Below are 42500 nucleotides of genomic sequence, written 5' to 3' on the forward strand. Positions count from 1 at the left end.
TCCCAAAGTTCTGGTTAAGTGGGAAACGATGTGGGAAGGCTCAGACAGCTAGGATGTTGGCTTAGAAGCAGCCATCATTTAAAGAAAGCGTAATAGCTCACTAGTCGAGTCGGCCTGCGCGGAAGATGTAACGGGGCTCAAACCAGGCACCGAAGCCGCGGATTTGCACTTAGTGCAAGTGGTAGGGGAGCGTTCTGTAAGTCTGCGAAGGTGTATCGAGAGGTATGCTGGAGATATCAGAAGTGCGAATGCTGACGTAAGTAACGATAAAGGGGGTGAAAAGCCTCCTCGCCGGAAGACCAAGGGTTCCTGTCCAACGTTAATCGGGGCAGGGTGAGTCGACCCCTAAGGCGAGGCCGAAAGGCGTAGTCGATGGGAAGCAGGTTAATATTCCTGCACGACTTGTAATTGCGATGGGGGGACGGAGAAGGCTAGGTGGGCCAGGCGACGGTTGTCCTGGTGAAAGTGCGTAGGTGGTGTTTCCAGGCAAATCCGGAGACACAACACTGAGACACGAGACGAACGCACTACGGTGCGGAAGCCATTGATGCCCTGCTTCCAGGAAAAGCCTCTAAGCTTCAGATTACAAGTCATCGTACCCCAAACCGACACAGGTGGTCGGGTAGAGAATACCAAGGCGCTTGAGAGAACTCGGGTGAAGGAACTAGGCAAAATAGAACCGTAACTTCGGGAGAAGGTTCGCTCTTGATGGTGAAGTCCCTTGCGGATGGAGCTGTCGGGAGTCGCAGTGACCAGATGGCTGGGACTGTTTATCAAAAACACAGCACTCTGCAAACACGAAAGTGGACGTATAGGGTGTGACACCTGCCCGGTGCCGGAAGGTTAATTGATGGGGTTAGCGCAAGCGAAGCTCTTGATCGAAGCCCCGGTAAACGGCGGCCGTAACTATAACGGTCCTAAGGTAGCGAAATTCCTTGTCGGGTAAGTTCCGACCTGCACGAATGGTGTAACCATGGCCATGCTGTCTCCACCCGAGACTCAGTGAAATCGAATTCGCCGTGAAGATGCGGTGTACCCGCGGCTAGACGGAAAGACCCCGTGAACCTTTACTACAGCTTGGCACTGAACATTGAACCTACATGTGTAGGATAGGTGGGAGGCTTTGAAGGCGTGACGCCAGTTGCGCTGGAGCCGTCCTTGAAATACCACCCTTGTATGTTTGATGTTCTAACGCAGGGCCCTGAATCGGGCTCGCGGACAGTGCCTGGTGGGTAGTTTGACTGGGGCGGTCTCCTCCCAAAGAGTAACGGAGGAGCACGAAGGTTGGCTAATCCTGGTCGGACATCAGGAGGTTAGTGCAATGGCATAAGCCAGCTTAACTGCGAGACGGACAGGTCGAGCAGGTACGAAAGTAGGTCATAGTGATCCGGTGGTTCTGAATGGAAGGGCCATCGCTCAACGGATAAAAGGTACTCCGGGGATAACAGGCTGATACCGCCCAAGAGTTCATATCGACGGCGGTGTTTGGCACCTCGATGTCGGCTCATCACATCCTGGGGCTGAAGTCGGTCCCAAGGGTATGGCTGTTCGCCATTTAAAGTGGTACGCGAGCTGGGTTCAGAACGTCGTGAGACAGTTCGGTCCCTATCTGCCGTGGGCGTTGGATGATTGAAGGGAGTTGCTCCTAGTACGAGAGGACCGGAGTGAACGAACCTCTGGTGTTCGGGTTGTCACGCCAGTGGCACTGCCCGGTAGCTAAGTTCGGAATCGATAACCGCTGAAAGCATCTAAGCGGGAAGCGAGCCCTGAGATGAGTCATCCCTGACCCCTTGAGGGTCCTAAAGGGCCGTTGGAGACCACAACGTTGATAGGCGGGGTGTGTAAGTGCAGCGATGCATTGAGCTAACCCGTACTAATTACCCGTGAGGCTTAACCATACAACACCCAAGAAGTGTTCTAAGGCTTGTAGCAAACCTAAGCGAACTACTAATTCAATGATAATGACTCAGTCGTTATTCACGTCAGCTTTCTGGATTGAAGAATTTGCCTGGCGGCCATAGCGCCGTGGAACCACCTGATCCCATGCCGAACTCAGAAGTGAAACGCGGTAGCGCCGATGGTAGTGTGGCATTCGCCATGCGAGAGTAGGACACTGCCAGGCACCCAATTAAACGGTGATGTGAAGAATCACATCACTGGCTGCGAGGATGACACCTCAGAAAATGCAGCAGAAGATTTAGCGAAAGCTAACCGAATGCGGAGCGGTAGTTCAGTCGGTTAGAATACCGGCCTGTCACGCCGGGGGTCGCGGGTTCGAGTCCCGTCCGCTCCGCCACTAATTCGAAGGCCTTCCCGATTGGGAAGGCCTTTTTGCTATGGGCGATTTTCGCCCTGTGGCCCACAGATTTGTACGCAAGAACCAACACAAAGCCCAGTCTCACGACCGGGTTTTGATGTTTTTAGCGCGTTAAACCACCAATATCTGGCTGTTCCCTGCCAAGTAAGAGTGCCAGATAGAGGGCTATTTCCACCATTTTCTGGCTATATCAGAGCCTTATCAGTTTCATTCACAGCAATTTGAACGACTCTGCAGGGGGTCAAATCAGGCTTCTGTCGTTTGCCGACTACAGGGCAGTTCCATATTGACCACCCCCTCTTCCATTTGCACGTCGATCTTGAAGCCAAGCCGTTTGGCGAGGTTGACCATGCCGCGATTGCTGGGCATGGTCATGCCAGATAACTGGCCAATTCCCTGCTCTTTGGCGTAACGGATGATCTTCTCCATCATCAATTTGCCGAGGCCCACCCCTTTCAGGTCAGATCGCACCAGAATGGCAAACTCGGCATCGCTCAGGTCCGGGGTCGAGATAGCGCGTACCACGCCGAGGATTTGATCCTGCAGCTCGCCATCTTGCCCTACCGCTACGAAGGCCATCTCCCGGTCGTAATCGATCTGGGTCATGCGAGCCAGCTCTTCATGGCCCAGCTCGCCTACATCGGCGAAGAAGCGTTTGTACCTGTCTTCATCGGAGACCTGCAGCACGAACTGCTTGTGAGCAGGTTCATCTTCCGGCCGGATTGGGCGCAGCAGGATATGGCGCTGATCTTTAAGCCAAGCCCCCTCCTCCAGTTCGGTAGGATAGGGGCGGATCGCCAGTCGGTTGCTGGTCGGGATGGCGGGGTCAGCCAGTGTGAGGCTGGCATCCAGCACCACCATCTCTGCGCCGCACGCTTGCAGCGGGTGCAGGTCCAGCTCCTGAATTTCAGGAAAGGCGAGCAATAGCTCGGAGAGCTGGCAGAGCACTTGACCGAGGGCATCGATATCCAGTCGTTCCGGTGTGGCCTGCTCACGGATCTTGCGGCTCTTGAGTGCACCGATGATCTGGTAACGAGCCAGTGCCTGATTGAGCGGTGGCAAGGCTGCCACCATCTCCTGCGGTTCTGCGCCTGATTCCCCCAGCAGAATGACGGGGCCAAAGATGGCGTCTTGCTGGATCCGCACCCGCAGCTCCAGGCCGCCGCTGCGGCGAGCCATGCGTTGCACCAGCAAGCCTTCGATGCGGGCGCCCGGATCATGCTGTTTGACCCTGTCCAGAATGGCATCTGCGGCTTGCGCCACTTCGGCCGAGGTGCGCAGATTGAGCACCACGCCGTGTACGGCAGACTTGTGCAGGATATCGGGTGAGCGCAGTTTCACAGCTACCGGATAGCCGATCTGCTCTGCGGTCAGGGTCGCCTCGATGGCGTCGGTGACGATCCAGGTTGTCAGGGTCGAGAGACCTGCGGCTTGTAAAATTGGGTGCACCAGATGGGTATCCAATCTTAGCTGTTTGCGCTCCTGTGCTTGGCGGATCAGCTGCTGGCACAGCTCGACATTGAGCTGGTTGCCATGCAGGGATGCCGGGGTTTCCATCAACTGCTTCTGGTTGCGGCGGTATTCCACCATGTGCATGAAGGCGGCCATGGCGCTTTCCGGCGTGCGGTAGGTCGGGAAGCCCGCCTCGGTAAAGAGTTTACGCCCCTCCTGCACCGAGTATTCGCCCGCCCAGTTGGTGAGGATATTGAAACGGCGCGCTCTGGGATGCTGCTTCAGATGGGCGATAAGATGGCTTGCCAGCGGCGCGCTCGGTGCCGTGAGCGAGGGGGCGTGGATGATCAGGATGGCGTCGATGCCATCCTCCTGCAACACGTTGTCCAGCGCCTCCTGATAGGTGGTGATGGTCGCATCGCTGCCGATGTCGAGCGGCGGGCGAGCCAGCTTGCCGCCCCGCTCCAGCAGCACATCCACCGCCATATTGGCCAGCCCGCGGCCATTGGAGATGATGGCGAGCCGCTCCCCCTTGAGGGTCATGGAGTGACTCAAGGTTTCGACCGCGGCGAATAGTTCGTGGGTATCCCGCACCCGTAACATGCCGGCGCGGCGGATGGCGGCATCATAGACATTGTCGAGACCATGGGCCGGTTCGTGGCGCCCGCTTTTCAGTACCAGGATCGGCTTGTTGCGCGAGGCTGCCCGCGCTGCCGAGAGAAAGTGGCGGGCGTCGTGCAACTTGTCCATATAGATCAAGATGGCGCGGGTGACGCTGTCGCGGGAGAGCTGATCCAGCAGCTGGCCGAAGTCGATGTCGCAGTGATCGCCAAGGGAGATGAAGGCGGAGAAGCCCAGTTCATGCTGCTTGGCCCAATCCAGAATGGTGGTGCTGACGGCGGCGGATTGCGACAGAAAGGCGACCTGTCCCGGCTTGGCGGCAATGGGTGAAAAGCTGGCGTTGATCCCCTGGCCGGGCAGCAGCATCCCCATGCTGTTGGGGCCGAGCAGGCGAATGCCGTATTGCTGGCAGACCCGTTTCAGCTCCAGCCGCTCCTCGGGGGAAAAGTCGGCGGCCAGTATGATGGCTGCGCCCGTACCCTTTTGGCCGAGCGCTTCCAGCAACGGCAAGACCCGCTCCCGCCTAGTGCAGATGATGGCGAGATCCGGGGTCAGCGGCAGGCTGGCGATGTCGGGATAGGCCAGCACGCCAGCGATGGACTTGTTGCGCGGGGTGACGGGGAGGATGGGCCCTTTGAACTGGCCTGCCAGCAGGTGGCGCACGATCACATGACCCGCCTTGAGCGGGTCGGTCGAGGCGCCGATCACGGCGATTGAGTGGGGTTTGAACAGCCGATCCAGACCGCTTGCTTTCATGGGCACTCCCGACAAAAGGGGGAAGATACCAGTCTAATACGCCTTTGCTGCGGGTTCTGTGACCGGATCCTGATCACCGTTTGTTCAGGGCATTGGCACGCAGATAAAAGCGCAGTTCGCCTTGCACCCGGCGAATGGCTCCCAGGTGGCGTTCCTGTAGATAGATATCCTGCTCCCGATCGAGCGCTGTACTGGGCACGCCCATGCTCTGCAGATACTCGTCAAACAGGGTTGAACCCTTGATCTCTACCAGATGCTGTTTCATGGCTCTCCTCCCTGCGCCTTGGCGTTTGTTGATGAACGCCCAGTCTGCGATGACCTGCCGGGTTTGCCTATTGTCACTTTTGACATGAGATTTGACACGAGAGCGCTCACACATCTTGCAGAGAGGGCGCCGTTGAGGCGCTGGCTGGCGTTATAGTATGGCGAGGAGCACGAGGCACGGATGGTGCACAGGATGATCAGAGTTTGGTGGTGGTGCATGGCACTGTGGACGGTTGGCGTATCGGCAACCGAGCAGCCTATCCGCGCCTGGAATCTGCTGCTGGATCATCCCAACCCCGCCGTCGTCCAGTTGCTGCGGCTCTCTCTCGATCTCACCGTACCGGAGTATGGCCCCTACCAGCTGGTCCCCAGCCCCCAGATGGAGCAGGGGCGGGCGGTGAAGGAGCTGCGCAGCGGTGAGCTGGTTCAGATTGGTGTCTTTGCCCCCGATGGTGAGCGAGAGCGGGAGTTGCTGGCAATCCACATTCCGCTGGCCAAGGGGCTGCTCGGCTGGCGGGTGTGTCTGGTTCGGCAGGGGGATGAGGGGCGTTTTGCCGCGATCGAGTCGTTGGCGGACTGGCATCGCGCCGGGCTCTCCATCGGTCAGCACAGATCCTGGCCAGACACCCAGTTGCTGCGGGCTAACGGCCTCAAGGTGACGGTGGGCAATCTTTATGAGGCGCTTTTCAACATGCTGCGCAAGAAGCGTTTTGACTGCTTCCTGCGCTCGGTCATCGAGATCGAGGATGAACTCAGGCAGCACCCGGATCTGGCCATCGAGCCTCGTCTGGTATTTCGCTATCCGCTAGCGCTGCTCTTCTTTGTCTCGCCCAACTATCCGGAGCTGGCGCAGCGTATCGAGCTCGGCCTGCAGCGGGCACGGCAATCGGGCGCTTTTGATCGGGTTTTTGAAGAGGGATTTGGCAGCACCATTCGGCGGCTAAAACTGGATGAGCGGGTGCGCCTCGAGCTGCACAATCCCGACCTGCCGTTGCCCAGTCGCGTCATGATGGCTGATCCGGCACTCATCTATAAACCGGTGTCAGCGCAGTGAACCCTGATTCTGCGCGGTATCCCAGAAGGCGCGGATCAATGGCTCCTCCAGCCGCTTCTTGAGTACCCCGATCCCCACATCAAATGGCTTGAAGGCGGGCTTGAGGTCGATGATCCGTACCTTGTCGCCGAGCGGGCTGTGGTCGATCACCGCCGCCGGTACCAGCCCCACGCCACAGCCGAGCGCCACCATGGCGACAATCCCCTCGTTCCCCGCCACTTCGGCATAGATGTTGGGGGCTATCCCCTTGTTGCGAAACCACTGATCGCTGCGTTTACGGGCCAGTCCCTGCTCGGAGAGGATGACTGGCAGCTGCTCCCAATCCGGCTCCCCTTGACGGAACCACTGGTTCAGCTGCGGGGCATTGCGCGGCGCGATGAAGACCAGCGGCACCAGCTGCAGGCTGGCAAATTCGAGTTTGGCCGGCAGGGCATCGGGGCGGGCGGCGATAGCGAGATCGGCCTCGTCGGCCAGGATCTTGTCCACCGCCAGCGCCGGGTCGCCGGTCTCCAGCTTGATCTCCAGCTGGGGGTAGCGGCGGCGAAAGCGCTCCAGCACCTCGGGCAGCAGAAAGTAGCTGGCAGTGACCGAGCAGAACACGCGCAGCCGTCCCTGCAGTGGTTCATCGCTGCGTTTGAGCTCCTGCTTGAGCTGACGCCACTCCTGCAACAGGCCGCCGCCAAACTCCCGCAGCTTCTCACCGGCGGGGGTGAGCCGCACCGAGCGGTTATCTCGCTCGAACAGGATACAGCCGGTCTCCTGCTCCAGTCGCTGGATGGCGCGACTCAGGGTGGAGGGGCTGACCGCCATGGCATCGGCACTCTTGCCGAAGTGGAGGGAGTCGGCGAGGTGGAGAAACAGCTCGAGATTGCGAAGGTCCATCTTTCAGCTCCTGGCGCGGCATATGTGCCCGATATCCAGCGGTTGGCGGCTTGTTTCTGCCATCTCGCGGTACATTCAGCAGGCAATTATGAAGGGTGGTTGTTTCAGTTATTGCAACGTACTGTTTCGAATATATCAGTTCAGGCAATAAGTGTCCCGCGCTATAGTGGTTCAGACAACGCCGCTACCCGGCATGGAATCAATCGAACGGAGCAATCACCATGGCTAACTATTTCAACACCTTGAACCTGCGTCAGCAGTTGGCCCAACTGGGCAAGTGTCGTTTCATGCAGCGCGAAGAGTTCGCGGACGGCTGCAACGTGCTGAAGGGCAAGAAGGTGGTGATTGTGGGCTGTGGTGCCCAGGGTCTGAACCAGGGTCTGAACATGCGCGACTCCGGGCTGGATATCTCCTACGCCCTGCGCAAGGCCGCCATCACCGAGAAGCGCGCCTCATGGCAGAAAGCCACCGACAACGGCTTCGCGGTCGGCACCTATGAAGAGCTGATCCCGACCGCCGATCTGGTGCTCAACCTGACCCCGGACAAACAGCACTCCGACGTCGTCAAAACCGTGATGCCGCTGATGAAGCAGGGCGCTGCATTGGGCTACTCCCACGGTTTCAATGTGGTGGAAGAGGGTCAGCAGATCCGCTCCGATATCACCGTCGTGATGGTGGCGCCCAAGTGCCCGGGCACCGAGGTACGTGAAGAGTACAAGCGCGGCTTCGGTGTACCGACCCTGATCGCCGTTCACCCGGAGAACGATCCCAAGGGCGAAGGCATGGCCATCGCCAAGGCGTGGGCCTCTGCCACCGGTGGCGACCGTGCCGGCGTGCTGGAGTCCTCCTTCGTAGCGGAAGTGAAATCTGACCTGATGGGCGAGCAGACCATCCTCTGCGGCATGCTGCAAGCAGGTTCCCTGCTCTGCTACGACAAACTTGTTGCCGAAGGCACCGACCCGGCCTACGCCGGCAAGTTGATCCAGTTTGGTTGGGAGACCATCACCGAAGCCCTGAAACAGGGTGGCATCAGCCTGATGATGGACCGCCTCTCCAACCCGGCCAAGCTGCGCGCTTTCGAGCTCTCCGAGCAGCTCAAGACCCTGATGCGCCCGCTGTTCGAGAAGCATATGGACGACATCATCGCCGGTGAGTTCTCCCGCGGCATGATGGCCGATTGGGCCGAAGATGACGTCAAGCTGTTCACCTGGCGTGAAGAGACCGGTAAATCCGCCTTCGAAAATGCCCCGGCGTTTGCAGGCAAGATTGCCGAGCAGGAGTACTTCGACAATGGCGTGGTGATGGTGGCCATGGTCAAGGCGGGTGTCGAGCTGGCGTTCGAGACCATGGTGGCTTCCGGTATCTACGAGGAGTCCGCCTACTACGAATCCCTTCACGAGTTGCCGCTGATCGCCAACACAGTTGCCCGCAAGCGTCTGTACGAGATGAACGTGGTCATCTCCGACACCGCCGAGTACGGCAACTACCTGTTCGCCAACGCCGCCGTGCCCTTGCTGCGCGAGCACTTCATGCCGACCCTGAAGGCGGGTGATCTGGGTGCCAGCAAGGCGGAAGGGCAGAGCGTGGATAACCTGGCGCTGCTGGCGGCTAACGAAGCGACCCGCAACCATCCGATCGAAAAAATCGGTCAGGTACTGCGTGGCTACATGAAGGACATGAAACGCATCGCTGTTGGCGGTTAAGCCTGCATCGGGCTGGATGATGAAGGGGCGGGGATGACGATCCCCGTCGCCGGTCGGACTGGACACCCGACCGGCTAGCCAGAAAAATCAGCCTGACAATCATAAAAAAGCCCCGCTCATCGAGCGGGGCTTTTGCATTCAGAAAGGTCTGATAAATCAGGCTTTCCACGCTTTCCAGGTGTTGATCAGACCGTTGGTGGAGCAGTCGTGGCTGGTGACAGCCTCGTTGTTGCCCAGCTCCGGCAGGATCTTGTTGGCCAGCTGTTTGCCCAGCTCCACACCCCACTGGTCGAAGGAGAAGATGTTCCAGATTGCGCCCTGTACGAAAATCTTGTGCTCGTACATGGCGATCAGGGCACCCAGGGTTTTCGGGGTCAGGCTCTTGAACAGGATGGAGTTGGTCGGGCGGTTGCCTTCGAACACCTTGAACGGCACCAGATCCTTGACCTGCTCCAGGGTTTTGCCTGCCGCCAGGAACTCGGCTTCAACCTCTTCCTTGCTCTTGCCGAAGGCCAGTGCCTCGGTCTGGGCGAAGAAGTTGGCCAGCAGTTTCGGGTGGTGATCACCGATCGGGTTGTGGCTGATGGCCGGCGCCAGGAAGTCACAGGGGATCAGCTTGGTGCCCTGATGGATCAGCTGGTAGAAAGCGTGCTGGCCGTTGGTGCCCGGCTCACCCCAGATGATGGGGCCGGTCTGGTAGTCAACCGGCTTGCCGTTGCGATCCACGTACTTGCCGTTGGATTCCATGTTGCCCTGCTGGAAGTAGGCAGGGAAGCGGTGCATGTACTGATCGTACGGCAGGATGGCTTCGGACTCGGCACCGTAGAAGTTGTTGTACCACAGGCCAATCAGCGCCAGCAGCACCGGCACGTTCTGCTCATAGGAGGCAGTGGCGAAGTGCATATCCATCTCGAAGGCGCCTTGCAGCAGGGCTTCAAAGTTCTCGAAACCGACAGACAGGGCGATGGGCATGCCGATGGCAGACCAGGAGGAGTAGCGGCCGCCAACCCAGTCCCAGAACTCGAACATGTTGTTGGTGTCGATACCGAACTCGGCCACGGCCTTGCCGTTGGTGGAGAGGGCAGCGAAGTGTTTGGCAACGTGGGCCTTGTCACCGGCGATATTGATGAACCAGTCGCGAGCGGTCAGGGCGTTGGTCATGGTCTCCTGGGTGGTGAAGGTCTTGGAGGCCACCAGGAACAGGGTGGTTTCCGGATCGATCTTCTTCAGGGTTTCGGCGATGTGGGTGCCATCGACGTTGGAGACGAAGTGCATCTGCAGGTGGTTTTTGTAGGGACGCAGAGCCTCGGTGATCATCACAGGGCCCAGGTCAGAGCCACCGATACCGATGTTGACCACGTGCTGGATCGCTTTGCCGGTGTAGCCTTTCCACTCGCCGGAGATGATCTTCTCGCAGAAGCCCTTCATCTTGGCCAGTACGGCGTTCACTTCCGGCATCACATCCTTGCCGTCGCACTCGATGGGGCGGTCGGAGCGGTTGCGCAGGGCCACGTGCAGTACGGATCGCCCTTCGGTCATGTTGATCTTGTCGCCATTGAACATGGCATCGATCGCGCTGCGAAGATCGGTCTCTTTGGCCAGATCAACCAGCAACTTGAGGGTTTCTTCGGTGATCAGGTTCTTCGAGTAATCAACCAGGATGTCGCCGCCGAAGGTGAGGGAAAACTTGTCAAAGCGCTTCGGGTCCTGTGCGAACAGATCCTTGAGTCGGGTCTCTTTGTTTGCTGCAAAGTGGGCTTCCAGTGCCTGCCAGGCCTGGGTTTGGGTTGGATTGATGTTTTTCATAGGATTCCTGAAATGCCAAGTTGTGTTTGAACCTTGCAGGCAAGGTCCCGCCAAACCTTATTATCCGAGCATTATAGCGAGCCGGCTGGGCGGCCCGTGTAACAGAGTTTTACCGATTGTCTTTTACCGCAATGGGGCAACCGTCGGGAGTATACAACCAGAACATCGGGATTATGAGTCACGAAAGCAAGGGGGATCTTGCGCTCGCTCATGATTGGGGCTGGCCCGCAGCTCTGAAATTGTTTTCATTCAGCCGGCCTGATTATGCAGCGGATGGCGTGCCAGAAATGACAATGCCAGCCCGAAGGCTGGCATTGTGGGTTGCTGCTTTACCGCGATCATGCCTGCGGTTTTTGCATGTGCATCACCATCTGCGGGAAGGGAATTTCGATCCCTTCGGCATCAAAGGTGAGTTTCACCTTCTCGTGGAAGTCGAACCAGACACCCCAGTAGTCGCCGGTCTTGACCCACGGGCGCACCACGATATTGACCGAGGAGTCGGCCAGCGCGGCGACGGCGATGGTAGCGGCCGGATCCTTCAGGATGCGCGGCTCTTCGTTCACCAGACGCTCAAGGATCTGCTTGGCCTTGCGCAGGTCGGAGCCGTAGCCGATACCGAAGGTCATGTCGACGCGGCGGGTATCCATGCGGGAGTAGTTGACGATGGTGCCGTTGAGGATGGCGGAGTTCGGAACTACCACCATCTTGTTGTCACCGGAGGTGAGGGTGGTGGTGAATAGCTGAACGGATTGCACCACGCCAGACGTGCCTGCCACTTCGATAAACTCGCCCGCCTTGATGGGGCGGAAGATGATCAGCAGGAAGCCAGCGGCAAAGTTGGAGAGCGAGCCTTGCAGCGCCAGACCGATGGCCAGACCGGCGGCACCGATAATGGCGACGAAGGAGGCGGTCTGGACGCCGACCCGGCCCAGCGCGGCGATCACCACGAACACCAGGATGGCGTATTTGAGGATGCTGCCAACGAAGTGGGTGACAGTGGTGTCGAGCTTGCGCGCCTGCATCACTTTTACCACGCCACCGCTGAGCAGATTGGCTGCGATATAGCCGACCAGCAGGGTGAGCAGGGCGGCCGCGATGTTGACGGCATACTCGATCAGCAGGCCCTGGTTATTGACCAGCCAGGTCTGCGCTTCGGTAATGATTTCGGGTTCCATAGGATGTCCTTTCGGGTGCTAAAGGTTTATGGCGCATGAATCTAACATCGCAGCGCGACAGTCCGGGTCGCATCTGGTGCTTATTTTACTGCCATAAAAAACTGCCACAAAAAAGAAGGGAGGCCAAGGCCTCCCTTCTTCAAGCTAGGTGAAAAGCGCTGCCGATCAACTTTGTAGCAGTTGACTGCGAATAAATTGCCACTGATCCTCAAAGCCGGCGGTGGGCTTGAGCTTGAACTCGGAGCGGACGAACTGACTGATGCGACCTTCGGTGTAGGCCAGCAGCAGATTGGCCAGCATGGTCTCATCGAGCTGGAAGCCCTGACCCTCGCGCAGTCGCTTCTCGCGCAGCACCTGTTTGATCTGGGTCTCCAGCTTGTCGAACAGGATGCTGATGCGGTCTCGCAACCGGTCATGCTCCCCCAGCAGGGCATCGCCGTTGAGGATGCGGGTAATGCCGGGATTGCGCTCGGCGAACACCAGCAGCAACTGCAGGATGTGGTGGCAGCGCGCCATGGTGTCTTTCTCTTCCGCCATGATCAGATTGACCCGTGACAGCAGGGAATCCTCGATAAAGTCGATCAGCCCCTCGAACATCCGCGCCTTGCTGGGAAAGTGTCGATAGAGGGCAGCTTCAGATACGCCGACCTCGGCCGCCAGACGGGCCGTGGTGATACGCTGCCCCGGACTGGTTTCCAGCATATGGGCGAGCGCCTGCAGGATCTGATCGCGCCGACTCTGTTTCTGATTACTGCTTGCCATGGATTCCCCTAAAAAAACAATGGCTTGATTCTGTTATTAGGCACCGCCCATCAGGTTGGTGTGGTCTGTTATTGACGACCGGAAGAACCAAAACCGCCTTCGCCCCGTTCGCTCTGGTTGAACTCATCGACCAGTTGGAAGGTGGCCTGAACCACCGGCATGATTACCAGCTGGGCGATACGCTCGCCGGGTTGCATGGTGAACTCATCCTTGCCGCGGTTCCAGACCGAGACCATCAGCTGACCCTGATAGTCGGAATCGATCAGACCGACCAAGTTGCCCAGCACGATGCCGTGCTTATGGCCAAGGCCGGAGCGGGGCAGAATGGTGGCACACAGACCCGGATCCTGAATGTGAATAGCCAGACCGGTCGGTACCAGAGTGGTATCGCCCGGAGCCAGAGTCAGCGGCGCATCCAGCAGGGCACGCAGATCCATGCCGGCAGAGCCGGGAGTGGCGTAGGCGGGCAGCGGGTACTCGGTACCGATACGGGCATCCAGAATCTTCAGTTCAATTTGTGTTGTCATGAATCGCTTTTTCAGTTGGATCTTGTGTTGGCGCCCATCTTGGCAAGGCGGGGCGCCGTGAGTCTTGTTCTTTCGGGGCGCTTAGCGCCGATAGTGACACGCAATCAGGGCAACCAGATGACGGGCCAGCGTCAGCTTGTCGGCCAGCGGCAGAGGCGCCTGGCCCCCTTGCCAGAACACGGTCAGGGCGTTGTCATCGGCGTTGAAGCCTTGCCCCTCGCGGGATACATCGTTGGCGGCGATCATGTCCAACCGCTTTCGCTGCAATTTATCGAGGGCGTATTGTTCCACATCCACGGTTTCGGCGGCAAATCCGACAGTGAAGGGTTTGTCTGGAAGGGCGCCGACGGCAGCAATGATGTCGGGATTTTTCACCAGCTTCACCACCATCTGATCGTTGTCACCGGTCTTCTTGATCTTCTGGCTGGCGACCTGCTCGGGGCGGTAGTCGGCCACCGCAGCGCAACCGATGAAGAGATCGCATTCTCCCACCCGGCTCATCACCGCCTGATGCATCTGTTCGGCGCTCTCGACATCAATGCGGGTGACGCCCACAGGTGTAGCCAGCGTTACCGGGCCGCTCACCAGCGTCACCTCGGCGCCCGCTTCACGAGCGGCGCGGGCGATGGCAAAGCCCATCTTGCCGGAGCTGTGGTTGCTGATGTAGCGCACCGGATCGAGCGCCTCGCGGGTCGGACCGGCGGTCAGCAGTAGCTTGACGCCCGCCAGCAAGGGCTCGGCGGCCAGCTGCTGGCAGCAGCGCTCCACCAGTTCGAGGGGATCCAGCATCCGGCCCGGGCCCACATCGCCACAGGCCTGGCTGCCGGAGTCCGGCCCCCACAGCAGGACGCCGCGGCTGGCCAGGGTCTTGAGATTGGCTTGGGTGGCTGCGTTGAGGTACATCTGCTGGTTCATGGCGGGCGCCAGGGCGACCGGTGCCGGGGTGGCCAGACAGAGGGTGGTGAGCAGTTCGTCGGCCATGCCGGCCGCCATACGCGCCATCAGGTTGGCGCTGGCGGGGGCGATCAATACCAGATCGGCCCACTTGGCCAGCTCGATATGGCCCATGCCCGCTTCGGCAGCCGGATCCAGCAGGCTGTCCGCCACCGGATGGCCGGAGACCGCCTGCAGGGTCAGTGGCGTGATGAACTCCTTAGCGGAGCGGGTCATCACCACCCGCACCTCGGCACCCTGATCTTTCAGACGGCGTACCAGCTCGGCACTCTTGTAGGCGGCGATCCCGCCGCTGACACCCAACAGGATGCGTTTATCGGCCAATCTCATCTGCTGTTTCTCTATCCGGCTCACTTTGACTGGTCGGCTAAGATACCACAGGCAGGGGATGACGACAGGGGTTGGCATCAAGGGGTTGTGGCGGGGAACACGCAAATATTTGCTATGTTTTTCCTCAACAGGGAGAGAGGAGAGACAAATGAGCATCAAGGAGTGGCCGGAAGATGAACGTCCCAGAGAGAAGCTGCTGCGACAGGGGCCGACGGTGCTCAGCGATGCCGAGCTGCTTGCCATCTTCCTGCGTACCGGCGTCAATGGCCTGAGTGCGGTCGATCTCTCCCGTAACCTGTTGAATCAGTTCGGATCGCTGCGCAATCTGCTGGGTGCGGATCAGCGCGCTTTCTGCGAGGCCCACGGCCTTGGCCCGGCCAAATATGCCCAGTTGCAGGCGGTGCTGGAGATGGCCAAACGCCATCTGGCGCAGCAGTTGCAAAGGGGTGATGCCCTCACCTCGCCCCAGCTGACCCGCGACTATTTGCAAGCCCAGCTGCGGGATCGGCCGCGCGAAGTGTTTGCCCTGCTGCTGCTCGACAATCAGCACAGAGTCATTCAATTTGTTGAGCTTTTTTACGGCACAATCGACTCGGCGAGCGTCTGGCCAAGAGAAATCGTGCAGATCGCGCTCAAACATAATGCAGCCGCGGTGATTCTGGCGCATAATCACCCGTCCGGCGTCGCCGAGCCCAGTAGGGCCGACCGCCAGATCACGGATCGGATCACGGCCGCTTTGGCCCTGATCGATATCAGAGTGCTGGATCACTTGGTGATCGGTGATGGCATCACGGTTTCTTTTGCCGAGCGCGGTTGGCTATAACTGTGCTCTGGCACCGTATTAGTTGATCTTTGATCACGGATGCTGTATAAAATGCCGCCTTCTGTTTGCCCCGCAATCGAAGGCCAGCGGGGCAGATATTTGCTCGAGCAATGAAGTAAGATTTGGAGAGACTGACATGTCTAGAGTATGCCAAGTAACCGGCAAGCGCCCGGCAGTTGGTAACAACCGTTCGCACGCTAACAACGCTACCAAGCGTCGTTTCCTGCCGAACCTGCACACTCACCGTTTCTGGGTTGAGAGTGAAAAACGCTTCGTAAGCCTGCGCGTATCCGCAAAAGGCATGCGTATCATCGACAAGCGTGGCGTTGAAGTGGTTCTGGCTGAACTGCGCGCCAGCGGTGTTAAGGTATAAGGAATTAGATCATGGCTAAAGGTATTCGCGAGAAAATTCGCCTGAACTCCAGCGCCGGTACTGGTCACTTCTATACCACTACCAAAAACAAGCGCACCATGCCCGAAAAAATGGAAATCAAAAAGTTTGATCCCGTTGTTCGTCAGCATGTGATCTACAAGGAAGGCAAAATCAAGTAATTACTTGATGCTGCATTCCCAAAAACCCGGCCTTGTGCCGGGTTTTTTTATGCGCCGAATTCAGTACACTGCCGGTTCAAAGGGAGGCTTGCCATGTTCAAACTGAGCCGCAAAGGCTGGAACAACGTGATCATCGTGGTGGTACTGATCGTGATCACCCTGCTGCACCGGCTGGAGCTGGCCCAGCAGGAGAACAGCGCCAAACGCGCGCGTCCGCTGCTGCCGGAGGATGCGGTGGTGCTTACCTGGCAGGGGCCGAGCTGGCAGATTGAACGGATCGGTCAGGGCTGGCGCAGTGGGCCGGATCTGGGGCTCGACAGCAAGCAGCTGGCGGCTCATATCGCACGCTGGCAGGGCTGGCTGCTGCCACCCGGCGAAGCGGTACGCGGTGCCCCCGTTACCCTCAGGGTGTGGATTGCCGGCCAGAACGATCCGGTCGAGATCGGCCTCTATCAGAACAGCGGTCAGTATGGTGCCCAGCTGCCGTCCGGTCTCTGGCTCGCCCTCACTGCCGAGCAGTATCGCGATCTGCTGCGTCCTGCCCCCTGATTTCCTTTTCCTTGCGAGGTGCCCATGCCTGAATTGCCAGAAGTTGAAGTCAGCCGTCAGGGGATCTCTCCCTGGCTCACCGGTATCAAGGTGACACGCGTGGTGGTGCGGGATGGCCGCCTGCGCTGGCCGATCCCCGGTGAGATTCAGGAGCTGGTGGACCTCACCATCCATCGGGTGCGCCGCCGTGCCAAATACCTGCTGCTGGAGACCGATTTCGGCACCGCCATCCTCCATCTGGGGATGTCCGGCAGCCTGCGGGTACTGGATATCGGCACCCCGGCCGAGAAGCACGACCACGTGGATATCGAGCTGGAGAATGGCAAGCTGCTGCGGCTCAACGATCCGCGCCGCTTCGGTGCCCTGTTGTGGACCCGTGAACCGGCCGAAGCCCACGCGCTGCTCGCCAAGCTGGGGCCAGAGCCGCTCACCGATGCCTTCAATGCCGATTACCTGCAGGGGCGCGCCAAGGGGCGCAGTACTGCAATCAAGCAGTTCCTGATGGACAATCAGGTGGTGGTCGGGGTGGGCAACATCTACGCCAACGAGGCGCTCTATGCCGCCGGCATTCACCCCAAGCGGGCGGCGGGTACTATCAGTGCCAAACGGCTGGGAACCCTGGTGGCAGAGATAAAGCGGGTACTGGCCGAGGCGATTCGTCAGGGCGGCACCACCCTCAAGGACTTCACCAGCGCCGATGGCAAGCCGGGCTATTTCGTGCAGCAGTTGCAGGTCTATGGCCGTGGCGGGCAGCCCTGTTTCCACTGTCACACCCTGCTGACCGAGATCAGAATGGGGCAGCGCACCACGGTTTTTTGCACTCATTGCCAGCGCTGAGCGTACTTTTTTCCCCGATCCGGGGGAAGTTGTAACAGCATATTTCCAGGCTGTTGAATATTTGCGCAGTCATCACTAGTATCTGCGGCCGTTCAGGCGGTTTGAGAACTAGAAATGACTTTAAAATCAATAGACTGGGAATATCTATCCCAGCAAGAGCGCTATTGCGCCAAGAAAATGGCCCGCTTCCTCTACCCCGAGGGGTGCGAGCGCCAAACCTTCAATCGCGGCAAGTTCGTGCTTCGCAGTCTGCTCTATCGCAAGTCGCTAAGCCGGGTCTTCAATCTGTTCCGGTGCGAGTCGCTCAAAGCGCTGCCGGCCATTTATCCCGAGCTGCTCGACAAGCCGATGCGTCCCTATCGCTTCGCTAGCGCCAGTGCCCGCCAGCGGGTCGAGATGCTTGAAAACCACTACCGGTTGCTGCTGGAGTGCTACCCGCAACTGATCGAGCGGCTCTATCTGGGTGAGGGGATCTCGCTGGGGCACTATCCCCAGAGCGGCTGTCGCATTCTGCTGCGCCATGATGGCACTTTTCGCCGCGAGGCCGAGCTGGCACTCTCCATCGTCAACAATGAGGAGCAACGCCTTTACAGCTGTGCGTTCTCGCTGGCGGGCAGTGCGGAACGTCTGATGCTGATGATCGGCTCCATGCAAGGGCCGGAGCCTGCGGTCGACAATGCCCAGGATCGGGTGCGTGAGCTGACCAAAGAGGGACACGGCCTGCGGCCCAAATCCTTGCTGGTGCAACTGGTGCTGCAACTGGCGCAGAGCATGGGGGCGGCGGAGGTGCTGGCGGTGCGCAAGCAGGCCCACGTGTTTCAGGCCAGGCGCTACAGCAGCAAGCAGAAAGCCAACCTGCAGGCCGATTATGACGAGCTGTGGCAGGAGTTCGACGCTCGTGATGTGGATGCCAACTTCGTCGCCCTGCAAGCTCAGCCGCGCAAGCCGCTGGAGGAGATCGCCTCCAAGAAGCGGGCCATGTACCGGCGCCGCTACGAGTGGCTCGATCTGCTGGTGCAGGAGATGAGCGAGCAGTTTGCTCGTGAGTAACCGGCAAGCAGGTGGACCTCTTCATAACGAGACAGATACAACAAGGGCTACCTGCGGGTAGCCCTTGTTGTATCTGCCAATCAGTAGGGAGATTAGCGCTGTTGCTGTTTGGCTGCGATAGCCTGTGCCACTAAGGGGTCGACAAACTGGCGGATATCGCCACCGTGTAGCGCCACCTCTTTCACTAGGGTGGAAGAGATAAAGGAGTTCTCCTCCGCCGGGGTGAGGAAGACGCTCTCAAGCGTGGGCATCAGGCGGCGGTTCATATTGGCCAGCTGGAACTCGTACTCGAAGTCGGAGACGGCGCGCAGGCCGCGGATCAGCACATTGGCCTGATGCTCTTTGGCAAAATCGACCAGCAGCCCGGAGAAGCCCACCACCTTGACGTTGGGAAGCTGGCTGGTCACTTGCTGGACAAGCTGGACACGTTCCGCCAGATCGAACAGCGGGCGCTTGCTCGGGCTGTTGGCGACGCCGACGATCACCTCGTCAAACAGCTTGGCGGCGCGGCCGATCAGGTCGGCATGGCCATTGGTAACGGGATCAAATGTCCCGGGATAGATCACCCTGGTAGTCATCTTTGTGGTCCTGCAACCTGGAAATTTGGTCGCATTATAAGGTCGTCGCTTGAGAATAGCAGTGCATCAGGCAAGAATACGCCATCGCGCATCAAGCCTCCCTGCATTGGTGACAGGGAGCAAAGGGATTTTTTATGAAACGTATTCTGGTCGTTCGCAATGACAAGATTGGTGACTTCATGCTGGCGTGGCCGAGTTTCGCCATGCTCAAAGGCTCCATGGAGTGTCATGTGACTGCCCTGGTTCCGGCCTACACGGCCCCGCTGGCCCGGCTCTGCCCCTGGATTGACGAGGTGATCATCGATCCGGGCGTGCGTGCCGACAAGGAGCAACAGCGGGCACTGCTGGCCCGGATCAAGGCGGCGGCGTTCGACGCGTCCATCTGCCTCTTCTCCAACTCCCGCAACGCCATGCTGGTGTGGAAGGCACATATCCCTTACCGGCTGGCCCCGGCGACCAAGCTGGCGCAGGTGCTCTACAACCAGCGACTGGTGCAGCGCCGTTCCCGCTCCCAGAAGCCGGAGTCCGAGTACAACCTGGAGCTGATCCGCCGCTTCCTGGCCGATCAGCAGGTGGCCGTGGTGGAGCCCCAGACCCCCTTCCTGCAGTTCGATGACGAGACCCTGCGACAGGTGCGCGAACAGCTGGCACTCAAGCTCAAGCTCGATGCCAGCCGCCCCTGGCTGATGGTGCATGCCGGTAGCGGCGGTTCGGCCAACAACCTCTCCATCGAGCAGTATGCCCGCATCATCATCAAGCTCAATCAGGCCTGCCCCGAGCTGCAGTGCGTGCTGACCGCAGGCCCGGGTGAGGAGAAGATGGCCGAACAGCTGGCGGCCGAGTTGCTGGCCCACGGCGGCAACGGCTGGATCTACCGCTCCAGCGATGGTCTGCCGATGTTCTGTCAGGTGCTGGCTAACGCCGCCCTGTTCGTTGCAGGCAGTACTGGCCCGCTCCATATCGCTGGCGCGCTCGATGTGCCGACCATCGGCTTCTTCCCGATGCGCCGCTCCGCTACTCCGCTGCGCTGGAAGCCCCTCAACAGCGAAGGGCGTCACCTCGCCTTCAGCCCGCCGGAGGATAGCGACCATCCTGAGGATATGAGCCAGCTCGATCCCAAGGCCATGGTGCCGGTGATGGCCCGCTGGGCGGCGCCTTTCTGGCGCAAGTAAGGTATGCAGTAATGCAAACAGGGCCCCGCGGGGCCCTGTTTCGTATGACGGTTATTCCGGCTGCTGCGGCTGCTGGCGCACCCAGAGGTCGGCGTATTTGACGAAGGTGGAATGGGCGGAGAGGATCGCCAGCAGCAACCCCTGCTTGCCGTCGAGGAAGCCCGCTTTGAGCAGGTACATCTTGAGGAAGCAGCCGACAGCGTGGATCAGCCCCTGACTGAGAGAGCCCTTCTTGCCGCGAGCGGTGCGCTGATCGGCCCAGGCGCGGGCATAACCGGCCGATTTCACCAGATAGTGCTCCAGATCCCGATAGGTGAAGTGGAGCAGGTCACCATGAATATTGACGATCTTCATGTTGGCGCGCACTTCCACCTTTTCGTGCACCAGTGCCTCGTTGTAGCTGGTGAGCGCCTTGGGATAGAGGCGCAGCACCCGATCCGGATACCAGCCGCTGTGGCGGATAAAGCGGCCAAACACCCAGGAGAGGCGCGGGATCGAGTAGATGGTATCGCTGGCCGGATTGGCCATCACCTCGGCGATGGAGGTTTTCAGCTCGGGGGTGAGCCGCTCGTCGGCGTCCAGCCACAGCACCCAGTCGGATTGCACGTGGGACTGGGCCAGTCGGCGCTGTTTGCCAAAGCCCGGCCACTTGGCGTTGACGAAGAAGCGGGCACCAAACTCGGCAGCGATGGCCGGGGTCTCGTCCTGACTGCCGGAGTCCAGAATGACGATCTCGTCCACCAGTCCGTCGAGGGAGGCGAGGCACTTGCGCAGGTTGTCGGCTTCATTCTTGACGATCAGAACGGCAGCCAGAGTCGGTTTTTTCACGAATGTGGGCTCACGGTTATTGCCCGGCTGGCGGGTCGAATGCGTATTGATGGGCCATTCTAACGGAAAAATGGGCCAAAGAGAGAGCCGCCATTGCCCGTTTCCATCAGCTGTTTGACTGTCTCCTCTCGTCCGGTTGGAAGCGGGCCACCGCTGGAAAAATGGGGTGACGGCAGCGTCTGCCAAGGATCTTCTGTTATTTATCCAGTCATTCTTGGGGCATAATCTCGCCCAGTGATGATTAACAGCCGGGCCAGACCCGAGAGAAGACGCGTAATGAAAATATTGGTGATCGGCCCCTCCTGGGTCGGCGATATGGTGATGTCCCAGAGTCTCTACAAGGCGATCAAGGCCAACCATCCGGAGTGCGAGCTGCACGTGATGGCCCCCGCCTGGTGCTGCGCCCTGCTGGAGCGGATGCCGGAGGTGGACAAGGCGATCACCATGCCCCTTGGCCACGGTGACTTCAAGCTGGTGGCACGCCGCCGCCTCGGCAAGCAGCTGGCGGCGGAGAAGTACGATCAGGCCATCGTCCAGCCCAACTCCATGAAGTCGGCGCTGATCCCCTGGTTTGCCCGCATTCCGGTCCGTACCGGCTGGAAGGGCGAGAGCCGCTACGGTCTGCTCAACGACCTGCGCAGCAACAAGTCTGCTTTTCCGCTGATGGTGGAGGGCTATCTGGCGCTCGCCTATCCCAAGGCGCAGATGAAGAGCCGGGCCGATATTCCGACCATTCCGCACCCCTCTCTGCACGTCGATCTGGTTAACCAGAGCAAGGCGCTGGAGCGATTGGGGCTGGATCGCGCCCGCCCGGTGCTGGTGCTCTGTCCCGGTGCCGAGTTTGGCCCGGCCAAGCGCTGGCCGGAGGGGCACTACGCCGTGGTGGCTCAGCAGCATCTGGACGAGGGGTGGCAGGTGTGGATCTTCGGCTCCAACAAGGATGTGCCGGTAGCCAATACCATCCGGGATCGGGTCAACCTGCTGACCCGCCCCAACTGCCACGTGCTGGCGGGCAAGACCAGCCTGCACGAGGCGATCGATCTGATGGCGCTGGCCAGCCGGGTCATCTCCAACGACTCCGGCCTGATGCACATCGCCGCCGCCCTCAACCGGCCGCTGGTGGGCGTCTATGGCTCCACTTCGCCGCTCTACACCCCGCCGCTGGCGGATCGGGTCGAGATCGTTCACACCGACATCGAGTGTCGCCCCTGCTTCAAGCGCACCTGCAAGTTCGGCCATCTCAAGTGCCTGATCGAGCTGGCGCCGGAGCAGGTGGTCGATGCCTGCAAGAAGCTGGAGCAGAGTCAGTAAGATGCCCTACCGCCTGCTCTACAACCTGCTGATCCATCTGGGATTGCCGCTGGCGCTGCTGGCCCTCTACAAGCCTAAGAAAGGCAAGCCCGGCTTTGGCAAGCGCTGGGCCGAGCATCTCGGGCGGCTGCCCGCCACCGGACAGGAGGCGCCGCTCTGGATCCATGCGGTGAGCGTGGGGGAGACGCTGGCCATCACGCCGCTCATTCGCGCCCTCAAGGCGGAGCGGCCCGATCTGCCGATCCTGCTCACCACCACCACCCGCACCGGTGCCGATCAGGCTGCCAGGCTGGGGGATCTGGTGATCCATCGCTACGCGCCGCTCGACTACCCCTGGGCCATTGCCGCCTTTCTCGACACCTTCAAGCCGCGCGCGCTCTGGGTGATGGAGACCGAGCTGTGGCCGAACTGGCTGGCCGCCTGCGAGGCGCGCCACCTGCCGGTGACCATCATCAACGCCCGCCTCTCCGAGCGTTCCTGCCAGCGTTATGCCCGCTTCCACGGTGCCTTCGACGCCCTGAGCCGGCCGCTGACCCATCTGCTCTGTCAGCATCAGGATGACGCCGACCGCTTCGCCCGCCTCGGCATCGATCGTTCGCGGCTGGCGGTGACCGGCTCCATCAAGTTCGACATCCAGTTTGGTGACGAGGTGCAGGCCAAGGGGCGCGCCCTGCGCCAGCAGCTGGGTGCCGAGCGGCCGGTCTGGATCGCCGCCAGCACCCATCTGGGTGAGGACGAGCAGGTGCTGGCCGCCTTCGATCTGCTGCTCAAACGCCATCCCGACGCGCTGCTCATTCTGGTACCTCGCCACCCCGAGCGGTTTGACCGGGTGGCCGAGCTGTGTGCCCCTTACGGCTGCGTGCGGCGCACTGATGGTGCTGCGGTGAGTGCGGAGGATAAGGTCTATCTCGGCGATACCATGGGCGAACTGCCGCTGATGCTGGCGGCGGCCGATGTGGCCTTCGTCGGCGGCAGTCTGGTGAAGATCGGTGGTCACAACCTGCTGGAGCCGGCAGCGCTCGGCAAGCCCTGCCTGACCGGTCCCGCCTACTTCAACTTCAGCGATATCACCCGCCAGCTGGTGGCTCAGGGGGGCGCCGCCATCGTGGCCGATGCCGCCGAGCTGGGCGAGCGGGTGAGCCAGCTGTTTGCCGACGAGAGCGCCCGCCGCGAGATGGGCGAGCAGGCCCGCGCCGTGGTGCTGCGCAATCAGGGAGCCCTGGCGCGTACCCTCTCGCACTGCCTGACCGCACTGGAGAACGACTGAACCCATAACGAGCATCGTACTGGCTCTCGATTTTCAACTGCAAAAGCGCCAAAGCAGCTGCTCCCCGTTTCACACGTCATCAAAGAGGCAACCATGTTCAAGGCTCTGTTACTGGAAAACCAAGACGGCAAGACTGTTCCGACTCTGACCCGGCTGGCCGAGAGCCAGTTGCCGGAAGGTGAGGTGCGGGTAGCGGTCGCTTACAGCTCCATCAACTACAAGGATGGGCTGGCCATCACCGGCAAAGGCAAGATAGTGCGCCAGTGGCCGCTGGTGCCCGGCATCGACTTCACCGGTACCGTGCTCGAATCTGCCGACAGCCGCTATCAGACCGGCGACAAGGTGGTGCTGACCGGTTGGGGCGTCGGCGAAGGGCACTGGGGCGGCATGGCCGAACAGGCGCGGGTCAAGGGGGACTGGCTGGTGCCGTTGCCCGCCGGGCTGGATGAGCGCCAGGCCATGTGCATCGGTACCGCCGGTCTCACCGCCATGCTCTGCGTGCTGGCACTGGAAGAGGCGGGTATTACTCCAGATAGCGGCGAGGTGCTGGTCACCGGTGCGGCAGGCGGCGTGGGGGCCACCTCGGTTGCCCTGCTGGCAGCCCTTGGCTATCAGGTGGCTGCGCTGACCGGTCGTCCGGAAGAGCAGGGCGCCATGCTCACTGCGCTGGGTGCCAGCCGCATCGTGCCGCGCAGCGAGCTGCTGGTGCCTGCCAAACCGCTGGAGAAGCAGCTGTGGGCCGCTGCCATCGATACCGTCGGCAGTCAGGTGCTGGCCAAGCTGCTGGCCCAGATGAACTATGGCGGCGCCGTGGCGGCCTGCGGGTTGGCGGGCGGCTTTGATCTGCCTACCAGTGTGATGCCCTTCATCCTGCGCAATGTGCGGCTACAGGGGGTCGATTCGGTGATGTGCCCGTTTGAACGTCGTCAACTGGCGTGGCAGCGACTGGCACGGGATCTTCCTGCCAGCTTCTTCGCTCAGGCGGTCACCGAGATTGGGTTGGAGCAGGTAGTGGAGGCAGCCGAGGCCATTACGCAAGGCCAGATCGCCGGCCGGACCCTGGTCAAACTTTGAACTCTTTCTGACTGGCGAGCCCGACAATTCCGGATAAAATTGGAGTGCGGGTGAACTATCCAAGGAGAGTGAAGATGGGTGGACACAAGCCGGATTACGACTCCTCTGATGATGATTGGGAGCCGGATTCCTGGGAAGAAGAGCTGGATCAGTGGGAAGATGAAAGCTGGCAGGATGATGACACTTTCGATGACCAGTGAACCACGGCATTGAACGAACAGGCGGGCTTTGGGCCCGCCTGATTTTTTTGCCGCGCTCACATGGCTGAGCGTTCGTCCTTGGTCAGGGGCGGGGCGCTGAGTAGAATGAACTGCCCAAATGACGCTCAAGGATGACTATGCGACTCACCATCATATTGTTGGCTGCCCTGCTGGGTGGCTGTGTCTCCAACGATGATCCCTGCGAGAAGGTGTGGAGTGAGGTGGGGGAGGCGGATGGCAAGCTGGGCTTCACCACTGAGCGGATCGAGTTCCATCAGGGCCAGTGTGGCAAGAAGGTGGATGCCGAACGGTGGAAGCAGGGACACCAGAAGGGATTGGCATGGTATTGCCGCCCCGAGCACCTCTATCTGGCTGGCCGCTCAGGCGAGGAGTATCGCGGCGTTTGCCCGAACGACATGCAGGCCCGCCGGCTGTTCGAACAGGGGCGTCAGGGGTGGACCGATCAATAACGCCCTGACAGGGAGGGGCGTTACTCCTCTTTCAAACGCAGCGGCTGGCAGAGGTAACCCTTGTCATTGGCACTGCGGGCACACTTGCTGCAGACAAACTTGGGTTTGCGGACTATCTTGCGCAACGCCTTGAGATCGGTGGGGATCTCGTGACGGCGCCATTCACACAGGGTTTTGCTGCCCATAACGACTACCTCTACGACTTGACGGCCGTATTGTAATCGATTTTCATTTCGAATAAACCGACAAAGCTCGCTTATTGGCCGATATGCCAATAAGCGATTGTTTCGGGAGGGATTACTGGTAGAGGAACTTGGTGAAGATAAGCTCGCGCACCGCTTTCTTGCCGGTCTCTTTCACCAGCAGTTCGTTGACGGTTGTCTCGCACTCCTTGCGCAGCTCTTCTCGGTTGGTCAGGGACTTCACTTGATCGGCATTTTTGCTGCCAATCAGACGGATGATGGCATCGCGGATCAGCGGGTCATGCTGCTCCAGCAGCTTGAGATCGGCTTCGTTTTCCGCCATCAGCTCTACCGTGACCCGGATATAACCGAGGGTTTTGCTATCACTCAGGTAGTTGGTGATGATGTCGGGATCGAGCGCGTGGTAGGAGAAACCGGGCTTGGCAGCCCCCTCTGCGCCCTCGGCGGGCGGCTCATCTTCAGCCAGAGCTTGCTGCTGCAGGGCGCCACAGCTCAGTAACAATACCAGCAGAATTTTGAAGATCTTCATATAGATGGCTCATCAGCAAGAGATAACCCATTTTTGATGTTGCCATCGGGGCCGTCAAGCACGGATGTTCTTACATTTCGCTATTGATTTACGGATAATAAACCGGATTTTAACCTGAACACGGAAATCTCTGGATGGTGAAGCTGTGAAGTCCGAGTTGACTGTTCCCCTCACGCCGTTAAGCGGGTGGCTGGCCCCCGAATGTTGCGAATTGCCCGCCAGCTTGCGCCCCTGGCTGCTGGAGCCCGGCTCCATGACCCGGCGTCTGCGTCAGTACAATCGCCACTTTTCGGTGGAGTGGCTGGGCAATCACCCGGTCGCCCTTACTGCCGATGAGCAGTGGCTGGTGGATTCGGCCTCGCCGGCCGGTATCTGCCGCGAGGTGATCCTGCACGGGGATCGTGGGCCCGCCGTGCTGGGCTGGACCCTGTTTGCCGATGACGCACTGCAAGGGAGCGGCATTGCCGAGCTTGGCGAGCAGCCGCTGGGTGAGCGGGTATTTGGCCATGAGCCTGCCCGCCGCGATCATCTGCAACTGGCCCGTTTCGATATTGCCGCCAATCCCCGTTGCCCGGCCGCCACTGTCTGGGGGCGTCGTTCCCGTCTGTTTCTAGGGCAGTGGCCACTGCTGGTGCACGAGCTGTTTCTGCCCTCTCTCGTCTGTGACAAGGAGCTGGAGTGAATCTGTTAACCAAGGAGCGGGGACTTGCCTACATGCAGTTGGCCCGCGTCGACAAACCCATAGGTACTCTGCTGCTGCTGTGGCCAACCCTGTGGGCGCTCTGGCTGGCCGCTGGTGGCCTGCCCAATCTCTGGGTGCTGACCGTGTTTGTGGTCGGGGTCTTTCTGATGCGCTCGGCAGGGTGCGTGATCAACGATTATGCGGATCGCAACTTCGATGGCCACGTCAAACGCACCGCCGGTCGCCCCTTGCCCACGGGTAGAGTCAAGCCGTGGGAGGTGCTGGCGCTCTTCTTCGTGCTGGCGCTTATCTCGTTTGCGCTGGTGCTGACCATGAATCCGCTCACCATCGGCCTGTCGTTTGTCGCCCTGCTGCTGGCGGTGAGTTACCCCTTCATGAAGCGCTTTATCTCCAACCCCCAGCTGGTGCTCGGGATGGCCTTCTCATGGTCGATCCCGATGGCCTATGCGGCGCAGGCAGATGCCCTGCCGCTGGTGGCCTGGCTGCTCTTCTTCGCCAACCTGCTCTGGACCGTGGCTTACGACACCCAGTACGCCATGGTGGATCGGGATGATGACCTCAAGATCGGCCTCAAATCCAGCGCCATCCTGTTTGGTCGTTACGACAAGCGGATCATCGGCGCACTGCAACTCTCGACGCTGCTGCTGTTGCTGGCGGTCGGGCAACTGATGACGCTGGGGGGCTGGTATTACTGGGGATTGCTGGGAGCGGCGGTGCTGTTTGTCTATCAGCAGCGGCTTATTCGCGAGCGGCAGCGGGAAGCCTGCTTCCAGGCGTTTCTCAACAACAACTATGTGGGGGCGCTGGTGTTTGCCGGTCTGGTGCTTGACTACCTGCTGGCGTGACATGTTCCCGCGCAGACTCCGATAAAAAAGAAGGCCGCATGATGCGGCCTTCTTTGTTTGCGTTGCAGATCAGAGCTGATTGCCTGCCTGAATGGTGCGGCGGATCTTGTTGCTCAGCAGCGGCACTATGTTGTCGGCCAGCGCCTGGAAGCGGCCAAGATCCGGCTTGCACTCGGGAGAGAGGTAGCCCTCTTTGCGCAAGGTGTGGATCAGGGTGCTGAACAGCTTCTGGTCGAAGAACTCGGGGGCGTTGATGCCGTGCAGGGTGCCGAGGCGCTCTGCCATCATCAGGCCGTCCGCTTCCAGCTGCTCCGCCTCGATATGGGGCTGGGCCAACACCCGGGTCAGCACGATGGCGTAGCGTTGCAGGGTCTCCTGAATGCTCTCCGCCAGCAGCAGCAGGCGCATCTGGTTGGCCGGATTGACCCAGTAGCCGTCATCGCGGGTCTCGATCAGTTGCTGGGTCTGCAGGGCATCGAGCAGGCTGTCGACCAGCGCCGGCAGATCCTCCTCTTCATAACGCAGGAACAGCTCGGTCTTGAGCAGCGGATAGATGTCGATGCAACGGGCCATGATCTCGCTGCGGGAGATCCCTTCGCACCGTTCGATCAATGCCGCCACCAGAGAGGGCATGGCGAACAGGTGGAGGATGTTGTTGCGGTAGTAGGTCAGCAGGATCGCCTGATAGCGGTCGAGACTGATGATCTGCCCCAGCTTGTCCTCGCTGACCTCGAACTTGTTGAGCTCCATCGCCTGATCCAGCAGGGTCTTGGCATCCTCATCCGGAATGGTGCTCTGCGGGCTGTAAGGCACCGCTTTGAGCAGATCCAGATAGGTGTTGAGCTGGGCCTGCAATTCGTCGCGGGTCAGGGCGTGGCGCTCGGCGGCCAGCAGCGCCAGCGCGCTCAGGGTCAGGCCGTTGACGGCGGCAGCGCCGTTGATGCGGGTCATCAGCAGTTCGGCCAGATTGTTGACGGTGCCCGCCATCCACTCCGGACGCTCCTCTTCCCCGATGTGCTTTTTCCAGTCGGGGATGTGTTCGCTCAGGTAGCTGTTGAGAGTCAGCGGCTCGCCGAAGTTGACGAAACCACGGCCGTAGTTGCGCAGCTTGCGCAGGATGCCGAGCACCTGCAGGAAGCTCTCTTTCTCCTTGCGGCTCCCTTTGAGCTCGTTGTGGTAGGTGTTCACCTCCATCACGTGCTCGTAGCCCAGATAGACCGGCACCAGAGTGACCGGCCTGTCCAGCCCGCGCATCATCGCCTGCAGGGTCATCGCCAGCATGCCGGTCTTGGGCGGTAGCAGACGGCCGGTACGGGAGCGACCACCTTCGGTGAAGAACTCTACCGAGTAACCCTTGGCAAACAGCAGGTTGAGGTATTCCCGGAATACCGTGCTGTAGAGCGGGTTGCCCTTGAAGGTGCGGCGAATGAAGAAGGCGCCGCCGTGGCGGAAAATCGGGCCCGCCGGCCAGAAGTTGAGGTTGATGCCTGCCGCGATATGGGGTGGCACCATCCCCTGGTGGTAGATGACGTAGGAGAGCAGCAGGTAGTCCATGTGGCTGCGGTGGCAGGGAACGTAGACGATCTCGTGTCCTTCCTGCGCCAGTTGGCGCACCTTCTCGGCGCCATTGACCGACAAACCGCGGTAGAGTTTGTTCCACAGCCAGCCGAGGAAGCTCTCGCCCAGGCGGATCAGACGGTAAGAGAAGTTGGAGGCGATCTCGTCCATGTAGCCATGGGCACGCTTTTGCGCCTTCTCGAGGCTGATCCCTTCGCGCTGGGCCTCCTCTTCAATCGCCTGCTGGATCACCGCGGAGTCGAGCAGCTGCTTGAACAGCAGGTTGCGGTTCGGCAGTTTCGGGCCGGTGGCAGCCAGCTGCTGACGGCTGAAGTGGGTACGGGCCACTCGCGCCAGCTTGTGGGCGATGGCCTCGTCGGTGCCGTGCTTGTCGGCCATGTAGCGCAGGGAGAGCGGCGGCGAGAAGCGCACCAGATTCTCGCGACCTTTGAGGATCACGATAAGCGCCTTCTTCAGCCGGTTCGGCGCCAGGCTGCTGATGATGTTGAGGCCGGAGGCTTCTTCCCCTTCCCGACCCGGAGCGCGGCCCCAGAACAGGGTGACGGGCACCACCTGGATATCCAGCTCGGGATCCTGCTTGTGCAGATCCAGCAGCTGGTGGAACTCCTGCAGGAAGGGGAGCGGTTTGCTGCGTTTGCCAAACAGGGGAGGCGGACGGTCCAGACAGACATAGCGCGGCAGCAGCTGGCCGTTGAGCTCCAGCGGCGTGAAGGGACCGGGCAGACCGAGATCCTCGCAGCACTGCTGCAAGGTCATCAGGTCGGTGATCGAACTGGTTTTCAGGGCATAAACGATGGGTCTGGCCGGATCCAGATTGAGTTCTGTGATGGGATTTTCCGGCAGGCTCTTGTGATTGACCAAGCCGCTGACCGGCCATTGCAAGATGGCTCTGGAAATCTTCTGTCCTAGGGACATGTGCGTCTGCTCTCCAAAAAAATGCGGCGTGAGCATAGCAAATCGACAGCCCCTTGTCGCCGAGAGGTACGATGAGTCGGCTGCGCAGGATCAAAACAGCAGTAAATGAGGGGTTGGTCGCGACAAATGTCAGCTGCGCCTTGCCTTGGCCACTGCACTGTATATACTGCCAGTGTGCTGTATAAAAAGACAGGTGCCAATTCTATGAAACCCCTTACCCCCCGCCAGGCCGAAGTGCTGGAGCTGATCAAGGTGAACATGAGCGAGACCGGCATGCCGCCGACTCGTGCCGAGATTGCCCAGAAGCTTGGTTTCAAGTCGGCCAATGCGGCCGAAGAACATCTGAAGGCCCTGGCCAAAAAAGGGGTCATCGAGATCATGCCGGGCACGTCCCGCGGCATTCGCCTGTTGCTCGAAGAGGAAGAGGTGCTGGAAGAGAGCGGCCTGCCGCTCATCGGCAAGGTTGCCGCCGGTGAACCCATTCTGGCTCAGGAGCATATCGAGAGCCACTATCAGGTTGATCCCGCCCTGTTCCATCCGCGCGCAGATTTTCTGCTGCGGGTGCAGGGGATGAGCATGAAGAACATCGGTATTCTGGATGGCGATCTGCTGGCGGTGCACAAGACCCAGGAGGTGCGCAACGGTCAGGTGGTCGTCGCCCGTCTCGATGAGGATGTCACCGTCAAGCGCTTCCAGCGCAAGGGCAGTCAGGTATGGCTGCTGCCGGAGAATGAAGAGCTCTCCCCCATCGAGGTGGACCTCTCCTGCCAGCAGCTCACCATCGAAGGGCTGGCGGTCGGGGTGATCCGCAACGCCGACTGGATGTAATCATCCCCGCCAACTGCGTTTGTCACACGGCCTCCTTCGGGAGGCCGTGCTGTTTCTGGCGCACTTTCCCTGTCATATCAAACAGATCATCGGCGGCGGCATTTTTGTCCTGCGCGACCGGCTACCAATCATCCATTTCAGATATATGCTCAGATCAGTGCCCTGTCGCCGAGACTGGGCTTGGCGCCTCCCTCTGACCATCGCAATGCGCAGGACGGGAGGGCCGGTAACAACGAGAATCGGGCAGTACACCTTCACGGGATATGAAGGGGGAGTGGGGAGATCCCGAGCCTTATCGGGCAAAGGGGACCACTCGTAATGGTTGCAGATAGTCGTGACGGGCCTGTTCCCAGTTCAGGCCGACGAAGCAACATGACCTGTCGGTCAAGGAGGACTGGTATGGCATCAAGATCGCCATGGGATTCAGAGGCTGGGGCTGCGCCAGCGGAATCGTCAATCACCCGTTTTGTCAAAGGTAGCCGGATGACCTGGTTTTACGGTGTCTGGCTGCACCATCGTGGTTCGCACTGGACGCTCTGGCTAGGATGCCCGAAAGAGAAGGTGGTGCGTCTGGTGCTGCTGTTCAAACGGGGTCACGGCGATCGCCAGGGGGAAGAGGGCTGGCTGGCCCCCGTGATTCCCATCGGCGTGCGGGCCATCGGCAAGATGTTGCAGCAGGGGCGTAACGCTCGCCCCTGAGCAGAAGAGACAAACAAATCCATCCATAACCGGCACCCGAGGGGGCCGGTTTTTTTATGGCCGCAACTGGCGATTAATTATGCCAAATGGTCGACTCCTGACAGGGCGTTGCACAAGATTGAACCACCTTGGCGGCTCGCTGGGGTACAATGCCTCCCTCTTGTCCGGTCACTGCTGGCCATCTGCCTCGAACTGAAAGGGTCTCTTGTTATGATGAAGCTCCGCTATCCCCTGCTCTTTCTGCTGCTGACAGCCTGTCTGATCCTGGTGTTTTACGCCACGCAGCCAGAGCAGCCGGAACAGGCCGATTATTATCCGGCGGGGCGGGACATCAATGATTTTGCCTTTACCGATGCGGACAACCAGCCGTTCACTCCTGCCAACCTGAAGGGGCACTGGACCTTCCTGTTCGTCGGCTACACCTTCTGCCCCGATATCTGCCCCACCACGCTGGCAGATATGCGCTCCGTCTATGACCAGCTGAAGAAGATGGCGCCCGACAGTCAGGTGGTGTTTATCTCGGCGGATCCCCAGCGTGACGATATTCCACGCCTCAAGACCTATACCGCCTTCTTCAATCCCGAATTCAAGGCGGCTACCGCCCCCCACGACAAGCTGTTCCCGTTTGTGCGCAATCTGGGGCTGATCTACTCCATCGCCAATCAGGGGGAGAAGGATTATCTGATCGATCACTCCGCCTCCATCGTGCTCATCAATCCCAAGGGCAAGCTGCAGGCGGTATTCCGCCCGCAGGTGGCGCCGGGTCAGGTGCCCAGGGTGCAGATGGCCACCATGCTCTCTGATTTCGCCCGCATCCTGAAGTTGGCAGGCCACTGAGCGTGACCCCAGCTGTTGCCCCCTGGTGGCGAGATCCCTCTCGCCACCGCGCTGTCTTTGCGCTCGCCCTGCCCATGGTTTTTTCCAATATCACCACCCCCTTGCTGGGGCTGGTGGACACCTGGGTGATCGGTCATCTCGGTCAGGCCTGGTTTCTGGGGGGCGTGTCGGTCGGTGCGACCCTGATCAACCTCATCTTCTGGCTGCTCGGCTTCTTGCGGATGTCGACCACCGGCCTGACGGCGCAGGCGCACGGCGCCGCCGACGGTCGTGCCCAGCTCGATACCCTGCTGCGGGCGCTGGGGCTGGCCATTGCTCTCGGCCTGACGCTGCTGCTGTTGCTCTTCCCGCTGTTGCCACGGCTGATCGCCCTGAGTGGCGGCTCGCCCGAGGTGCAGCTTTATGCGGGCCAATATGTGGCGGTGCGGATCTGGAGCGCCCCGGCGGCGCTCTGCAATCTGGTGATCATGGGCTGGCTGTTGGGGATGCAGGATGCCCGCAGCCCCATGGTGATGCTGATCCTCACCAATCTGGTCAATATGGCGCTCGATGCCCTGTTTGTGCTGGGACTCGGCTGGCAGGTGCGGGGTGTGGCGGCAGCCTCGGTCATGGCGGACTACTGCGCGCTGGCCGTCGGTATCTGGCTGGTACGCCGTCAGCTGGGGCAACTGGCGCCGACGGTGTGGCAGGATGGTTGGCAGCGCTGGCGGCAGCTTGCGCCCATGGTGCGGTTGCTCGGTCTCAACCGCGATATCTTCCTGCGCTCCCTCTGTTTGCAGCTCTGTTTCGCCTTCATGACTCTGCAAGGGGCACGACTGGGGGATGTGGCGGTGGCCGCCAATGCGGTGCTGCTCAACTTCCTGATGCTTATCTCCTACGGACTCGATGGTTTTGCCTATGCGGTGGAGGCCATGGTTGGACGAGCCATCGGTCAGCGGGATCGGCAGAAACTGCGGGAGGCCATCGTGCTCAATCTGGGCTGGGCTGCCCTCATCGCTAGTGGTTTTACCCTGCTGTTTGCCCTCTTTGGTGCCCACCTTATCGGCTATATCACCGACATTCCGGCCGTGGTGGCGGAGGCAAATCGTCAGCTTCCCTGGCTGATCGCCATGCCGTTGCTGGCGGTCTGGTGCTTCCTGCTGGATGGCGTGTTCATCGGGGCGACCCGGGCGCGGGAGATGCGCAACAGCATGTTGCTGGCCGCGTTTGGCGGCTTCTTCCCGATCTGGTGGCTCTGTCAGTCGTGGGGCGTGGCCGCGTTATGGGCGGCGATGGCGGCGCTGATGGTGGGGCGCGGTCTGTCGCTTGGGGTCACTTGCTGGCGGCTGGAGCGCAGCGGGCATCTGCTCGACGCCCGCCACTGATCATCGGTGGCGCTTACATGGCACCGTCGTAGCCGAGCTGGCGCCAGCTCTCGTAGACAAAGACAGACACCGCGTTGGATAGGTTCATGCTGCGGCTCTGGGGCACCATCGGAATGCGCAGCCGCTGCTCGAATGGCAGGCTCTCGATGATCTCGATGGGCAGGCCGCGACTCTCCGGGCCAAACAGCAGGGCGTCGCCAAGGGCATATTGTGCTGCCGAGTGCGCGGTGCGGCCCTTGGTGGTGCAGGCAAACACCCGCTTGGGCGCCACGGTGGCCAGAAAGGCCTCATAGCTCGGCCAGCGCTTCACCTCGGCAAACTCGTGATAGTCGAGTCCCGCCCGCTTTACCCGCTTGTCATCCCACTCAAATCCCAGCGGCTCGATCAGATGGAGCCGGTAACCGGTATTGGCGCAGAGCCGGATGATATTGCCGGTGTTGGGCGGAATTTCCGGCTGGTAGAGGACGATATCGAGCATGACGCGCTCCTGCAAAGAGATGTAAAGGCAAGAAGGGGCGCCAGCATACCCAGCGCCCGTCCGGATGAAAAGGATCAGGCGATGGGCAGCTTGATCGTGATGGTCAGTCCGGTTGGATGATTGCTGCTGGCCGTAATGGTGCCGCCGTGACGCTGGATCGCCTCCGATGCGATAGCCAGTCCCAGCCCGGTGCCACCGGTCTTGGCGTTGCGGGCATCATCGACCCGGAAGAAGGGTTGGAACAGCAATATCTGCTGTTCGTCGGGGACGCCGGGCCCGTCATCACGAATAGTCATCACCCACTCCTGCCCATCCCGATACCATTCAACCTTGATGAACTCGCGGGCATACTTGAGGGCGTTGCGCAGGGGGTTTTCCACCGCCCGGGCCAGCAGCTCGGGCCACATCTGGATCGACTCGGCGGGCAGCGGTGGCAACCTGAGCTGCTTACCGCTCTGGTTCGCCTCAAACATCGCATCTTCGAGGATGGGCTCCAGTAGATCGGCCAGCGGCTGCACGATAGGGGCCTCAACATGCTGTTGCACCCGCGACAGATCGAGCAGGTCACCGATCAGCTTGTCCAGCCGCCCAATCTCAGATTCGATCCGCGCCAGCTCGGCGCTATCCCCCTGTTTGCGGCGGATCAGCGCTTGCGCCAACTGCATCCGGGTGAGGGGGCTGCGCAGCTCGTGGGAGATATCGGAAAGCAGCTGTTTCTGCTTCTGGATCATGCTCTTGAGCGTCTCTACCATGCGGCTGACGTTATCCGCCAGCTGACCGATCTCATCGCCCCGTCCCAAGTTGGGGATCTGCACCTCCAGATTGCCGGCCGCCAGTTGGGAGACTGACTTTTGCAATTGCAGGATGGGACGGGTCAACCGCCAGGCGAGCAGCAGGCAGAGCGGGGTGCTGACCAGCATTGAGATGCCCAGAATGCGGATCGGGTGATCCAGCACCTGAATGAACAGGAACAGATAGGGATTCTCGGCATTGAGGCCGAAATAGACGTGGTAGCGATGGCCGCGGTGCTCCATCAGGAAAGGCCCTGCGATCGCCTTGCGATCCTCGTTGCCCAGCATGGGTTTGGCCGGGTCGTCGGCGTCCACCATGAAGCGAACCACAAACTTGCGCGGATGGGTGGTGGACTGGATCTGGCCCCTCTCGTCGCGCAGGTAGACATTGTCCACCGGGAGCATGGCGATCTTGTCCATCGTTTTGGCCAGATCGAAATCCTGATCCGGATCGGCAGCGTTGAGCAGGGCCTGCACATTTTTCTGCATTCGCACTGCCTCATGGGTCGGCAGCGGGATCTGGTTGCGAGGATCCAGAGTGGGCAGGCTGATCACGGCGGCCAGCATCACCAGCAGCATGAACCAGAACCAGAGGAAGATATGGGTCGATATGCCGTTGAGGGAGCTGGTACTCTTTATTCTTGCTCTAGCCACAGGTAACCGCGCCCCCGTACGGTTTTGAAGCGGGGCTGGCCATCACTGCGCTCCGGCAACTTTTTGCGCAGGTTGCTCAGGTGCATGTCGATGGCCCGATCGAAGGGCTCCAGCTTCTTGCCAAGCACCTGTTCGGAGAGGTGGCTCTTGCTGACGATCTGGCCAGGATTGCGCAACAGGCACTCCAGCAGTCCGAACTCGGTGGCTGTCAGCTCCAGCAGCTGTTCGCCGCAGCGGGCTTGCTGCAGGCCGGGTTGCAGCACTATATCCATGAAGTGCACTTCGTCGGAGGAGCTGCCACGCTGGGGCGGGGCACTCTGGGTGCGGCGCAGGATGGCGCGAACCCGGGCCAGCAGCTCCCGATCGTCGAATGGCTTGGCCAGATAGTCGTCGGCTCCGGCCTCCAGACCGTTGACCCGATCCTGGCTGTCGCCACGAGCGGTCAACATCAGCACCGGGGTTTCATGGGTTTTGCGCAGCTTGGTCAGCATGGCAAAGCCGTTGAGTTTTGGCATCATTACATCCAGCAGCACCAGATCGAAGCCCTGCTCCGCCAGCCGTTGCAGCCCCTCTTCACCATCCTCGGCGACCGTGACCTGAAATCCTTCCAGGGTCAGAATTTCGGTGAGCAGCTGGGTCAATTCAAGATCGTCGTCGACCAGGAGTATTCTGTTCATCGCTTCTTGTTCCACTGATTTTCGCGCCAAATCGACGCCGGGGTCAGGGTATAATAAGTTTTTCATCGTCAGAGGAAAGCCGGTTTTGAGCCATCAACAATATTCCCGTTGGGTAACCTTTGCCAGCATGGCGGCGGTTACCACTGCAACCTTGCTGATCACCGGCAAGCTGATCGCCTGGTTGATGACCGATTCGTCGACCCTGCTGGCGTCGCTCACCGACTCTTTCATGGATGTGAGTGCCTCCATCATCAACCTGCTGGCCATTCGCTATGCGCTGGCCCCGGCCGATGATGAACACCGCTTCGGTCACGGCAAAGCGGAGTCTCTGGCGGGGCTGATCCAGTCGGCCTTTATCTCCGGTTCCGCATTGCTGCTGGTGATGCACGGCATCTCCTCCCTGCTCAAACAGGCACCTATTGAACGGTTAGAGGCGGGTCTCTGGGTTAGTGGCGGTTCCATTGTGCTGACCCTGCTGCTGGTCAGTTTCCAGAGTTTCGTTATTCGCAAGACCAACAGCGTGGCCATCAAGGCGGACATGTTGCACTACCGCTCCGATCTGCTGCTCAACGCCGGTGTCTTGCTGGCGCTGGTGCTGGCGGGACAGGGGTGGTACTGGGCTGACGGCCTGTTTGCCATCCTGATCGGGTTGCTCCTGCTGTGGGGGGCGGGAAATATCGGCTACGAGTCGGTGCAGGCCCTGCTCGATCGTCAGTTGCCAGCGGAAGAACAAGCGAGAATAATGGCCCTCTGCTGTGCCGTAGAAGGGGTACACGGCGTTCATGACCTGCGTACCCGTCAATCCGGGCCGACCCGATTCGTACAGTTGCATCTGGAACTGGATGATCAGATCCCCCTGGTCAAGGCCCATCAGATCGCCGATGAAGCCGAACTGGCGGTACGCCAGGCATTCGAGCGGATGGATGTCATCATCCACATGGACCCCATCTCGGTGCTGACAAAAGAACAACAGAGCCCTCACCTAGAACAACAGTAGGCTGCAACATGGATGAACTGGTTGCCAAAACCTGGCACAAAATTCAGCAAGAAGCACAGTGCATGGCGGCTCAGGAGCCGATGCTGGCCAGCTTCTTTCACTCCACCATTCTCAATCACAAGAATCTGCGTTCGGCCCTCAGCTTCCAGCTGGCCAACAAGCTCGACAGTGCCACCATGCCCGCCATCGCCCTGCGCGAGGTGATCGAGCTTGCCCTGCACAGCGAGCCAGAACTGTTAGCGGCTGTCGCGGCCGACATCTGCGCGGTACAGGAGCGGGATCCGGCGGTCGATCTCTTCTCCACCCCGCTGCTCTACCTCAAGGGGTTCCATGCCCTGCAGGGCTATCGGGTTGCCAACTGGCTGTGGCGCCAGGGGCGCCGCTCGCTGGCCCTCTATCTGCAAAACCAGATCTCGGTGGTGTTCGGGGTGGATGTACACCCGGCCGCCCGCATTGGCAAGGGGATCATGTTTGACCACGCCACCGGCATCGTGGTGGGCGAGACGGCGGTGATTGAAGATGATGTCTCGATCCTGCAGAGCGTGACCCTGGGTGGTACCGGCAAGGAGAGCGGCGATCGCCATCCCAAGATCCGCGAAGGGGTGATGATAGGGGCGGGCGCCAAGGTGCTCGGCAATATCGAAGTGGGTGTGGGCGCCAAAATTGGCGCCGGCAGCGTGGTGATCAACCCGGTGCCACCTCATACCACGGTTGCTGGCGTACCCGCCAAGATCGTCGGCCGTCCGGAGTGCGACAAGCCTTCACTGGATATGGATCAGTGTCTCTGATCTCCTGACCGGAGGCGTCGATGGCCAAACGCTGGTCGGGTTATCTGATTTTGGGGATGTGGCTGCTCAACCTGCTTCATCTCTATCTGAGTCTCTCCCCCTGGCCCGCGGCCATTGCAGCCTGGGGGGCGTCACTGCTCACCTGGCCCTGGCTGGTAGGGGCCGCCAGGCGGCAGGCGCTGGCCCTGTATAGTGCCGCCCTGCTGCTGTTGATCTTCTCCTGGTGGCAGGGCGCGACCCTCATTGCCGGTGACTGGCTGCTGCCCAATATCAATATGCTCACCATGTTTGCCGCGGTGAGCACCCTCAACCTTGCCACTTCCGGCTTGCTGACCGGCACCACCTCCTGGACCGGGCGCAAGGGGCTGTGGAGCACCATGGCCAGCCTCAATCTGCTGGGGGCGGTCATCAATCTCTCGGTGCTCTTTATCATCGGCGATCGGCTGGAGCGTAATGGCACCCTGGAGCGGCGTCAGGTGATGGTGCTGAGCCGGATTTTCTGTGCCGCCGCCTTCTGGTCACCCTTCTTTGTCGCCATGGCGGTGGCGCTCACCTATGCGCCGGGCTTGCAGCTCTCCCATATTCTGCCGTTCGGGATCCTCGCCGTCTTGCTGGCGATGGGGCTGACTGCCTGGCAGGTGGAGAGGATCGGAGTGGCCGACTTTGCCGGTTATCCGCTGCGGTTGCAGACCCTGGGTTTGCCAGTCACGCTGGCGTTGCTGGTACTGCTCATCAAGCAGATCTGGCCCCAGCTCGGCATTCTGGCGGTGATCGCACTGGTGGCCCCGCTGCTGGCGCTGCTCTTTATGCCGAGGACAGGGCGCAAGGCGGCCCTCAAGCGGCAGGTGGTGGAGCGTTTCCCCGCCATCGGCGGTCAGCTGGTGCTGTTTCTGGGGGCCGGTTTGTTGGCGGCAGGCATCAACAGTGCGCTGTCGGTCATCGATTTCGGTGCCGGTCACGGCCTGCCGCTGTTCAACCACTTTGGCTGGCTGGAGGCATCCCTCACTCTGCTGCTGATCCTGCTGGTGGCCATCGTCGGGGTACATCCGCTCATCAGTATCTCCGGGCTGGCGCCACTGCTCTGGCCGCTGGCGCCGGATCCCAGCCTGCTCGGTATGTGTTTCCTGCTGGGATGGGGGCTTGCCACCGGCACCAGTCCGCTCTCCGGATCCAATCTGGCGCTGGCCTCCCGTTACAACCTCAGTGCTGGGCTGATCCTGCGCTGGAACCTGCTTTACGGCCTGCTGATGTATGTGGTCGCCTGTCTGTTGCTGGGGGCTTATATCGCCTTGCATGGATAGCGACCGTGCCATCAGGATGGCATCAATGATGCGTTGGTAGCGGCGCTTTTTAGGTACGGTTTAGAGTGTTGTCGCGACTCGGGCGCAGGATGCGAGAAAAATAGACGCATATTTAGACAATACATCTATGGAAGGCGCATTTTACAGCGCACTGGCTTGTTTGTGCCGATAGGCTCGGGGTATGCTGGCTCCACGCGCTTGAATCGCCCTCTGTGGGGCATCGCAATTGAACAAACAGGTATGCATATGTCACTAGAAGTCCTTGAGCAACTCGAATCCAAAGTACAATCCGCCGTCGACAACATCTCCCTGCTGAAGATGGAGCTCGACGAGCTGAAAGAACAGAACAGCAAGCTGCAAGACGAGAACCATCAGCTGCGTAACGAGCACGCTGCATGGCAGGAGCGTCTGCGTGCCCTGCTGGGTAAAATGGATCAGATGGGCGAAACCATCTAATTCATCGCCTTCAGGCAGAATTGAAAACGGGCCGCTCCATGAGCGGCCCGTCTATTTTTGTTTTGGCGGGATGGGAATTACAGCGCCAGCAGTTGTTTGACTGTCTTCTCGATGCCGTCCGCGGCTTCGACTATGTTGTTGGCCAGCATGTAGGCGGGGGTGGAGATCACCTTGCGCTCCTGATCCACCACAAACTCGTTGACCGGGCAGTTGAGATGGCTGCCACCCATCTCCTCGATGGCGTTGGCGGTACCCTCGTCATGGCCGATGGTCGCCAGCGTTCCAGCACCATATATCAGCGGGATCATGGCGGGCGCGATGCAGATATAGGCGGCCGGTTTATTGGCTTTGGCAAAGCTCTGGCACGCTTTCAGCACATCGGGCTGGATCTGGCATTCGGCGCCCCTGATTGCGAAGTCGCACAGGTTTTTGGCGGCGCCAAAGCCGCCGGGCACCAGCAGGGCGTCATAATCTACCGCATCCAGCTCGGCCACATCCTTGATCTGGCCACGGCAGATGCGGGCCGCTTCGACCAACACGTTGCGGCTCTCTCCCTCGCTCACTTCACCGGTCAGGTGGTTGATGACATGGAGCTGCGCCACGTTCGGGGCGAAGCACTGGACGGCGGCTCCCTGACGGGCCAACGCCAGCAGGCTGATGACGGCCTCGTGGATTTCGGCTCCGTCAAAGACGCCGCAGCCACTCAAAATCACGGCCACTTTTTTCATGGCAAACTCCTCGTTGTTGAAAATGTGAGCCAAGATGGATTGTTGTACTTTTGTATGGTTATCGCTCGCCATCTGCTGGTCAAGTCATCTTGCTGTGCTAGGATTGTTTCGTTTTGGATCCTGCTGTACCTACTCCCTTAAATCTTTTTCCACATTGATCGAGATCATTCTAACTGTCTCTCGATCGGTTTTTGCGATCTCAATATATTGTTTTTAATGGTTTTTTATATTTTTATGCACAGTTTTGTCACTGTGCACTCTGATGCGCCCCATTTTTGAACACAGAGTTATCCACAGGTTGAGTCCATTTATCAGGCGCTGTGTGTTGTTGCTACGCCCCTTGGTGTGAGGGGGGGCCTGTGGCATCCTAGCGGCTGTTTATCTCTGGCAGGACGATTTCATGGCCCCTAGCAACCCCCTTATTCTGGTCGACGGCTCCTCTTATCTTTACCGCGCCTTCTTCGCCTCCCAGCAGGCCGATCTGCGCACATCGACCGGTTTGCCAAGCGGCGCCGTCCGTGTCATGGCCAACATGATGCGCAGCCTGCGCAAGCAATATCCTGACTGTCATGTGGCCGTGGTGTTTGATGCCAAGGGCAAGACCTTCCGCGATGACATCTATCCCGAGTACAAGGCGACCCGTGCCAGCATGCCGGACGATCTGCGCAGCCAGGTCGCGCCTATCCACCAGATGATCAAGGCGATGGGCTTCCCCTTCCTGATGGTGGAGGGGGTGGAGGCTGACGACGTGATCGGCACCCTGGCCCGCCAGGCGACCGAGAAGCAGCTGCCGGTACTGATCAGCACCGGTGACAAGGATATGGCACAGCTGGTCTCCGACCATGTCACCCTGATCGACACCATGAAAGATGTGAAGACCGATAGGGAAGGGGTGATCGAGAAGTTTGGCGTACCGCCCGAGCTCATCATCGACTATCTGGCTCTGATGGGGGACAAGGTCGACAACATTCCCGGCATGACCGGCGTCGGTGAAAAGACTGCACTGGCCCTGTTGCAGGGGATTGGCAGCATCGACGAGATTGCCGCCAACCTCGACAAGGTGGCCGCGCTCGGCTTCCGTGGCTCCAAGGCGTTTGCCGACAAGTTCCGCGAGCAGGAGGAGCAGGTTCGCCTCTCCTATCGACTGGCGACCATCAAGACCGATGTCGAGCTGGAACAGAGTCTGGAAGAGCTGTTGCTCAAGCCGGTCGACAAGGAGTCCCTGCTGGCGGTCTATCGCGAATACGAGCTGCGCAACCTGATCAAGGAGCTGGAATCCGGTGGTGAAGAGGGCAGCGAGAGCGCCGGACAAGACGAGGCTGGCGATGAGAGCGCCGCTCCGGTTGCCGCCATCGAAACCGACTACCGCTGCATTCTGGACGAAGCCGAGTTTGACGGCTGGCTGGAACAGCTGAAAGCGGCACCGTTGTTTGCCTTCGATACCGAAACCACCAGTCTCGACTATATGGAGGCGCGGATCGTCGGCGTCTCCTTCGCGGTTGAGCCGGGCAAGGCTGCTTATGTGCCGTTTGGCCATGACTATCTGGGGGCACCGTTACAGCTGAGCGAGGCTGTGGTGTTGGGCAAGCTCAAACCGCTGCTGGAAGATCCGACCCGTCTCAAGGTGGGGCAGAATCTCAAGTACGATCGCAACGTGCTGCTCAACCACGACATCGACCTGCAGGGCATTGCCTACGACACCATGCTCGAGTCCTACGTGCTCAACTCCACCGCCAGCCGCCACGACATGGATTCGCTGGCCAAGCGTTATCTCGGAGTCGAGACCACCTCGTTTGAAGATATCGCGGGCAAAGG

Annotated in this window: 42 protein-coding genes, 1 tRNA gene and 2 rRNA genes (2 of these 45 running past the window's edge); 28 read left to right on the top strand and 17 right to left on the bottom strand. The window is 60.1% G+C overall.

Annotated elements, in window-relative coordinates:
- From I6L35_RS06660 to I6L35_RS06670, 3 genes are all read left to right on the top strand, one after another.
- Positions 1-1898: ribosomal RNA gene (locus I6L35_RS06660) — 23S ribosomal RNA — on the top strand; it begins 991 nt to the left of the window's first position.
- A 109-nt stretch (positions 1899-2007) separates the two neighbouring features.
- Positions 2008-2122 (top strand): 5S ribosomal RNA (gene rrf / locus I6L35_RS06665).
- Between the two features lie 97 nt (positions 2123-2219).
- Positions 2220-2296, top strand: a tRNA-Asp gene (locus I6L35_RS06670).
- Positions 2297-2563: 267 nt separating this feature from the next.
- On the opposite strand, the gene I6L35_RS06675 is transcribed toward I6L35_RS06670, so the two are convergent.
- Both I6L35_RS06675 and I6L35_RS06680 read right to left on the bottom strand, forming a co-directional pair.
- The gene (locus I6L35_RS06675) at positions 2564-5146 is read right to left on the bottom strand and encodes a bifunctional acetate--CoA ligase family protein/GNAT family N-acetyltransferase (protein ID WP_216979841.1); all 2583 of its coding nucleotides are present in this window, start codon (positions 5144-5146) and stop codon (positions 2564-2566) included.
- 73 nt (positions 5147-5219) lie between these two features.
- On the bottom strand, positions 5220-5411 hold the full coding sequence (locus I6L35_RS06680) for a hypothetical protein (protein WP_005339486.1): 192 nt from the start codon (positions 5409-5411) through the stop codon (positions 5220-5222).
- Between the two features lie 192 nt (positions 5412-5603).
- On the opposite strand from I6L35_RS06680, the gene I6L35_RS06685 reads away from it, so the two are divergent.
- Positions 5604-6464 (top strand): transporter substrate-binding domain-containing protein, encoded by an 861-nt coding sequence (locus I6L35_RS06685; RefSeq protein WP_216979842.1) that lies wholly within the window; start codon positions 5604-5606, stop codon positions 6462-6464.
- Here I6L35_RS06685 and ilvY read toward each other — a convergent pair.
- The gene (gene ilvY / locus I6L35_RS06690; protein ID WP_005342097.1) at positions 6453-7346 is read right to left on the bottom strand and encodes an HTH-type transcriptional activator IlvY; all 894 of its coding nucleotides are present in this window, start codon (positions 7344-7346) and stop codon (positions 6453-6455) included. The genes I6L35_RS06685 and ilvY overlap by 12 nt on opposite strands.
- A 221-nt stretch (positions 7347-7567) precedes the next feature.
- On the opposite strand from ilvY, the gene ilvC reads away from it, so the two are divergent.
- On the top strand, positions 7568-9049 hold the full coding sequence (ilvC, locus tag I6L35_RS06695) for a ketol-acid reductoisomerase (RefSeq protein WP_005355979.1): 1482 nt from the start codon (positions 7568-7570) through the stop codon (positions 9047-9049).
- 156 nt (positions 9050-9205) lie between these two features.
- On the opposite strand, the gene pgi is transcribed toward ilvC, so the two are convergent.
- The 5 genes from pgi to coaBC form a co-directional block, all read right to left on the bottom strand.
- Positions 9206-10855 (bottom strand): glucose-6-phosphate isomerase, encoded by a 1650-nt coding sequence (pgi, locus tag I6L35_RS06700; protein ID WP_005339491.1) that lies wholly within the window; start codon positions 10853-10855, stop codon positions 9206-9208.
- Between the two features lie 338 nt (positions 10856-11193).
- Positions 11194-12030: a mechanosensitive ion channel domain-containing protein gene (locus I6L35_RS06705; RefSeq protein WP_041210774.1), complete on the bottom strand. Its 837-nt coding sequence runs from the start codon at positions 12028-12030 to the stop codon at positions 11194-11196.
- Between the two features lie 165 nt (positions 12031-12195).
- The gene (gene slmA / locus I6L35_RS06710; RefSeq protein WP_005339495.1) at positions 12196-12792 is read right to left on the bottom strand and encodes a nucleoid occlusion factor SlmA; all 597 of its coding nucleotides are present in this window, start codon (positions 12790-12792) and stop codon (positions 12196-12198) included.
- A gap of 68 nt (positions 12793-12860) precedes the next feature.
- Positions 12861-13319 (bottom strand): dUTP diphosphatase, encoded by a 459-nt coding sequence (gene dut / locus I6L35_RS06715; RefSeq protein WP_216979843.1) that lies wholly within the window; start codon positions 13317-13319, stop codon positions 12861-12863.
- Between the two features lie 81 nt (positions 13320-13400).
- Positions 13401-14603, bottom strand: coding sequence for a bifunctional phosphopantothenoylcysteine decarboxylase/phosphopantothenate--cysteine ligase CoaBC (coaBC, locus tag I6L35_RS06720; protein WP_216979844.1), 1203 nt, complete (start codon positions 14601-14603; stop codon positions 13401-13403).
- A 148-nt stretch (positions 14604-14751) separates the two neighbouring features.
- On the opposite strand from coaBC, the gene radC reads away from it, so the two are divergent.
- From radC to I6L35_RS06750, 6 genes are all read left to right on the top strand, one after another.
- Entirely contained in the window at positions 14752-15426 is a 675-nt protein-coding gene (gene radC, locus I6L35_RS06725) for a DNA repair protein RadC (protein WP_033113596.1), read from the top strand.
- Positions 15427-15562: 136 nt separating this feature from the next.
- Positions 15563-15799, top strand: coding sequence for a 50S ribosomal protein L28 (rpmB, locus tag I6L35_RS06730; RefSeq protein ID WP_005307492.1), 237 nt, complete (start codon positions 15563-15565; stop codon positions 15797-15799).
- 11 nt (positions 15800-15810) lie between these two features.
- Complete coding sequence (gene rpmG / locus I6L35_RS06735) at positions 15811-15978, top strand: 50S ribosomal protein L33 (RefSeq protein WP_005307500.1); 168 nt, start codon at positions 15811-15813, stop codon at positions 15976-15978.
- A 93-nt stretch (positions 15979-16071) separates the two neighbouring features.
- The gene (locus I6L35_RS06740; protein WP_216979845.1) at positions 16072-16527 is read left to right on the top strand and encodes a hypothetical protein; all 456 of its coding nucleotides are present in this window, start codon (positions 16072-16074) and stop codon (positions 16525-16527) included.
- 24 nt (positions 16528-16551) lie between these two features.
- Positions 16552-17364 (top strand): bifunctional DNA-formamidopyrimidine glycosylase/DNA-(apurinic or apyrimidinic site) lyase, encoded by an 813-nt coding sequence (gene mutM, locus I6L35_RS06745; protein ID WP_216979846.1) that lies wholly within the window; start codon positions 16552-16554, stop codon positions 17362-17364.
- A 114-nt stretch (positions 17365-17478) separates the two neighbouring features.
- Positions 17479-18414 (top strand): VirK/YbjX family protein, encoded by a 936-nt coding sequence (locus tag I6L35_RS06750; RefSeq protein ID WP_254204538.1) that lies wholly within the window; start codon positions 17479-17481, stop codon positions 18412-18414.
- Positions 18415-18506: 92 nt separating this feature from the next.
- Here I6L35_RS06750 and coaD read toward each other — a convergent pair whose 3' ends face one another.
- Entirely contained in the window at positions 18507-18992 is a 486-nt protein-coding gene (coaD, locus tag I6L35_RS06755) for a pantetheine-phosphate adenylyltransferase (protein ID WP_216979847.1), read from the bottom strand.
- 134 nt (positions 18993-19126) lie between these two features.
- Here coaD and I6L35_RS06760 point away from each other — a divergent pair, with 134 nt between their 5' ends.
- The gene (locus I6L35_RS06760) at positions 19127-20164 is read left to right on the top strand and encodes a glycosyltransferase family 9 protein (protein WP_216979848.1); all 1038 of its coding nucleotides are present in this window, start codon (positions 19127-19129) and stop codon (positions 20162-20164) included.
- Between the two features lie 51 nt (positions 20165-20215).
- Here the strand turns inward: I6L35_RS06760 and I6L35_RS06765 are convergent, their stop codons facing one another.
- Positions 20216-20992 carry a glycosyltransferase family 2 protein gene (locus I6L35_RS06765; protein ID WP_216979849.1) on the bottom strand — a complete coding sequence of 259 codons (777 nt, stop codon included), beginning with the start codon at positions 20990-20992 and terminating at the stop codon, positions 20216-20218.
- A 276-nt stretch (positions 20993-21268) separates the two neighbouring features.
- Here I6L35_RS06765 and waaF point away from each other — a divergent pair, with 276 nt between their 5' ends.
- The 5 genes from waaF to I6L35_RS06785 all read left to right on the top strand — a co-directional run bounded on the left by waaF (position 21269) and on the right by I6L35_RS06785 (position 25314).
- Complete coding sequence (waaF, locus tag I6L35_RS06770) at positions 21269-22303, top strand: lipopolysaccharide heptosyltransferase II (RefSeq protein WP_100647129.1); 1035 nt, start codon at positions 21269-21271, stop codon at positions 22301-22303.
- Between the two features lies 1 nt (position 22304).
- Positions 22305-23570 (top strand): lipid IV(A) 3-deoxy-D-manno-octulosonic acid transferase, encoded by a 1266-nt coding sequence (gene waaA / locus I6L35_RS06775; protein ID WP_216979850.1) that lies wholly within the window; start codon positions 22305-22307, stop codon positions 23568-23570.
- 93 nt (positions 23571-23663) lie between these two features.
- Positions 23664-24644: an MDR family oxidoreductase gene (locus I6L35_RS06780; protein WP_216979851.1), complete on the top strand. Its 981-nt coding sequence runs from the start codon at positions 23664-23666 to the stop codon at positions 24642-24644.
- A gap of 74 nt (positions 24645-24718) precedes the next feature.
- The gene (locus tag I6L35_RS21240; RefSeq protein ID WP_005339521.1) at positions 24719-24844 is read left to right on the top strand and encodes a hypothetical protein; all 126 of its coding nucleotides are present in this window, start codon (positions 24719-24721) and stop codon (positions 24842-24844) included.
- A 137-nt stretch (positions 24845-24981) separates the two neighbouring features.
- A complete protein-coding gene (locus I6L35_RS06785) occupies positions 24982-25314 on the top strand; it encodes a DUF2799 domain-containing protein (RefSeq protein WP_216979852.1) in 333 nt (110 codons plus the stop codon).
- Positions 25315-25334: 20 nt separating this feature from the next.
- On the opposite strand, the gene I6L35_RS06790 is transcribed toward I6L35_RS06785, so the two are convergent.
- Both I6L35_RS06790 and I6L35_RS06795 read right to left on the bottom strand, forming a co-directional pair.
- The gene (locus tag I6L35_RS06790; protein ID WP_005339525.1) at positions 25335-25499 is read right to left on the bottom strand and encodes a hypothetical protein; all 165 of its coding nucleotides are present in this window, start codon (positions 25497-25499) and stop codon (positions 25335-25337) included.
- A gap of 112 nt (positions 25500-25611) precedes the next feature.
- The gene (locus I6L35_RS06795; protein ID WP_005339527.1) at positions 25612-26046 is read right to left on the bottom strand and encodes a flagellar basal body-associated protein FliL; all 435 of its coding nucleotides are present in this window, start codon (positions 26044-26046) and stop codon (positions 25612-25614) included.
- A 145-nt stretch (positions 26047-26191) separates the two neighbouring features.
- Between I6L35_RS06795 and I6L35_RS06800 the strand changes: the two genes are divergently transcribed.
- Complete coding sequence (locus tag I6L35_RS06800; RefSeq protein WP_216979853.1) at positions 26192-26728, top strand: chorismate lyase; 537 nt, start codon at positions 26192-26194, stop codon at positions 26726-26728.
- Positions 26725-27594 (top strand): 4-hydroxybenzoate octaprenyltransferase, encoded by an 870-nt coding sequence (gene ubiA / locus I6L35_RS06805; protein ID WP_139736009.1) that lies wholly within the window; start codon positions 26725-26727, stop codon positions 27592-27594. The genes I6L35_RS06800 and ubiA overlap by 4 nt, the downstream gene beginning before the upstream one ends.
- 69 nt (positions 27595-27663) lie before the next feature.
- Here ubiA and plsB read toward each other — a convergent pair whose 3' ends face one another.
- A complete protein-coding gene (gene plsB / locus I6L35_RS06810; protein WP_058057057.1) occupies positions 27664-30087 on the bottom strand; it encodes a glycerol-3-phosphate 1-O-acyltransferase PlsB in 2424 nt (807 codons plus the stop codon).
- Between the two features lie 204 nt (positions 30088-30291).
- Between plsB and lexA the strand changes: the two genes are divergently transcribed.
- From lexA to I6L35_RS06830, 4 genes are all read left to right on the top strand, one after another.
- Positions 30292-30915, top strand: coding sequence for a transcriptional repressor LexA (gene lexA / locus I6L35_RS06815; RefSeq protein ID WP_005339540.1), 624 nt, complete (start codon positions 30292-30294; stop codon positions 30913-30915).
- A 483-nt stretch (positions 30916-31398) separates the two neighbouring features.
- Positions 31399-31614, top strand: a complete 216-nt coding sequence (locus I6L35_RS06820) for a hypothetical protein (RefSeq protein WP_240337223.1) — start codon at positions 31399-31401, stop codon at positions 31612-31614.
- Between the two features lie 210 nt (positions 31615-31824).
- Entirely contained in the window at positions 31825-32451 is a 627-nt protein-coding gene (locus tag I6L35_RS06825) for an SCO family protein (protein ID WP_005339543.1), read from the top strand.
- A gap of 74 nt (positions 32452-32525) precedes the next feature.
- A complete protein-coding gene (locus I6L35_RS06830) occupies positions 32526-33815 on the top strand; it encodes an MATE family efflux transporter (RefSeq protein WP_254204566.1) in 1290 nt (429 codons plus the stop codon).
- 13 nt (positions 33816-33828) lie between these two features.
- Here the strand turns inward: I6L35_RS06830 and trmL are convergent, their stop codons facing one another.
- From trmL to I6L35_RS06845, 3 genes are all read right to left on the bottom strand, one after another.
- Positions 33829-34293, bottom strand: coding sequence for a tRNA (uridine(34)/cytosine(34)/5-carboxymethylaminomethyluridine(34)-2'-O)-methyltransferase TrmL (gene trmL, locus I6L35_RS06835; protein ID WP_064339004.1), 465 nt, complete (start codon positions 34291-34293; stop codon positions 33829-33831).
- Positions 34294-34367: 74 nt separating this feature from the next.
- Positions 34368-35723, bottom strand: a complete 1356-nt coding sequence (locus I6L35_RS06840) for an ATP-binding protein (protein WP_041234368.1) — start codon at positions 35721-35723, stop codon at positions 34368-34370.
- Positions 35720-36415 carry a response regulator gene (locus I6L35_RS06845; protein ID WP_216979855.1) on the bottom strand — a complete coding sequence of 232 codons (696 nt, stop codon included), beginning with the start codon at positions 36413-36415 and terminating at the stop codon, positions 35720-35722. The genes I6L35_RS06840 and I6L35_RS06845 overlap by 4 nt, the downstream gene beginning before the upstream one ends.
- Before the next feature lie 85 nt (positions 36416-36500).
- On the opposite strand from I6L35_RS06845, the gene I6L35_RS06850 reads away from it, so the two are divergent.
- The 4 genes from I6L35_RS06850 to I6L35_RS06865 all read left to right on the top strand — a co-directional run bounded on the left by I6L35_RS06850 (position 36501) and on the right by I6L35_RS06865 (position 39957).
- Positions 36501-37412 (top strand): cation diffusion facilitator family transporter, encoded by a 912-nt coding sequence (locus I6L35_RS06850; RefSeq protein WP_216979856.1) that lies wholly within the window; start codon positions 36501-36503, stop codon positions 37410-37412.
- A gap of 8 nt (positions 37413-37420) precedes the next feature.
- A complete protein-coding gene (gene cysE, locus I6L35_RS06855) occupies positions 37421-38200 on the top strand; it encodes a serine O-acetyltransferase (protein WP_202006043.1) in 780 nt (259 codons plus the stop codon).
- A gap of 20 nt (positions 38201-38220) precedes the next feature.
- Positions 38221-39501, top strand: a complete 1281-nt coding sequence (locus tag I6L35_RS06860; protein ID WP_202006045.1) for a hypothetical protein — start codon at positions 38221-38223, stop codon at positions 39499-39501.
- Positions 39502-39747: 246 nt separating this feature from the next.
- Positions 39748-39957, top strand: coding sequence for a cell division protein ZapB (locus tag I6L35_RS06865; protein ID WP_005342050.1), 210 nt, complete (start codon positions 39748-39750; stop codon positions 39955-39957).
- Positions 39958-40034: 77 nt separating this feature from the next.
- Here the strand turns inward: I6L35_RS06865 and elbB are convergent, their stop codons facing one another.
- Entirely contained in the window at positions 40035-40685 is a 651-nt protein-coding gene (gene elbB / locus I6L35_RS06870; protein WP_216976548.1) for an isoprenoid biosynthesis glyoxalase ElbB, read from the bottom strand.
- Positions 40686-41085: 400 nt separating this feature from the next.
- On the opposite strand from elbB, the gene polA reads away from it, so the two are divergent.
- A protein-coding gene (polA, locus tag I6L35_RS06875; RefSeq protein ID WP_216979857.1) for a DNA polymerase I crosses the window boundary here: on the top strand, positions 41086-42500 show its 5' portion. It continues 1351 nt past the right edge of the window; the window shows 1415 of its 2766 coding nt (coding positions 1-1415); it begins with the start codon at positions 41086-41088; its stop codon lies beyond the right edge, outside the window.

The organism is Aeromonas sp. FDAARGOS 1405 (genome assembly GCF_019048265.1).
Classification (GTDB): domain Bacteria; phylum Pseudomonadota; class Gammaproteobacteria; order Enterobacterales; family Aeromonadaceae; genus Aeromonas; species Aeromonas veronii_A.

Bases quoted from the DNA above. Each gene is read 5' to 3' on its own strand.
- I6L35_RS06675 (WP_216979841.1), bottom strand. From the start codon at position 5,146: ATGAAAGCAAGCGGTCTGGATCGGCTGTTCAAACCCCACTCAATCGCC.
- I6L35_RS06680 (WP_005339486.1), bottom strand. From the start codon at position 5,411: ATGAAACAGCATCTGGTAGAGATCAAGGGTTCAACCCTGTTTGACGAG.
- I6L35_RS06685 (WP_216979842.1), top strand. From the start codon at position 5,604: ATGATCAGAGTTTGGTGGTGGTGCATGGCACTGTGGACGGTTGGCGTA.
- ilvY (WP_005342097.1), bottom strand. From the start codon at position 7,346: ATGGACCTTCGCAATCTCGAGCTGTTTCTCCACCTCGCCGACTCCCTC.
- ilvC (WP_005355979.1), top strand. From the start codon at position 7,568: ATGGCTAACTATTTCAACACCTTGAACCTGCGTCAGCAGTTGGCCCAA.
- pgi (WP_005339491.1), bottom strand. From the start codon at position 10,855: ATGAAAAACATCAATCCAACCCAAACCCAGGCCTGGCAGGCACTGGAA.
- I6L35_RS06705 (WP_041210774.1), bottom strand. From the start codon at position 12,030: ATGGAACCCGAAATCATTACCGAAGCGCAGACCTGGCTGGTCAATAAC.
- slmA (WP_005339495.1), bottom strand. From the start codon at position 12,792: ATGGCAAGCAGTAATCAGAAACAGAGTCGGCGCGATCAGATCCTGCAG.
- dut (WP_216979843.1), bottom strand. From the start codon at position 13,319: ATGACAACACAAATTGAACTGAAGATTCTGGATGCCCGTATCGGTACC.
- coaBC (WP_216979844.1), bottom strand. From the start codon at position 14,603: ATGAGATTGGCCGATAAACGCATCCTGTTGGGTGTCAGCGGCGGGATC.
- radC (WP_033113596.1), top strand. From the start codon at position 14,752: ATGAGCATCAAGGAGTGGCCGGAAGATGAACGTCCCAGAGAGAAGCTG.
- rpmB (WP_005307492.1), top strand. From the start codon at position 15,563: ATGTCTAGAGTATGCCAAGTAACCGGCAAGCGCCCGGCAGTTGGTAAC.
- rpmG (WP_005307500.1), top strand. From the start codon at position 15,811: ATGGCTAAAGGTATTCGCGAGAAAATTCGCCTGAACTCCAGCGCCGGT.
- I6L35_RS06740 (WP_216979845.1), top strand. From the start codon at position 16,072: ATGTTCAAACTGAGCCGCAAAGGCTGGAACAACGTGATCATCGTGGTG.
- mutM (WP_216979846.1), top strand. From the start codon at position 16,552: ATGCCTGAATTGCCAGAAGTTGAAGTCAGCCGTCAGGGGATCTCTCCC.
- I6L35_RS06750 (WP_254204538.1), top strand. From the start codon at position 17,479: ATGACTTTAAAATCAATAGACTGGGAATATCTATCCCAGCAAGAGCGC.
- coaD (WP_216979847.1), bottom strand. From the start codon at position 18,992: ATGACTACCAGGGTGATCTATCCCGGGACATTTGATCCCGTTACCAAT.
- I6L35_RS06760 (WP_216979848.1), top strand. From the start codon at position 19,127: ATGAAACGTATTCTGGTCGTTCGCAATGACAAGATTGGTGACTTCATG.
- waaF (WP_100647129.1), top strand. From the start codon at position 21,269: ATGAAAATATTGGTGATCGGCCCCTCCTGGGTCGGCGATATGGTGATG.
- waaA (WP_216979850.1), top strand. From the start codon at position 22,305: ATGCCCTACCGCCTGCTCTACAACCTGCTGATCCATCTGGGATTGCCG.
- I6L35_RS06780 (WP_216979851.1), top strand. From the start codon at position 23,664: ATGTTCAAGGCTCTGTTACTGGAAAACCAAGACGGCAAGACTGTTCCG.
- I6L35_RS21240 (WP_005339521.1), top strand. From the start codon at position 24,719: ATGGGTGGACACAAGCCGGATTACGACTCCTCTGATGATGATTGGGAG.
- I6L35_RS06785 (WP_216979852.1), top strand. From the start codon at position 24,982: ATGCGACTCACCATCATATTGTTGGCTGCCCTGCTGGGTGGCTGTGTC.
- I6L35_RS06790 (WP_005339525.1), bottom strand. From the start codon at position 25,499: ATGGGCAGCAAAACCCTGTGTGAATGGCGCCGTCACGAGATCCCCACC.
- I6L35_RS06795 (WP_005339527.1), bottom strand. From the start codon at position 26,046: ATGAAGATCTTCAAAATTCTGCTGGTATTGTTACTGAGCTGTGGCGCC.
- plsB (WP_058057057.1), bottom strand. From the start codon at position 30,087: ATGTCCCTAGGACAGAAGATTTCCAGAGCCATCTTGCAATGGCCGGTC.
- lexA (WP_005339540.1), top strand. From the start codon at position 30,292: ATGAAACCCCTTACCCCCCGCCAGGCCGAAGTGCTGGAGCTGATCAAG.
- I6L35_RS06820 (WP_240337223.1), top strand. From the start codon at position 31,399: ATGACCTGGTTTTACGGTGTCTGGCTGCACCATCGTGGTTCGCACTGG.
- I6L35_RS06825 (WP_005339543.1), top strand. From the start codon at position 31,825: ATGATGAAGCTCCGCTATCCCCTGCTCTTTCTGCTGCTGACAGCCTGT.
- I6L35_RS06830 (WP_254204566.1), top strand. From the start codon at position 32,526: ATGGTTTTTTCCAATATCACCACCCCCTTGCTGGGGCTGGTGGACACC.
- trmL (WP_064339004.1), bottom strand. From the start codon at position 34,293: ATGCTCGATATCGTCCTCTACCAGCCGGAAATTCCGCCCAACACCGGC.
- I6L35_RS06845 (WP_216979855.1), bottom strand. From the start codon at position 36,415: ATGAACAGAATACTCCTGGTCGACGACGATCTTGAATTGACCCAGCTG.
- cysE (WP_202006043.1), top strand. From the start codon at position 37,421: ATGGATGAACTGGTTGCCAAAACCTGGCACAAAATTCAGCAAGAAGCA.
- I6L35_RS06860 (WP_202006045.1), top strand. From the start codon at position 38,221: ATGGCCAAACGCTGGTCGGGTTATCTGATTTTGGGGATGTGGCTGCTC.
- I6L35_RS06865 (WP_005342050.1), top strand. From the start codon at position 39,748: ATGTCACTAGAAGTCCTTGAGCAACTCGAATCCAAAGTACAATCCGCC.
- elbB (WP_216976548.1), bottom strand. From the start codon at position 40,685: ATGAAAAAAGTGGCCGTGATTTTGAGTGGCTGCGGCGTCTTTGACGGA.